Annotated in this window: 50 protein-coding genes, 1 tRNA gene and 2 pseudogenes (1 of these 53 running past the window's edge); 13 read left to right on the top strand and 40 right to left on the bottom strand. The window is 64.1% G+C overall.

All coding sequences use genetic code 11. The features are described 5' to 3' along the window. Nucleotides 1-1,156 carry the 3' portion of an extracellular solute-binding protein gene (locus tag AOT83_RS18710; RefSeq protein ID WP_057964082.1) on the top strand. The gene continues 107 nt to the left of window position 1, outside the view, so 1,156 of the gene's 1,263 nt are visible here — the last part of the coding sequence; its start codon lies off the left edge, out of view; the stop codon is at nucleotides 1,154-1,156. Between the two features lie 100 nt (nucleotides 1,157-1,256). On the opposite strand, the gene AOT83_RS18705 is transcribed toward AOT83_RS18710, so the two are convergent. From AOT83_RS18705 to AOT83_RS18685, 5 genes are all read right to left on the bottom strand, one after another. Continuing rightward, entirely contained in the window at nucleotides 1,257-2,402 is a 1,146-nt protein-coding gene (locus AOT83_RS18705) for a hypothetical protein (protein WP_057964083.1), read from the bottom strand. Nucleotides 2,403-2,420: 18 nt separating this feature from the next. Continuing rightward, nucleotides 2,421-5,690 carry a hypothetical protein gene (locus tag AOT83_RS18700; RefSeq protein ID WP_057964084.1) on the bottom strand — a complete coding sequence of 1,090 codons (3,270 nt, stop codon included), beginning with the start codon at nucleotides 5,688-5,690 and terminating at the stop codon, nucleotides 2,421-2,423. Between the two features lie 357 nt (nucleotides 5,691-6,047). Continuing rightward, nucleotides 6,048-6,854, bottom strand: coding sequence for an energy-coupling factor transporter transmembrane protein EcfT (locus AOT83_RS18695; RefSeq protein ID WP_030095245.1), 807 nt, complete (start codon nucleotides 6,852-6,854; stop codon nucleotides 6,048-6,050). Continuing rightward, a complete protein-coding gene (locus AOT83_RS18690) occupies nucleotides 6,851-8,851 on the bottom strand; it encodes an ATP-binding cassette domain-containing protein (protein ID WP_081343713.1) in 2,001 nt (666 codons plus the stop codon). The genes AOT83_RS18695 and AOT83_RS18690 overlap by 4 nt, the downstream gene beginning before the upstream one ends. A gap of 84 nt (nucleotides 8,852-8,935) precedes the next feature. After that, nucleotides 8,936-9,667, bottom strand: a complete 732-nt coding sequence (locus AOT83_RS18685; protein ID WP_057964086.1) for a VIT1/CCC1 transporter family protein — start codon at nucleotides 9,665-9,667, stop codon at nucleotides 8,936-8,938. A 59-nt stretch (nucleotides 9,668-9,726) separates the two neighbouring features. Here AOT83_RS18685 and AOT83_RS18680 point away from each other — a divergent pair, with 59 nt between their 5' ends. Further along, nucleotides 9,727-10,443: a DUF5642 family protein gene (locus AOT83_RS18680; protein WP_030095242.1), complete on the top strand. Its 717-nt coding sequence runs from the start codon at nucleotides 9,727-9,729 to the stop codon at nucleotides 10,441-10,443. Here the strand turns inward: AOT83_RS18680 and AOT83_RS27655 are convergent. Both AOT83_RS27655 and AOT83_RS18675 read right to left on the bottom strand, forming a co-directional pair. Next, nucleotides 10,433-10,702: a hypothetical protein gene (locus AOT83_RS27655; protein WP_123771724.1), complete on the bottom strand. Its 270-nt coding sequence runs from the start codon at nucleotides 10,700-10,702 to the stop codon at nucleotides 10,433-10,435. The genes AOT83_RS18680 and AOT83_RS27655 overlap by 11 nt on opposite strands. Nucleotides 10,703-10,787: 85 nt before the next feature. Further along, entirely contained in the window at nucleotides 10,788-11,741 is a 954-nt protein-coding gene (locus AOT83_RS18675; protein WP_057964087.1) for a LysR family transcriptional regulator, read from the bottom strand. A 340-nt stretch (nucleotides 11,742-12,081) separates the two neighbouring features. Here AOT83_RS18675 and AOT83_RS18670 point away from each other — a divergent pair, with 340 nt between their 5' ends. Beyond that, nucleotides 12,082-12,585: a hypothetical protein gene (locus AOT83_RS18670; protein WP_057979777.1), complete on the top strand. Its 504-nt coding sequence runs from the start codon at nucleotides 12,082-12,084 to the stop codon at nucleotides 12,583-12,585. A 586-nt stretch (nucleotides 12,586-13,171) separates the two neighbouring features. On the opposite strand, the gene AOT83_RS18665 is transcribed toward AOT83_RS18670, so the two are convergent. Then, entirely contained in the window at nucleotides 13,172-13,528 is a 357-nt protein-coding gene (locus tag AOT83_RS18665) for a hypothetical protein (protein WP_131727374.1), read from the bottom strand. A gap of 70 nt (nucleotides 13,529-13,598) precedes the next feature. Between AOT83_RS18665 and AOT83_RS18660 the strand changes: the two genes are divergently transcribed. Further along, nucleotides 13,599-14,129 (top strand): hemophore-related protein, encoded by a 531-nt coding sequence (locus AOT83_RS18660; RefSeq protein ID WP_057979779.1) that lies wholly within the window; start codon nucleotides 13,599-13,601, stop codon nucleotides 14,127-14,129. Here the strand turns inward: AOT83_RS18660 and AOT83_RS18655 are convergent. Both AOT83_RS18655 and AOT83_RS28225 read right to left on the bottom strand, forming a co-directional pair. Beyond that, complete coding sequence (locus AOT83_RS18655; RefSeq protein WP_057964092.1) at nucleotides 14,126-14,617, bottom strand: hypothetical protein; 492 nt, start codon at nucleotides 14,615-14,617, stop codon at nucleotides 14,126-14,128. The two genes, AOT83_RS18660 and AOT83_RS18655, sit on opposite strands and share 4 nt — an antisense overlap. 248 nt (nucleotides 14,618-14,865) lie before the next feature. Continuing rightward, nucleotides 14,866-15,158 (bottom strand): annotated as a pseudogene (locus AOT83_RS28225) (VOC family protein); the annotation flags it as partial. 403 nt (nucleotides 15,159-15,561) lie between these two features. On the opposite strand from AOT83_RS28225, the pseudogene AOT83_RS26950 reads away from it, so the two are divergent. Both AOT83_RS26950 and AOT83_RS27650 read left to right on the top strand, forming a co-directional pair. Then, nucleotides 15,562-16,113: pseudogene (locus AOT83_RS26950) on the top strand (hypothetical protein); the annotation flags it as partial. 2,251 nt (nucleotides 16,114-18,364) lie between these two features. Further along, complete coding sequence (locus AOT83_RS27650) at nucleotides 18,365-19,030, top strand: hypothetical protein (RefSeq protein WP_131726945.1); 666 nt, start codon at nucleotides 18,365-18,367, stop codon at nucleotides 19,028-19,030. An 820-nt stretch (nucleotides 19,031-19,850) separates the two neighbouring features. Here the strand turns inward: AOT83_RS27650 and AOT83_RS18625 are convergent. Further along, nucleotides 19,851-19,923, bottom strand: a tRNA-Asn gene (locus AOT83_RS18625). A gap of 225 nt (nucleotides 19,924-20,148) precedes the next feature. Here AOT83_RS18625 and AOT83_RS18620 point away from each other — a divergent pair. After that, complete coding sequence (locus tag AOT83_RS18620; RefSeq protein WP_030095233.1) at nucleotides 20,149-20,397, top strand: hypothetical protein; 249 nt, start codon at nucleotides 20,149-20,151, stop codon at nucleotides 20,395-20,397. Between the two features lie 11 nt (nucleotides 20,398-20,408). On the opposite strand, the gene dnaG is transcribed toward AOT83_RS18620, so the two are convergent. Both dnaG and AOT83_RS18610 read right to left on the bottom strand, forming a co-directional pair. After that, nucleotides 20,409-22,313: a DNA primase gene (gene dnaG, locus AOT83_RS18615; protein ID WP_057964099.1), complete on the bottom strand. Its 1,905-nt coding sequence runs from the start codon at nucleotides 22,311-22,313 to the stop codon at nucleotides 20,409-20,411. Nucleotides 22,314-22,338: 25 nt separating this feature from the next. Continuing rightward, nucleotides 22,339-23,628, bottom strand: coding sequence for a deoxyguanosinetriphosphate triphosphohydrolase (locus tag AOT83_RS18610; RefSeq protein ID WP_057964100.1), 1,290 nt, complete (start codon nucleotides 23,626-23,628; stop codon nucleotides 22,339-22,341). Nucleotides 23,629-23,688: 60 nt separating this feature from the next. Between AOT83_RS18610 and AOT83_RS18605 the strand changes: the two genes are divergently transcribed. The 3 genes from AOT83_RS18605 to AOT83_RS18595 all read left to right on the top strand — a co-directional run bounded on the left by AOT83_RS18605 (nucleotide 23,689) and on the right by AOT83_RS18595 (nucleotide 27,545). Next, nucleotides 23,689-25,722, top strand: coding sequence for a TPM domain-containing protein (locus AOT83_RS18605; RefSeq protein WP_057964101.1), 2,034 nt, complete (start codon nucleotides 23,689-23,691; stop codon nucleotides 25,720-25,722). Nucleotides 25,723-25,791: 69 nt separating this feature from the next. Then, a complete protein-coding gene (locus AOT83_RS18600) occupies nucleotides 25,792-26,472 on the top strand; it encodes a GntR family transcriptional regulator (protein WP_057964102.1) in 681 nt (226 codons plus the stop codon). Nucleotides 26,473-26,522: 50 nt separating this feature from the next. Beyond that, nucleotides 26,523-27,545, top strand: coding sequence for a 1-aminocyclopropane-1-carboxylate deaminase (locus AOT83_RS18595; protein WP_057964103.1), 1,023 nt, complete (start codon nucleotides 26,523-26,525; stop codon nucleotides 27,543-27,545). On the opposite strand, the gene AOT83_RS18590 is transcribed toward AOT83_RS18595, so the two are convergent. From AOT83_RS18590 to AOT83_RS18475, 24 genes are all read right to left on the bottom strand, one after another. After that, nucleotides 27,542-28,936, bottom strand: coding sequence for an aspartate aminotransferase family protein (locus AOT83_RS18590; protein WP_057964104.1), 1,395 nt, complete (start codon nucleotides 28,934-28,936; stop codon nucleotides 27,542-27,544). The genes AOT83_RS18595 and AOT83_RS18590 overlap by 4 nt on opposite strands. Nucleotides 28,937-28,949: 13 nt before the next feature. Then, a complete protein-coding gene (locus AOT83_RS18585) occupies nucleotides 28,950-30,356 on the bottom strand; it encodes a glycine--tRNA ligase (protein ID WP_030095226.1) in 1,407 nt (468 codons plus the stop codon). Between the two features lie 100 nt (nucleotides 30,357-30,456). Then, the gene (locus tag AOT83_RS18580; RefSeq protein WP_078313506.1) at nucleotides 30,457-31,353 is read right to left on the bottom strand and encodes a metal-dependent hydrolase; all 897 of its coding nucleotides are present in this window, start codon (nucleotides 31,351-31,353) and stop codon (nucleotides 30,457-30,459) included. Nucleotides 31,354-31,356: 3 nt separating this feature from the next. Continuing rightward, nucleotides 31,357-32,556: an MlaD family protein gene (locus AOT83_RS18575; RefSeq protein ID WP_030095224.1), complete on the bottom strand. Its 1,200-nt coding sequence runs from the start codon at nucleotides 32,554-32,556 to the stop codon at nucleotides 31,357-31,359. Further along, nucleotides 32,553-33,698, bottom strand: coding sequence for an MlaD family protein (locus AOT83_RS18570; protein WP_057964106.1), 1,146 nt, complete (start codon nucleotides 33,696-33,698; stop codon nucleotides 32,553-32,555). The genes AOT83_RS18575 and AOT83_RS18570 overlap by 4 nt, the downstream gene beginning before the upstream one ends. Next, nucleotides 33,698-34,789 carry an MCE family protein gene (locus AOT83_RS18565; protein ID WP_075907913.1) on the bottom strand — a complete coding sequence of 364 codons (1,092 nt, stop codon included), beginning with the start codon at nucleotides 34,787-34,789 and terminating at the stop codon, nucleotides 33,698-33,700. Before AOT83_RS18565 ends, AOT83_RS18570 begins: the two co-directional genes overlap by 1 nt. Nucleotides 34,790-34,803: 14 nt before the next feature. After that, nucleotides 34,804-35,817 (bottom strand): MCE family protein, encoded by a 1,014-nt coding sequence (locus tag AOT83_RS18560; protein ID WP_030095221.1) that lies wholly within the window; start codon nucleotides 35,815-35,817, stop codon nucleotides 34,804-34,806. 3 nt (nucleotides 35,818-35,820) lie between these two features. Next, nucleotides 35,821-36,888, bottom strand: a complete 1,068-nt coding sequence (locus AOT83_RS18555; RefSeq protein WP_057964107.1) for an MlaD family protein — start codon at nucleotides 36,886-36,888, stop codon at nucleotides 35,821-35,823. Next, nucleotides 36,885-38,327, bottom strand: coding sequence for an MCE family protein (locus AOT83_RS18550; protein WP_109394639.1), 1,443 nt, complete (start codon nucleotides 38,325-38,327; stop codon nucleotides 36,885-36,887). Before AOT83_RS18550 ends, AOT83_RS18555 begins: the two co-directional genes overlap by 4 nt. 67 nt (nucleotides 38,328-38,394) lie before the next feature. Then, a complete protein-coding gene (locus AOT83_RS18545; protein WP_109394637.1) occupies nucleotides 38,395-39,189 on the bottom strand; it encodes an ABC transporter permease in 795 nt (264 codons plus the stop codon). Between the two features lie 62 nt (nucleotides 39,190-39,251). Continuing rightward, nucleotides 39,252-40,121: an ABC transporter permease gene (locus AOT83_RS18540; protein ID WP_030095217.1), complete on the bottom strand. Its 870-nt coding sequence runs from the start codon at nucleotides 40,119-40,121 to the stop codon at nucleotides 39,252-39,254. Further along, on the bottom strand, nucleotides 40,118-41,779 hold the full coding sequence (locus tag AOT83_RS18535; protein WP_109394937.1) for a fatty acyl-AMP ligase: 1,662 nt from the start codon (nucleotides 41,777-41,779) through the stop codon (nucleotides 40,118-40,120). The genes AOT83_RS18540 and AOT83_RS18535 overlap by 4 nt, the downstream gene beginning before the upstream one ends. Beyond that, nucleotides 41,776-42,018 carry a phosphopantetheine-binding protein gene (locus tag AOT83_RS18530; RefSeq protein ID WP_030095215.1) on the bottom strand — a complete coding sequence of 81 codons (243 nt, stop codon included), beginning with the start codon at nucleotides 42,016-42,018 and terminating at the stop codon, nucleotides 41,776-41,778. Before AOT83_RS18530 ends, AOT83_RS18535 begins: the two co-directional genes overlap by 4 nt. A gap of 12 nt (nucleotides 42,019-42,030) precedes the next feature. After that, nucleotides 42,031-42,801, bottom strand: a complete 771-nt coding sequence (locus tag AOT83_RS18525; protein WP_057964109.1) for an ABC transporter permease — start codon at nucleotides 42,799-42,801, stop codon at nucleotides 42,031-42,033. Further along, entirely contained in the window at nucleotides 42,798-43,736 is a 939-nt protein-coding gene (locus AOT83_RS18520; protein WP_057964110.1) for an ABC transporter ATP-binding protein, read from the bottom strand. Before AOT83_RS18520 ends, AOT83_RS18525 begins: the two co-directional genes overlap by 4 nt. Nucleotides 43,737-43,738: 2 nt before the next feature. Then, nucleotides 43,739-44,491, bottom strand: a complete 753-nt coding sequence (locus AOT83_RS18515; RefSeq protein WP_057964111.1) for a hypothetical protein — start codon at nucleotides 44,489-44,491, stop codon at nucleotides 43,739-43,741. After that, entirely contained in the window at nucleotides 44,488-45,006 is a 519-nt protein-coding gene (locus AOT83_RS18510) for a hypothetical protein (RefSeq protein WP_030095211.1), read from the bottom strand. The genes AOT83_RS18515 and AOT83_RS18510 overlap by 4 nt, the downstream gene beginning before the upstream one ends. Continuing rightward, nucleotides 45,003-45,713, bottom strand: a complete 711-nt coding sequence (locus AOT83_RS18505) for a hypothetical protein (protein ID WP_057964112.1) — start codon at nucleotides 45,711-45,713, stop codon at nucleotides 45,003-45,005. The genes AOT83_RS18510 and AOT83_RS18505 overlap by 4 nt, the downstream gene beginning before the upstream one ends. Beyond that, complete coding sequence (locus tag AOT83_RS18500) at nucleotides 45,710-47,218, bottom strand: pyridoxal-dependent decarboxylase (RefSeq protein WP_057964113.1); 1,509 nt, start codon at nucleotides 47,216-47,218, stop codon at nucleotides 45,710-45,712. Before AOT83_RS18500 ends, AOT83_RS18505 begins: the two co-directional genes overlap by 4 nt. Then, on the bottom strand, nucleotides 47,215-48,570 hold the full coding sequence (locus tag AOT83_RS18495) for an aminotransferase class III-fold pyridoxal phosphate-dependent enzyme (RefSeq protein WP_057964114.1): 1,356 nt from the start codon (nucleotides 48,568-48,570) through the stop codon (nucleotides 47,215-47,217). Before AOT83_RS18495 ends, AOT83_RS18500 begins: the two co-directional genes overlap by 4 nt. Next, entirely contained in the window at nucleotides 48,567-49,625 is a 1,059-nt protein-coding gene (locus AOT83_RS18490; RefSeq protein ID WP_057964115.1) for a fatty acid desaturase, read from the bottom strand. Before AOT83_RS18490 ends, AOT83_RS18495 begins: the two co-directional genes overlap by 4 nt. Next, the gene (locus tag AOT83_RS18485) at nucleotides 49,622-50,602 is read right to left on the bottom strand and encodes an SDR family NAD(P)-dependent oxidoreductase (protein ID WP_057964116.1); all 981 of its coding nucleotides are present in this window, start codon (nucleotides 50,600-50,602) and stop codon (nucleotides 49,622-49,624) included. The genes AOT83_RS18490 and AOT83_RS18485 overlap by 4 nt, the downstream gene beginning before the upstream one ends. Further along, nucleotides 50,602-51,798, bottom strand: coding sequence for an N-acetyltransferase (locus AOT83_RS18480; RefSeq protein ID WP_079378645.1), 1,197 nt, complete (start codon nucleotides 51,796-51,798; stop codon nucleotides 50,602-50,604). The genes AOT83_RS18485 and AOT83_RS18480 overlap by 1 nt, the downstream gene beginning before the upstream one ends. Continuing rightward, nucleotides 51,770-52,852, bottom strand: a complete 1,083-nt coding sequence (locus AOT83_RS18475; RefSeq protein WP_030095204.1) for a hypothetical protein — start codon at nucleotides 52,850-52,852, stop codon at nucleotides 51,770-51,772. The genes AOT83_RS18480 and AOT83_RS18475 overlap by 29 nt, the downstream gene beginning before the upstream one ends. A gap of 489 nt (nucleotides 52,853-53,341) precedes the next feature. Here AOT83_RS18475 and AOT83_RS18470 point away from each other — a divergent pair, with 489 nt between their 5' ends. Together AOT83_RS18470 and AOT83_RS18465 are read left to right on the top strand one after the other, a co-directional pair. Beyond that, nucleotides 53,342-53,701 carry a metalloregulator ArsR/SmtB family transcription factor gene (locus tag AOT83_RS18470; RefSeq protein ID WP_057964117.1) on the top strand — a complete coding sequence of 120 codons (360 nt, stop codon included), beginning with the start codon at nucleotides 53,342-53,344 and terminating at the stop codon, nucleotides 53,699-53,701. Between the two features lie 35 nt (nucleotides 53,702-53,736). After that, nucleotides 53,737-54,129, top strand: a complete 393-nt coding sequence (locus tag AOT83_RS18465) for a Fur family transcriptional regulator (protein ID WP_030095202.1) — start codon at nucleotides 53,737-53,739, stop codon at nucleotides 54,127-54,129. Here AOT83_RS18465 and AOT83_RS18460 read toward each other — a convergent pair. The 3 genes from AOT83_RS18460 to recO are packed head-to-tail and all read right to left on the bottom strand — an operon-like array spanning nucleotide 54,126 to nucleotide 56,189. Next, nucleotides 54,126-54,533, bottom strand: coding sequence for a hypothetical protein (locus AOT83_RS18460; RefSeq protein WP_057964118.1), 408 nt, complete (start codon nucleotides 54,531-54,533; stop codon nucleotides 54,126-54,128). The two genes, AOT83_RS18465 and AOT83_RS18460, sit on opposite strands and share 4 nt — an antisense overlap. After that, on the bottom strand, nucleotides 54,533-55,441 hold the full coding sequence (locus AOT83_RS18455) for an isoprenyl transferase (protein ID WP_030095200.1): 909 nt from the start codon (nucleotides 55,439-55,441) through the stop codon (nucleotides 54,533-54,535). The genes AOT83_RS18460 and AOT83_RS18455 overlap by 1 nt, the downstream gene beginning before the upstream one ends. After that, complete coding sequence (gene recO / locus AOT83_RS18450) at nucleotides 55,404-56,189, bottom strand: DNA repair protein RecO (protein ID WP_030095199.1); 786 nt, start codon at nucleotides 56,187-56,189, stop codon at nucleotides 55,404-55,406. Before recO ends, AOT83_RS18455 begins: the two co-directional genes overlap by 38 nt. 73 nt (nucleotides 56,190-56,262) lie before the next feature. On the opposite strand from recO, the gene AOT83_RS18445 reads away from it, so the two are divergent. Beyond that, nucleotides 56,263-57,663, top strand: coding sequence for an amidase (locus AOT83_RS18445; RefSeq protein WP_057964119.1), 1,401 nt, complete (start codon nucleotides 56,263-56,265; stop codon nucleotides 57,661-57,663). The last annotated feature ends 8 nt before the right edge of the window (nucleotides 57,664-57,671 follow it).

Genomic DNA, 57,671 nt, shown 5'->3' with positions numbered 1-57,671 from the left:
GGTCACCGTCCGGGTGTGGGATGAGCAGGTGGCCAAGGCCTACCGCAGCTCATTCGACGAGTTCAGTCGACGCAATCCCGACATCCAGGTCGCCGTGACCGTGACGTCGTACGCGAGTTACTTCAACAGCCTGCGCACCGATGTGGCCGGGCACGGCGCCGACGACATCTTCTGGCTCAGTAACGCCTATCTTTCCGATTACGCCGACACCGCGAATCTCATCCCCGTTGCACCGCAGGCGGACTGGGACACGTCGGTGGTGGCCCAGTTCACTCGCAACGGCAAGCTGTGGGGCGTACCCCAGCTCAGCGATGCCGGGATTGCGCTGTACTACAACAAGAATCTTCTCGATGAGGCGCAGGTGGACCCGGCCGAGCTCGCCGAGCTGCGCTGGGACGCCGACCCCGCCGTCGACACCCTGCGTCCGATGCTGCACCGGCTCACCGGGCCCGGGCATTGGGGATACAACGCCGCCAACGACTTACAGGGCATCTACCTGAACTATCTCGGATCGGCGGGGGCCGTCTTCCAGGCCGACGACAGGTTCGCGTTCGCCAACCCCCGGGCCAAGATGGCGTTCACGTACCTGGTCGATCTCATCAACGTCGACAAGGTGGCGCCCTCGGCCGCTGACACCAACACCAACAATGACTTCTCGCGCAACCAGTTCCTGCAGGGCCGGATAGCACTGTTTCAGTCGGGCACCTACAACTTGGCGCAGATCCAGGCCAACGCCACCTTCCCCTGGGGCGTAGCGATGATGCCGGCGGGGCCGCAGGGCCGGGTCAGCGTCACCAACGGCATTGTGGCAGCCGCCAATTCGTCCTCACCGCACCCCGAGGCGACCACTCGCGTGCTGGCCTGGATGGGTAGCGCCGACGGGAATTCCTTCCTGGGCCGCAGCGGCTCGGCCATCCCCGCCGTGCTCAGCGCACGCGAGCCGTACTTCCAGCACTGGGCGGGCAAGGGCGTCGATGTGACCCCGTTCTTCCAGGTGCTCGAGGGCCAGCAGATCGCGGCTCCGGGCGGGCAGGGATTCGGGGCCGGATTCGCCGCGCTGAAGCCGTATTTCGCCGAGATGTTCCTGGGCCGTCTGGATGTACACACCGCACTGCAGCAGGCGCAGCAGGCCGCGAACAAAGCGCTGGAGAAGTAGCTGCGCGCCGAGTGTGCGGATTCGGTCGAGATTCCGCCGAAAATCGACACTATCGGCACACCCGATTTTCCTATCCCACGAACCGCGATCCCGGTCCCGATTAGGACGATGGACGGTCGTCCTTCCATTGTGCGTAGCGTTGATCGAGGATTGCATCGATACGTGCTTGATTTTCGAAGGTGTACGGAATGTGGAACTCCGAGGGCAAGTTTTGAGCGAGTGTCTCAGTCAGATCGCTGTAATAGCCGTCGGCGGCGGCGAAATAGTCTTGGGCGAAGGCATTTCCTTCGGGGTTGAGCATGTTGTCGATCAGACAACGGTCTAGCAGCTCATACAGATCGATAGCGGTTTGGCGCTGAGCTTTGAAAGCCTCGATCTCGCGTCGCAGCCATTTGGTGTGTCCGCGGCTGAGTAAGCCACGCGATGCGAGCCATCCGAGGAACAGTGCACCTGGGACCGCCGCCTGCTGTTCGGCGTGTGCAGGGTCGAAACCGTCGTCCACCAGCACGTGCGCGTGATTTTTTGCTTTGTCGTAGACCATCGGTCCAGTTGAAGCAGTACTTGGCGAGCCGGGCGCGACTGCATCAGCCGGGTCATAGCGGCCAGCAACGGCTGCAAGCGCTGTTGCGCCAATGGGAGGGTCCCCGGGCACATTCCGGCCGATTGAGTCGAAGTAATAAATGCACTCAGCTTCGAAGTCCAAAGCAGTTGCAGTCCAACGGGGGTCATCACGCGCTTTAGTCACAACCGCACGCCGGTAAGTACCCATCTCATGGTTTTCGATCGCATCGTCAAGTCGCCAATCGTAATCCTCACGTTTGTTGATTACGACCTGGCCAAGGACGATAGCGATATCCATGAGCATCGCCAGCACGATGTGCTCACCAGCCTTGTGCCGCGTCAACCAGAGCTTTGGGCTCGCCGAGAACGCGGGGGTATACGCGGCAGGCCACTCGGTGTGCGCCCACGCATTCAAGGATGTCAACAGCGGGTCCGGGGTGTGGGCGCCGAGCCCGGCATCAAGGTCGATATCGAATTGGCGCAACAGGTCTGCCGCAATCTTCAGTCGCGTAGCTCGCTGATCGAGCAGATAGCGCAGGTTCTCTTCGCATTGATCAAGACTCAGTTTTCGAGGATCGCCAAGAAATGGTGTCTCATAGGGCGGATAGTCCACCAGCAGTTGCGGCAACCTGCCTGACGACGAATCACCTGTGCGCTTAGATCGGCGTCGAAAAATCCCGATCACCCCTTTCCCGAGCCGCCATCAAGAGAATAGGCCCTTAACAAAACTTACGCCCTTGCTAGCAAGGCCACTGCCAGCTATACCACCAACGACGCCGCCGACAATCCCGCCGACTACCGTGCCGGCGCCGGGGATCACCGAACCGATCGAGGCACCTATTTCGGCACCAGCCCAAGCGCCGGCGGCACCGCCAGCAAGATTGACCCCGGCCTCCACCGTCTTCTCGCCAACAGTGTTGCCGTCTGCATGAAACGCCTCACCGAGCTGTACCGCGTCCATGACGATGCCTACAGGGCGTGCGACCTTGCCCACCGTCTCTAAGGTTCTGCCAGCATTGCGCAGTGCCGCATTGTCATTGAGCCGCTGGCCGTCCTTGGCGGCCTGCTCGCGCAACTTGGCGTCGTTGGACTGGCGCCCTGATTTCGATTCGACGTCGATGCGCGTAGCCTCACGCGGATTCGCCGGGTTCGGCTTGTCGGCCTGGATATCGACGACACGTGAACCCTTCTCTGGCCTCTGACCAGTTTCCAGCGGGGCCCGCTTACCGTCATTAGCTATCTGCACTTCGTTCGTGACGTTGTAGCCATCATTGCGGAGGCGAGTGCTAATCCCATCTCGAGCGAGATCACCATTGATGTTGTTCGCAGTGGCCCTCGGGACACCAGAGTTCTTGCCCAGACCGCCTTGCGGGGCGGCATGCACGCTTGGCAGTACTTGGATGCCGTGAGATTTCAACATGTCATCCAAACCAGAGGAGTAGCCACCCTTACCCGTCCACGGGCTCTCAGTAAATTCCCATCGCACGGTCAGGATCGGGTTGTTAACCAGCGTCTTGTATCCGGAGTGGCGAATGCCTTCGGCGATTCCCGTGCCCGGAACTGTCGTGGAGTTGGATGCTTCCTGCGCAAGGTTGTCGTTGAACTGATCGAGAATACCCGGATCACGTTCTGCAAGAAGTGAACTGATTTCCTGGTACGCGGCACCACCACGGGCCGGATCCTGTTGGTTGGCGTCTAGCACCATGCTTGCCAGAGACTGCGTGTCCACCTGGCCGGTTTCTGAATTGGTTACGGCAGAAACAAGATCTGCACTGTTGGTGGCCCCCGACAATGATTCGGATGGATCAGCGGGAACCCCACCTGCACCGAGACTAGAGACCGAGTTGACCGCGCCAGCTCCTTGCGAGGTGAGCTGGGAGCCTTGCCCCACAAGATCGGTGACCTGTGATGCTTGATCGTTGAGCTGCGTGAACTGTTCAGTCTGAGGTTTGAGTTGCGGATTGACATCGCCGACCGTCTGAGCGACTTGATCGGCTTCCTTCTGAGCGGTTTTCACGATCTGGCTGCCCGCATTGACCGCATCGGCCGTGCCCTGGATTCCCTGAGCAGCACCCTGCACCAGCGTGATCGCATCCTGCGGATTCACCGCACCGGACTGCGCCGAGGAAGCCAACGAGGCACCGGCCTGGGCGGCCGAGCCGAATCCCTGAGCGGCCTGCCCAGATGATTGCCCGATCTGCTGGCCCGACTGCACATATGTCTGAATATCGCCCGGAAGCCCTTGCACCGCTTGCGATGCATCCTGCCCCAGCGCCTCAGTGTCCGGTCCCTCTTGCTCATCTTGCTTGCGGCGGCGCGTCGAAGCCGCACCCAACAACAGCGCGGTCAGATCGTTATCGCCGGACTGCTGGTCGCGGTCCTGCTCGTCGTTCTTGTCGTCCCTCTTTTTGTCTTTCGACGGGAATTTCGGCGGCTGCTGCTGCTTGTTCTGCTTCTGCTGTTGCAGCTGCTTGGTGAGATCGTCCAGACGCTGACGATCCTGGCCAGATCGCTGCTGCTGATCCTGCAGCTGGCGGGTCAAGTCATCGATCTTCTGTTGATCCGACGACTGGTTCGGCTGCTGCCCAGAGTTCTGCTGCCCCGCCTGCCGTGGCTGTTGCGCGGGCTGCTGAATCCCCTGATTCGGTTGCCCACCTTGCGATCCCGTATTAGTGCCAGGGTTGGCTTGCCCGCCGTTGTACTCCGGATTCGGCGTACCGGGCCCTTGGGTGTAGGGGGTGGCGTTCTGATAGTTCGGGATCTGCTCACCATTGGCCGCCTGCTGCCACGAGCCATCAGCGTTCTGTCCAGGCGACAACCCCTGCTGCGCCGAGCCGCTGTTGCTTGGGCTCGAGACGTTCGCGCCCCGAGCGGGCTGCTGGTTGTAGATGCTGATGCCGTTGTTCTGGTCCAGACCCGGCATGCCCGAATTTGAGCCCTGGTAGTCGGGCATCTGATTCGGCATCTGAGGCGGCTGGAACATCTGCCCGCCCCCGGGCGGACCGTCATTACCGCCCGGGCTGCCCCCGCAATCTGGCGGGCACGCAGCATGAGCCTGCGGCACCGTTGCCGGGGTAAACCAACCTAAGCCCAGGCCGCCTGCGGAAAACATCAGCACCACAACAACACCCGCAGTCGCACCTGCCTTCTGCGAACCGCCCGCAGCCCACCTATAGAGGCCTGCAAGACCGTTCCAGAGACCGGCATTCGAACACACTGCCACCGCAAGCATGACAGCGATCGCCCCTGCTGCGGTAAGGAGCTGCGGTCCCGTCACCACCGACGCCAACGCGGGGGCGAGCCAGGCCGCCAGCGCGATCAAGCCCGCCGAGCCTGCCACCAAAACACCCACCAACCCCGGGTGCCAGCTCCGGCTATCTTGCTTGGTGGCCCGTCCCTGCCGGGAACGCGCGCCAGCCAAACCGGCATCGACTAACGCCTCCCGGGCAAGCCCGAACAAATACCGGCCACCGGTGAACAGCGCGGCACCCGACACGACCACCACGAGTAGCTGACCCGCGCCCATCGCGATCGACCACGTGCCCTGCCCTGTCGCTGACGCCCACCACGCGAGATAACCGCCGCGGAAAACCCACCATGTGCCAACAGCACCTGCAAGCAGACTCAGTGCGGCGAGTACCGCCCGCGTCGGCTCCCCGACTCGAGTCTCGACCGCGCTGAACATCGCCGAAATGAGCGGCTGGCGCCCCCAAACAGCCAACTTGATCCCGCCACTCAAAGCGATCAGCAGGATCAACAACTCAACTGCCCAAACAAGCCAAGCGCCTACCCCTTCACCGACCCGATGGAGAGCGTGCAGCCCTGCGACGGCACCCGTTGCGACGATCACACCCGCGATCGCCGCAGCGACCCGGCGACTCGTGACGCCCGCCGACCAGTTCGTCTTAGCGAACTCAATATTGGAGAGAGGATCTTCCATAACAATGGGCTTCTCATCCAACTCTGCACGCATCACTGACCCCTCCAGCCATGTATGGCAACTAGTTAAGGAGCACAATACGCCTGTATATGACCACTGTCGAGCCATGTGGCAAATAGCACGAGCTGAGATCAACGATCTGGATCTCGCCACCTATCAACCAGCACGGCGGATGGAACATCAACCAGATGGCGAAAGCAGCAAATTCAAGATCATGGCAGGACGGAACGGGTGGCGACGGTCATGAATCTGGTACCGGCCGACCTCTGACGCCATCTTGGGGCACCAGACGTCGACGCGGGACCCACCGACGACGGCGCGTCTTGCCATCGAAATACCAAGGGCCACATAAACAAAGACGTCAAACGCCGCCAAACGCTAAACCCCGCGCTACAGCACCTCGAACAACACGACGGCGGTTCCGACCGCGATGAGTACCAGCAGGGCCACGGCATCCCACCGGCCGGGCCGGTGTGGATGCGCCGCGATCTGCCCGCTGCCACCGCGCGCGGTGATGGCATCGCCCATTTCGGAGGCACGCCGCAGCGCGACGGTGATGGCGGCGGTCAGCATGTCGACCACCTCGGCCACCCAGCCCAGCCCGCGCCTGCCCTCACGCACCTGTGGCGGACGCAGCCTGCGGGCCGCGATGAGCACCCGGAACTCGTCGGACAGCATCGGGAACGAGCGCAGCGCCAGCGCCAACGTGGCGGCACGCTCGTCGACGGGAATGCCGAAGACCTTCAGCGGGCGCCCCAATAGCGCCACCGCGGGCGCGATCTCGGAGACATTGGTGGTCCACGACACCATGGCTCCCGTGCCGAGCAGCACAATCGCCACGGCGGTCGTGCGCGCCACCGCGAGCACACCGTGGAATCCAATGGTGAGTCCGCCGATATGCCAGAACGGCGGCCCGCCGCTGAAGAACACGGTGAGGCTGCCACCGATCACCAGCGCCAACATCCAGATCGGGATGGTGGGCACCGCACCGCGCGGGATGTGCGCCAGCCACGCGGTAATGATCACCAGAGCCGCCACCGCCCCGATCGCCGTCCAGGTCGGGAACAACGTCAGTAGCACCGAGATGAGGAATACCGCAATAAGTTTGGTCCCGGCCCACAACCTATGGATCGGGGAGGTACCGGGGACCGGGCGCAGCAGAACCACCGGGCGGCGCGGTGCACGTGTCGTCGTCATGAGCGACTCCCCGACCCGACCGATTCGGGCAGCAGCACCCCGGACTGCAGATGCACCGTGCGCGGACACAGTTCCTGCATGCCATCGAAGTCGTGCGAGATGACCACGATGGTGAGCCGTTCGCGCTCGCGTACCTGAACCAGCAGCCGCAGCAGACCCGCCTGCGACTCGGCATCCAGACCCGCGAGTGGCTCGTCGAGAATCAGGGCGCGCGGGGAACGCGCCAGCAGCCCGGCCAGCACCACCCGGCGCATCTGGCCGCCGCTGAGCTGATCGATGGGACGCTTGATCAGGTCTGCTTCGAGCCCGACGCTGGCCAGCGCAGCCACGATGCGGTCGGTATTGCGGACGGAAAATCCTGCCGCCGAAGCTATTTCGTAGTCGACGCGGCTGCGCAACAGCTGCAACCGGGCGGCCTGAAAGCTGATGGCCACCGACCCGACCTGATCGGAGACCGGCTTACCATCCAGCAGACACTGCCCCGAGGTTGGTTTGGTGAGGCCGGCCGCGATCCAGGCCAGCGTCGACTTGCCCGAACCATTGCCGCCATGGATGAGCACACCGTCGCCCTCGTGCACCGCCAGCGACACGTCGTGCAATGCGGTTTTCGCCCAGGGTGTTCCGCTGGCGTACTGATGTGCGACGGAATCGAACTCGAGAACAACGGGCGACTCGGTATCGGGCCGCGCGGCCGTGGTGGTGGGCACCGGCACCGTCTGAATCGCCGTGGTCGCCGTCTTGCCGTTGACCGCACGCAGCGCGATCTCGCGATCCGCGGCGGCGGCCTCGGACTGGAAATGGGTGATGTGCACCAGTGACATCTGGTGCTGATCGGTGAGGCGGGACAGCACCCCCAGCAGATCCTCGCGCCCCTTCGGGTCGACCATGCTGGTGATCTCGTCGGCCACCAGCAGTGCGGGGTCGCGCGCCAGCGCCGAGGCCACCGCCAGCCGTTGCAGCTCCCCGCCCGACAGCGAGGAGGTGCTGTGCTCGGCCATCCCCTCCAGACCGACTTCGCGCAGCAGGCCCTCGATGTCGACGTCGTGATCGGCGGGCAGACCCCACACCACGTCGTCGGCGACCTTGGTGCCCAGCACCTGACTTTCGGGGTGCTGCATGACGATTGCGGTGCCGCCGATGGCGCCGAGCCCCACCGAGCCCGGCCGCTCGATCTCCCCTGACGTCGGTTCACGCCCGGCCAGGATGCGCATCAAGGTGCTCTTGCCCGAACCGTTGGGTCCGGTGATCGCGACATGCTCGCCGACTTCGATGCTCATCGAAAGTGGCGCCAAGGCATCGGATTCACCACGCGGATAACGGAATCGCACATCGCGTAAGCGCGCGGGCACCGGACCCACAGCACCGGCCAGCGTCGGTGGATCGAGCTGGTGCACATCAGGAATCACGGCCAGGCGCTTGATCACGCGAGAGAGCACCCACCAGCCGAACAACGCGTTAAACAGGACGAACACGAAAACGATGCCACCGATGAACCACACCCAGTTGCGCATCGCGAAGTCGATGGCATTCGTCGCATTCACACCCACGGGCTCCAGGTGCGGGATGTGGCCGATCATCTTGAACAGGCCCTCCAGCGAGGCGCGCAGGGCATCGAAGAGCAGAGTGCGCATCCGGTTCAGCAGGGCCAGCGCACCGACTGCCAGACCAGCGATGATCGCGCTGCAGATAACCCCGAGCACCGTCAACAGGGGCATGCCGTGTCCGCGTCGGCGCACTACGCCGGTGAGTCCACCGATGTAGACGCAGTTGCCCATGGCAATCAAACCGCCGAGCCCGGCGAGCAGGAAGGCGATGACGCCGCCGGCCACGGCGGCGGCCAGCAGCACCCGCACGCGGTAGCGATATCCGAGCAGCCCCATGGGTACGGCGCCAAGTAGCTGGACGGCGCCCAGGATCGGCAGGGCAACCCCGACGATGACCATGGCGGCGGTGAGCGCGGCCATGACGGCCGCCTGCGCCAACTCATCGGGTTTCAGCGGCACCCTGGTGAAATTCACTTCACAATTCTGCCAGCCGGTTTGCCCACTCTCAGCACATTCTCAGCTTCGCGCGTCGCGAAGCTAGTTCACTGCGACGCCGATCAGATGCCCTATCACGTACGTGGCACCGATAGCGATGGCACCAAAGGCCAACTGCCGCAAGGCGCTCAACCAGGGGGCCCGCGCCGTGAAGCGTCCGGCAACCCATCCGGCGACGAGCAGGCCCGCTCCCCCGCAGGCCAGGCCCGCCAGTAGTGACGCGAATCCCAACAGGAATGGGATCAGCGGCACCACCGCACCCACCGAGAACGTCAGGAACGAGGAGATGGCGGCCACCCACGGCGACGGAGTGTCGTTGGGATTGATGCCGAGTTCCCGGGTGAGGTGAATCGTCACCGCGGTGTTCTCGTCCTGGTGGATCTCGTCGGCGGCCGTGGCCGCGGTCTGCGGCGAGAGCCCGATATCGCCGAGCATGGCGATGAGCTCCTTCTTCTCGGCGTCGGGGTGCAGCTGGATGGCGCGGCGTTCCACGCTCGCCTCGTGCTCGATCTGCGAGTTGGACGTCGACACCGACGTGAACTCACCCAGCGCCATCGAGAACGCACCCGCCACCAGGCTCGCCGCCCCGGTCAACACGATCGCGTGCGTGTCCAGCCCACTAGCACCCACACCGGCCACCAGCGCGGTATTGGTGACCAGGCCATCCATCGCTCCGAAGGTGGCCGCACGCAACCATCCCCCGGACACGTCTGGGTGCGTGTGGTCAAATTCATGCGGTAGTTCGGCAGATTCCGCAGAGCCGTCGAGTGCCACGATGTACGAATCTACTTCCAGGTTCCTGAAAACGCACTGCTCAGAGGGGAATTACCGACATGAATCGTTCACTGACCGTTTTCGGCACCGTGGTCTTGGCCGGCGGGCTGATGCTGGGCTGTTCGAGCAATGACAAGAAGGACGAGTCCGCGGGCTCTTCGGCCAGCAGCAGCGCCACCACCTCCACGGCAGCCGCGAGCAGCTTCGATATCGCCAAGATCGACGCCATCAAGGACCAGTTCCCTGCCGGATACACCGTCGAGGTCCAGCCCAAGACCACGGTGACCCAGGCGATGCTCGATCAGATGAAGGGGATCTTCGACAAGGCCACCTTCACCCCGCAGGAGTGCGCCGACAAGATGCTGGGCGCCTTCCCACAGGTGACCGGGACGTCCATGCAGGGTGTCACCGGCGCCAAGGGCAACGGCGACCCGATGTCCAAGACGATGATCATCGCCGCGGCGATGGAGACGGTCAGCCCGATCCCCGCCGACACCACCAACGGGGCATGCGACAAGTTCTCGCTGTCGATCGCCGGCATGGCAGAGGGCACCGGCGAGAAGATCGACGCACCCGCCATCGACGGCGTGAAGACGACCGGAACGTCCACCAACATCAAGATCAGCGCGCCCGGCATGGAGAAGGAGATGGTGCAGATCGCCTACTCCGCTCAGCTCGACGACCACCACGCTGTGTCGGTGTCGGGCATGGGCGATGTCGACCGCAACGAGCTATCGGATGTCTTCGTGAAGGCCGTCAACGCCGTTAAGGGATAGGCCGAACCGGGATGCCCGCCCCTGCGGCAAGGGGCGGGTACCCGGGCATTCCCCAGTACGCACCCGGCGGGTAGTACCCGTAGCCGTACCAGGCCGAGCTGGGCGCACCCTCGCATTTGGAAGTGTTTCCGGCGGAGGCACACACGGTCGCGTGTGCGGTGCCCGCTGCGGGGCTGGGCAAGATCATTGGCGCTAAAGCCAGAGCTCCGACAGCGAGTGTCGAGCAGAGAACTCGCGCCACATTATGTGGTCGCTTCATGGCTCCAGAATACGCCGCGCCTGGGCACTAGCTGATGGATTCTCATGCCGCATGGGATTGGCATCCAAGTCCAAGCGCCGGACTCTCAAGACATTTCGGGTAGTCGGTGCACTGCCGGATCCTGCAGGAGCTTCAGAATCGTATCGATGGCGGGGTCGTGTGATCCCGCACGGGTGAGTGCCAGTATCTGCGTCTGGATGGAGCGCGGGGGTTCCAGCGCTTCTGAAGGTATTCTGTTGGCCACCAACGGCTTCAGCACGACCTCTGGCGGGGCAATGATGAAGCGCATTCGGGACGGCACGAATGCTATGCATGATCCGGAAGCGACGTGCGCGATCAGCCCAATCGTGGTGTTCGCGCTCGCGGCCTGCCGGGGGGTGAAACCGGCAGATTCGCACATGGATACGAGCTCGCTAACGAGGGATGTATGTGCCGTCCACGGCAACGCGAAGCCCTCGCCCGCAAGATCTCCGATGGCCACGTGCGGTTCTCGCGCCAGCCGGTGGTCGGCGGATAACGCGACCATGATGGGCTCGGTTGTCACCATCGACGCCGACAACCCCGTCAAATCACCTAGCGGGCCATACATTATCGCCACGTCAACATGCCCGGACTTCGTGCGTTCGATCAGTTCGTCGTATCTGTGGTCTTGCAGCACTATCTGCAAGTGCGGCAGATCCTGCTGACATCGACGCAGCAGCGCGGGAACGAACGTGTAAGCAAGGGAATCCGTCGCCCCCAGTCTGAGCCGACTCTCCTCGCCCTGTGCGATACGACGCGCACGCATCACGGCCGCCTGCTGCGCCTGGAGAATTCCCTCAACTTCGGCGGCGAATGCCTGACCCGCGGGCGTGAGCTCGACGGCCCGCGAGGTTCTGACCAATAACGTCACACCCAGAGACTGCTCCAGCCTGCTGATCGCCTGGCTCAGCGAAGGCTGGCTGATGTAAAGACGATCGGCCGCTCGCCCAAAATGCTTCTCCTGGGCAAGAACACAGAACTGCTGCAGCACCCGCGGACTCAGGTCAACCGACTTCACCTCACCAGTATTGCGTCAAAAACCGGCACACCCCGCAACAGAACCGAGCGTATTTGCGAACCGAATGTGATGTAGATCAATCCCCCTCCGCCGACCAACGGATTTACCTCGCACGATTGTCTACAGACTATGAATCCAGCGGGTGGTTGGTATTGGACGACAATGCCTTGCGAACCTGAAATGGGTGTCACACGGCATGCCTATCGGCTGCCTGCGCCGTCTTAACTGGATAAACACAGAACCAGAAAAGACACATAGACCAATAATCAACGTTCAAACCGGAACCGCCAAGCCCCAAGCGGCTGGTTAACGGTGAGGCGAACAACTCGATGGGATGCCCATGAAACATGGTGTAGCGGGATTTCAATCTGGTTGTCGGTGCGTTAAGTGCTTCACCGACGAGACACAACGCGCGCAGGAAATAGCTGAAGCTCAGCTTCGTTACTGGGAGCCAATCAACGACGCCGCCGACGAAAGCTGGACCAGCCGCTGGCGTCTACGTACATCGCAACGTTCAAACGTCCGGTCATGGGCCTCCGAGGACATCGCACTGGCCCGCGATCGGTCGATACCGGCACGTAAAGTTGCCGCCCGCTTGGGGCGCACCCTCAGTGCCGTCAACGCCATGCGATATCGCCCGGCGCAGCTCCAGGATGACGATCCGATCAGTCCTGTTCCGGACTCCTCCGAAGAAGGACACGAGTCCCGTGATAAACACCGCCTGATCATGGAGATCCCGGGACCCGCATCAACTACTTGCGCCATGTCGATGACTCTTCCCACACACGAGGGTTCCATCCTGCAGATGACCACTGCCCCCCACGACGATCAGCAGCTTCCGTAGCCTGCTGGGGCTCGTGAAGCGGCTGGCGAAACCCCGGTACGCCAACTACGTATCTGCACTCGTCGCCACCGGTGCCGACAACCATGGTGTCCGTAACAGAGCTTGGCGTTGCGGCTTATGACGAGGACGTTCTAATGAGCGAACGCGCATTTCCCCTGACGGCCGAACGCTGGATCGAGGCAGAGATCTACTGTTGGGGAAAACATCTGAGGGTGTCGTTTGTCCGATTGTCATTTCGCCGTCGACCACGAGCTGGGCCCCATTGACAAAAGGACTCACGGTGTCAAGACGCTGTCAGGTTTCCAATAAGACAGGCTGTACATAATCATAATTGCCACGCTGCACATATTCAGGAGATGTTCAGAATGATCTTGGGTTTGTCACAGCTAGGCCCAATGCCACATTTGATACTGTTCGAAACAGTTAGGCAGACATGCACAAAATTGCATGTGAAGCACACTGTAGCGGCACTCTTATAGCGCCCAGTACCTCCATCAGTATCGAATTCAACATAAACCGGTCCGGCCTTTTCTGCCGAAACGATAAGGGTGTCCATGTCGATGTACTGTTCTCGGGCTAGTTGGCGCTACCAGTTGATGTCGACACTGGTGGCGGTTTCGGTCTCGATGGTCGGGTTCCCCGGAATCGGTTGGGCAGCACCGCCTGACCCACCCGCTCCCGCGCCCGCGCCGGTGATATCCGCGCCCGAGCCAGCTGCCGCACCGGCCCCAGCGGTATCGATGCCCGAACCCGCCGCCGCGCCAGCGCCCGCCGCTGCACCCGCCCCAGCGGTATCGATGCCTGAACCTGCCTCTGCCCCAAGGCCTGTCGTGTCGACGCCGGGAGGATCGGCGCCTACGGCTCCGGCTCCGGCAAGTCTTGAACCCTCTGCGACCGCGCCCGTGCCCACAAGCGCTGTGACGCCAAATCTTGGATCCGCCACTCCGACACCATCAGTCTCGACGGGAGGCACCGACGCACCACCGACTGCCACCGCGGTACCGAGTCAATCAATGTCGCCGTCCGCACCTTCATCAGCAACACACGCACCGGGAGCGACGACTCCGTCGACCACAGCCGCCACCGACCGACCGGAAACTGCGACATCGGCCGCACCGACTACCTCGGGCACGTCGCCCAAACCCGCGCCGTCTGCCGGCAATGAGCCCGGACGCAAGGAGGCCACCAAACCCGGGCACGACGATTCAGATCTCTATGCTCGCCATCAGTGGCGCTACCCCTGGCGCTGGTGGCGAGACTTGGCCTGGGACAGTACATATCCCTATGACTGGTCCAACAGTGGCTATTGGAATTACTGGTATCCCACGTGGACCAACACCTGCCCGTACCGGTGCCCGACCAATGACAACGGCCCGTACCCGCCCGATGTTCAGAACTACCTCGACGCTCATCCCGACCTAGCCGCCGAGTTCGCGCGCGTTCACGAGTTCCCATGGGAGCTCCGCCGCGGCGAGATTCAGCCCTTCCTCAATGAGCATCCCGACTACCTCGCCTGGTTCAACGATCGCCAACCCTGGATTTAGTCGGTCTCCGCAGCACCCGGGTCAACCGGCTGGCCTATGCCGACGGTGATCGACTTTGCACCGCAATGCAGAGTCAGGGACTGCATGATCGCTCCCGGAAGCACCTCGAAGGCAACGGTGTACGTCTCTTGGTCCCCGGCGAGAACGTCCTCAGGATTGCCCAAGAACTGGTCGATCTTCGGCAGGGGCACCACTGTCCCCTGCGAGGTGTCCAGCGACTGGGCGGCGACGGTGAATGCCGTCGACTTCTCAATTCCGTTGTTCGTGACCAGAATTGAGAACGCCGCCCAATATCCGGTCGGTCGCGGCAGGGACCCACGCGAGGTAAGCATCGGCACCATGTTGCCGAAGCGCACCACCTGCTGAACCTTGCAAGCCAGCGGGCCATCGCTGATTTCGGTATCCATCGGCGGGAGCGCTGGGGCGCTCGAGCACGAGACGAGCGTGCCGACCGTCCAGAGGGCGAACACACCGGCGGTGTTCCTCATAGCCCACCTCACGTTCGATCGATTTACGACGCAGCCTGGTCACCGGATTCTCCAAGAAATTAGCCGATGACAGAAGCGCGCACAGGTACGACCCCGCCGCATCCAACATCGTCGTCACTCCAGCCGTCATAGGTGATTCCTTGTTGTTGGGCGAGTACCCGATGGTGGGCGGCTTCGTCATGTAGCGCATCGAGCGGCATGCTCCTGTGCACCATTAACGAGGCTTCACCGGCGTTAGCTTCGGGTCCGCTGCTCACACCGTCGGTGGAATGCGACAGGTGCATGCCGATCTCGTTGGGACAAGCGGGATTCGATTCAATTGCTTCGGGATGGACGTACTCGAAAGTTCGAGGCGGCCATGACCGTCCTGCGTCTGGAGCATCTAGATGTTCGCGTGGTTGCTATCAAGGCCCACCGCAGTCTCGGCCCGCTCACCGCTGACCGTGCCGCGGCCGATGACCGTGAGAACGAGATCAGTGAAAATTTCAAGGTCGCGCCCGGGGATACCGACGTTCTCGAGCTTGATGGGCCTGCGGCGAATGCTACCGAGACGATCGCTTACCGGATCCCGACGCGCTCAAGTCATCTGATCGCGCGGCAAACGGCCAGTCGCCGCGCTACGTCACCGGCAAAACGACCGCGGTGAGCACGTCGCTCGCGATCAGCCGAGTCCCGACAACCAGCGCACCAGACATGCCGATAACCATAGCTGCGAGACAGAACGCGACCCAGCTCGCATCCGCCAGGACACCGCGACCACCCGTATTGCCAGATAGCCAACGGTTACCAGTAAGTTCACCATTCCCATCCAGTGAACGAACCGGAACAGCAAACATACAACCATCTTCACATCTCTAGACATAATCCGGTTCGATCTGTAATGATCTCGGAAGTAGTTCGCGTACGGCGCGCGTAGAGCAAGATGCATGGGGGGTCTTCAGCATATGGCCATGAGCGATCACTGGCGCATGCCTGCTGGTTTGCGTAAAGCATCGGCCCTGGCCGCTATTGTGGCACTCACCATTGCCGGCGGAAAGGTCGCTGGCGATAGCACCGTACCCGGCACCGGATTTTCGACCGTGCAGACTGCCGCTGCCGACCCGACCGGCCCTACAGGCCCAGGTGGCGACGGGGGCATGAACGGTAGTCAGTTCCAGCCGCCGTCACCCCCCAGCTCAATGCCGGACTATCAGGGCGGCATCAATCAACCGGCGCTTGATCAAAACAATGGGATTTCGATCTACAACAGCGGTGTCCAGGGTGCACCTCAACAATCCGAACAACAGGCTGGACAACAACTTCAACAGGGCCAGCAGCCGCAGCATGGCACCCAGATCCCTGACTACTCGACTTCACCTGGATATACCCAAGGACCCGGTCGACCTAATCCCGACAATCTAGGGCCTCAACAAAACTCGCCACAACAATCACAACAAGGCCAACAACAGTCGCCTCAGCAGAACGATCAAGGGCAGCAGCCAAGCCAGCAGCAACCGACGCAGCAGACACAAACTCCCACAAACAGTCAGCAACCATCGCAATCGCCGACGCAAACATCAAGCCCAAATCAGGAAGACAAGCAAGAACAACAACGGGACTGTCAATACATCTCGGGCCTGTCATCTGCGGTTGACGGGAAAATCACCTACACCGCGCCTGCCGAGATCGCCCAGCAAGTCGCCAACGCAGCCAAGAAGTGGAATGACCTCGGCGGTATACAGATTACCCCGGCAAGCTCCTCGGACAAGTCGCGCGACGACAACGGCTCGGATCAAGAGTCATCTGACGACTCCGACTCGCAAACCACACTCAACATTGAGGTAATCAATGACCCTAAGGAGGCTTGGGGCGGCCGCCACACAAGCGCTGACGGAGACTCCCCTGCCAAAATCCTGATCAACCTGGCCCGCATAAACAACGCTGGCCCTGGTGGTTTGGAATCTGTACTCGGCCACGAACTCGGGCATGATCTCGGCCTGTCCGACAGCGTACCTGGACAACTAATGGCTCCATCCGGTCCGCTGCCAGACGGACCTCAGGCCCTCGATGCCCAACTCCTACAACAAGTCAGCTCTCAAGGAGCGAACCAGCAATGTGCCCAACAGAAGCTGCAGCAAGCTCTCCAGGAATTCTGGTGCCCATTCGGAAGTTGGCCTGATGGTAGTTGTGTAGGCGCAGATACAGCCCGCTCTGTCAGGGATTTCTATTCCGGCGAAGCGAAGATGCTTTGGGAGGACATCAAAGGTATTTGGGATGCTGTTCAAACCCTAGCCAAAGCTACCGGCAACACCGACGACGGTGTTTCTCGTTCTGCATTACGGCAAGCGCTAGGGCCGTTGGTTGGCCTTGGGCCGGACGGCAGTCCTGGCGTTGCAGATGCCTGGCTGAATCTGGGACGTGATCAACGTCAGCAGTACCTGGGCTGGGATTACTGGGCCTCAGGGCAGTACGAGAAGGCCGTCCAAAGAATAGGCGTATCGGCCTTCGAGCTTATCGTGACCCTAGGTGGCGTTGGTGTGGTCGCCAAACTTCTCAAACGCATTGGAACGGCAGTCCGTGAGGCAAAAAATGCGATTGAACTTGTTAAATCGATCATAGCTCCAGGAAAGCTGGATTATATATTCGGAAAAGTTACCTCATCTCCAGAAAACATGGCGAGATCGATATCGATGTACAAGCAACTTAACGCGATCGGCGTATTTGACAATACCGCCGGTAGAGAACTTGTACGTCAGAGCTTAGAGGCGGCAGCCAAATCGACAGACAACATCGTCAAGGAAGAAGTTAGGAACGGCGTCACCACACTTACCAAAGAGTCCTTATTGGCGGGCCCCAATGGTATATTGAAACTACAGTCATTCTGGGAAGTCACAAGTGACGGCTTGCGCTTAACCAGTGTGATTCCGTTTGGAAAATGAGCGAAGGGATAATCAAGATGCTTGAGTATCCATCAGACAGTGAGATGGCCGATAATTTAGGCACCTCCCCCGTCATTTCTCTCGAAAATGACTTGTGGAAAAGGTCGATAAGTCATTCAGTAGGTAAAGAAGATCTAGTTTTGACGTATGACGAAACTGGTTTCGTGTGCTGGAAGGCATATTTTGAGAACCGGTTGATTCTGTCGTCATCAAGAGACCAGGCACGCTTAATCACGGTTTGGTCCAAAGACGGAGAAGCCTACATAGCGATAGACTTTGAGGGTGAGTTCGGCAAGGGGAGGGTAACTGTTCGTCTATATCCGGATATTTATATTGAAGACTTTCAGAGGCTTTAAATATGGTTCAACCCGTCGAACTTTTGGATCTAGATGACTAAAGTCATGTCGAAGCCAGCGAAGAGAACACGTCTCAACCTAATTAGGAACCGCCATGCCGCGTTCCATGTTGTCGCAGTACTGTCTACGGCTTTGATATTGAGCAGTTGCGAGCAAGCCGAAGGCGAGAATATTGAAGGAGTGGTTCGTGCTTTCAATTCCGCTGTGGACCGGGAAGATTACCCAGCCGCCCGAGCTTTGAGCTGCGGAAAGATGGCTTCCGATCTGTCGCGCTCCGATGATGAATTGCGAACTGGCCGAGATGTCGCGGGGCTGATAGGCGGGGTGAAAGCCCAGTTAACCGCGGTAGCGGCTCCTTACATCCAGGGTGACATTGCTCATGTTCAAATAACTGTGAAATATACCAGTCAGCTATCGGGTGTGAATGATGTAACTCGAAACTACGAACTCAATATGCAGAAAGAGAGCCCTGGGTGGAGAATCTGCTCATACGTGCCAGCCGCTCAATAGATCATCCGCTATTTTCATGGCATCGACAGGCTATCCGAAGCATGCTTCTCGGCAGCATATGCGCGGTTGTTCTTGCGTCGTGCGGTAACGACTCAACAACAGGGGGCACTCCAGCGAAAACGACCCAGGTGGAGCCGATAACGACCTCGTCGGTCGCCTCTGCCCCGGCCGCTGATTTTCCCTCAATCCGCGAAGTAGTGCCCCACTACGCCACCGACGTCCGGGACTTACGGCGCCTTGCCGGGCTGGCCGAAGCCGTGTTCGCTGGCACCGTATCCGAACAGTCCGGTGTCATCATCCGGTACGGACAGGCCAATACTCAGTTCAAGGTCAACGTGCTGCAGGCGTTGAAAGGTACACCCGCAAACACTGTGACTGTCGAACAGGAAGGCGGCCGTGACGAGAAAAAGAACACTACTTACATCATCAAGGACGACACACCGCTGAAGGTGGGCGGAACCTATTTGTTTGCTGCAACCTATCGTGAGAACGAACGCGTCTACAGCATCATTCCTGTCTATGGAAACACCCCGTTGACCGACGAACAGACCAGCGAACTGCAGGCAGGTAAGACACCACAACCGGTCACCGAGATGCGCGGAGCCGTCGCACACCAAATACCGTCATAGACGTAACCAACGACCCCTCAAGGCCAAGCTCGTCATACGAGCGGATATTCCGAGAAGCTGCCATTCTTCGTTTGCTGGCGGTAGCAAATCACATGGCCGTGTAGCGGGCGTCACCGCAAGTGAGAGTCGCCCGATCCGTATCAGATGAAGCCACCTAGCAACGTGGCATATCGTTGTGAACATGCACTATGGGGGTTCAGCAAGATCATTCTGGCAGTGGTGGGCAAAGGGGTTCATCGGCTCCCGTCGGCGGCAAGCAGTCGGTCATGCCCTGCAACAGTTCCTCTCGATGACCGTCCTGTTCGCGGCCATCGACGTGGCGACCTGGGAGAACGACAGATATACCTATGCGCTCCAGATCGCACTAATCGCTCTCATCGCGTACCCGGCCGGCCTACTTCTGAGCCGCGTCCAAAGTGAACGTCTCATCGAACATCAATGGGCACTGTGGGGAGTATCGCCCAGCTCGTACGGCGAGGCGCTGCGCGCGTCCTACTTCGGCGCGGCGCCCACTGATCCGTATGTGCGTTCGTCTGCAATACGGTTCATACAGATACACCAACGGAGAGCGCTGAGCCCGCTTACAGTGTGGCTGTCTGTCGCCGGATTGGCCGCGATCACGGGTTTCGTGCGATATGCGCTCCCTAGCGAACGTCCCTCCGCAGATTGGTTCGGGTATGTCTCGCTACTCGCCGCAGTCGCGCTGTACACATCGGCCCAGCCCTGGATACTCCGTCGGCGGCTCACGCTGCTACTAGCCGGTGAACGCAAAACTCCGTCTCCAGGAGGAGACGGAGTTCAAGACGTGGTTCCTGTTGCGCTCCCCCGCTTGGACTCGAACCAAGAACCGTCCGATTAACAGTCGGAAGCTCTGCCAATTGAGCTACAGGGGACTACCGGATCGCGTCGGTTTGTACCGCGAACCGAGGCATGACTTTAGCCTACGGGTAGGGGTGAAAGCCAAACCGTATGCCCGCCGCATCGCTCGCCTACAAGCGACAAAGACGGTGAACATCACGGTTGTCGCATAGAAGCGGGCAGATGTGACCTGCCTGACGCAGCCGTTCACAGCTGCGTCAGGCAGGATAGGGAGAACTTCGTTAGTTGGTGGAGGGTTCGTGATTCGGGTTTTGTTGGTGCTGGCCGCTGGCTACGTGCTGGGTGCGAAGGCTGGCCGTCGCCGATACGAGCAGATCGTCAATGGGTATCAGGCCGTCACCGGCAGCCCCGCGACCAAGAAGCTGATCGAGATCAGCCGTCGGCGCCTGGCCAACTCGCTGTCCCCTGACCCCCACATGGTCGAACTCACGCCGATCGATGAGACGACCATGATCTTGGAGCCCGAGCCTCAGCTCGACAACAAGTAGGAGCGCTGCCCCTACACCGAGAGGTCGTCGCCGCTGACCTGCTCGAGCAGGCTGCGTCGATACGCTTCCAGCGCCACCAGGTCACCGAACAACGCGTGATACTCGTCGGCGTGCTCCACCGGTGACATCCGCTGCAGCTTCGACTTCACCTCGGCCACCTGCCGCCCCACCCACACCTCTTGCAGCTTGGCCAGTACCGATCCGATGTATCGCGGCAGCCGCTCGTCGCTATCCACCTGGATGGCCTCGGCGGTCAACGCATTGATCAGCATCACCTGGTTCTGCGACGACGCGCTCTGGCGCACCTTGTCGATCCACTCCGCGCCGACGATCCCCGCAGCCGCACCACCGGCCGCCTCGATCGCGGTGCGCACCGCCACATATCCGGGGTGAGTGAAGCTGTCGGTGGTCAGCGAGTCGAACACCGGTCCGGCGAAGGCCGGGAACTGCAGCGCCGCCTTGAGCGCCTCGCGCTGCGGCCACAGCGTGGGGTCCTTGGGATCGGGCATGGCGACCTTGGGCGCCGCAGCGGGCTCGGCGCCGCGGGCACGACGGTCGGGTGACACCGATCCGCCCTTCGCCGCCTTACCGGCCTCCTCACGCACCCGCGCGAGGACCTGGGCCACGTCGTCCCATCCCACCCAGCCGGCCAGCTGCCGGGCGTACTCGTCACGCAGCGTCGGGTCCTTGATCCTGGCCACCATCGGCACACAGCGGCGTAGCGCGTCCACGCGCCCCTCGGCGATCTCCAGATCCGACTCCGCCAGCGCCGACCGGATCGCGAACGCGAACAGCGGGGTGCGGCGCGCCACCAGGTCCCGCAACGCCCCCTCGCCCGACTTGAGTCGCAGATCGCAGGGGTCCATGCCGTCCGGAGCCACCGCCACGAACGACTGGCCAGCCAGGTTCTGCTCTCCCTCAAAGGCTTTCAGCGCAGCCGCCTGTCCGGCGGCGTCCCCGTCGAAAACGTAGATGAGCTCGCCTCGGAAGTACGAGTCGTCCATCATCAGACGCCGCAGCATCGAGAGGTGCTCATCACCGAAGGCGGTGCCGCAGGACGCCACCGCCGTGGTCACCCCGGCCAGGTGCATCGCCATCACGTCGGTGTAGCCCTCGACCACAACAGCCTGGTGGCCCTTGGCGATATCCCGTCTGGCCATGTCCAGCCCGAACAGCACCGAAGACTTCTTGTACAGCATGGTTTCCGGGGTGTTGACGTACTTACCCGGCATGGTGTCGTCGTCGAAGATCTTGCGCGCCCCGAAGCCGATCACCTCACCGCTGCTGGCGCGGATCGGCCACAGCAGCCGCCGGTGGAACCGGTCGATCGGACCGCGGCGCCCTTCCTTGGACAGCCCCGCAGCTTCGAGCTCTTTGAATTCGAATCCCTTGCGCATCAAATGCTTTGTCAGGGTGTCCCACCCGGACGGTGCGTATCCGCAGCCGTATTGTTTGGCCGCCGCACCATCGAAATTGCGCTCGGTCAGGTACTGGCGCGCCGGCGCCGCCTCGGGTGAATCCAGCGCGGTGGCGTAGAACTCCTGCGCGGCCGCGTTGGCGGCGACGAGCCGCGCCCTGGTCCCCCGGTCGCGCTGCGCGGCAGTGCCGCCACCCTCGTAGTTGATGGTGTAGCTGATGCGGTCGGCCAGCCGCTCGACGGCCTCCACGAAGCTGATGTGCTCGATCTTCTGGATGAAGGTGTAGGCGTCACCGCCCTCACCACACCCAAAGCAGTGGAACTGGCCATGATTGGGCCGCACATGAAAGGACGGCGACTTCTCGTCATGGAACGGGCACAGCCCCTTGAGCGAGTCGGCGCCCGCGCGCTTGAGCTGAACGTAGTCGCCGACGATGTCCTCGATCCGGGTGCGCTCACGGATCGCCGCGATATCGCGATCAGGGATGCGTCCGGCCACCGAGCCAGCTTAGCCAACCGCGCCGTCACGCCCAGCTGGCTTGCACGCCCTGACTATCGCGGTCCACCCGCTCGAGCCGGCTTTCGGTGTACGAGGCGATCTGATCTACCACCACCCGGGTACGCGCCGCATCGTCGGCGGCGGCCTCGAACGCGGGCAGGAACACCGGATCCAGCGTGGCCGGAGCCCCCAATGCCAGCCACTGCGCCACCCGGTGAATGCGTTCACGCTGACGGGCCTGTACCGCAATATGCCGCGGATCGGACATGATGAATTGCAGCGCAAGCATTTTCAGCACGGCCACCTCGGCGGCGACCACGTCCGGCACGGTCAGCTGGGCCTCGAACCGCACCAGCGGCCCGTCCCCCGCCACCTTGCGGGTGGCCCCGATCGCGGCCGAGGCGAACCGGCCCACCAATTCGCTGGTCAACCGCTTGAGGGCCGCCGAAGCAGTCAGGGTGCCGTCGTACGGGCCGATCGCGGCGACCACCGGCAGCGTGGCCAGCCGCGCGGCGGCCTCCTCCAGTGCGCCCTGCTCCAGCCCACCGAATGACTTCACACCCAGCTCCGCGAGCACCTGGGCCTCCCCCCGCGAGGCCAGCACCCGCAGATCGATACGCCCGGAGATCACGCCGTCCTCGACGTCGTGCACCGAATAGGCGACGTCATCGGACCAGTCCATGATCTGCGCTTCCAGGCAGCGCTGCCGCGACGGCGCCCCGCCACGCACCCAGTCCAGCGCCGCGCCATCCTCGACGTAGGCACCGAACTTTCCGCCGCCCGGCGGACGCAGCCACGGATACTTCGTCGCCGCATCCAGCGAGGCACGCGTGAGGTTCAACCCGGCGCTGTTGCCGTCGGCATCAACAACTTTGGGCTCCAGCCGGGTGAGAATGCGCAGATTCTGGGCGTTGCCCTCGAACCCACCACGGTCGACCGCGACCTCATCGAGTGCACGCTCACCGTTATGCCCGTAGGGCGGATGGCCGATGTCATGCGCCAGCCCGGCCAGGTCCACCAGATCCGGGTCGGCGCCCAGACCGGTGGCGATACCGCGGCCGATCTGCGCCACCTCCACCGAGTGAGTCAGCCGCGTGCGTGGAGTGTCACCCTCGCGAGGGCCCACCACCTGCGTCTTGTCGGCCAGGCGACGGAACGCGGCGCTGTGCAGAACCCGCGCCCGGTCCCGCGCGAAGTCGGTCCGGTACTCCGAAGACGGGATGTCGACGATGGCCGCCGTCTTGGGTGTTTCGGTGACGACGCGTTCACGGTCGAAATCGGTATAGGCGTCCTTGTAGGCATCCTGTGTACGCATCGTGGGCACCAGTCTGCCAGGACGGGTCCAAGCGACGCGCGAGGCATTAGATTGGCGACCATGCGTCTGCTGCGTGCCCTCGGGAGCCTGCTGGGAGTCATGATCGCGATGCTCACGGTGTTTGCCCCCACCCTGTTGCTGGCGCCGGCGGCCAGCGCCGACCCGCCCTTCCGGATACCCGCCTACGTCACCGACCGGGCCGGGGCGCTCAAGAACCCGACGAAGGTGCGCAACGCGATCGATCAGCTCTACGACGCACAGCACGTGCGCCTCTGGGTGGTGTACGTCAAGGATTTCGACGGCGCCGACCCGGTGACGTGGGCCAACAAAACCCTCAAGGCAAGCGGATTGGGAGATCGCGACGCGTTGCTCGCTGTGGCCACCGAAGAGCGCAGTTACGCGTTCCAGGTCGCATCCGAGATCAAGAACGTCAGCGATTCGGAGATCGAGGAGCTGCGCACCAACACGATCGAACCGGCGCTACGGGCATCGGATTGGGATGGCGCCGCCATCAACACCGCCAAGGGCCTGGAATCGGCCGCCGCATCGTCATCCTCCATACCCTGGAAGCCGATCCTGGCAGCGCTGGTCTTCGGAGCCGTCGTGGTCGGCGCCTTCATGCTGTACTCCTGGTTCCGCACCCGATCCCGTCGGCGCGCAGAGGTCGAGGCCGCTAAGGGCATCGACCCGACCAACGCCGAAGCTCTTGCCGCGCAATCGGTCGACGCACTCGATGGTCTGTCGAAATCGATTGTGGTGAACGTCGACAACGCCGTGCGCACCAGCGAGGCCGAACTCACGCTGGCCGTCGAGGAATTCGGCACCGAGCAGACTGCACCCTTTCAGCAAGCCGTCGATTCCGCGAAAAAGGCTCTTGCTCAGGCATTCTCCGTGCGTAAGCAGCTCGACGATTCCGTCCCGGAGACGCCGACGGAGCAGCGCCGCCTGCTGATCGATGTCATCACCACCGCCGCACGTGCCGACCGCACCCTCGATGATCAGTCCAATGCCTTTGACGCGCTGCGGAACCTGGTGATCAACGCACCCACGAAGTTGGACACGCTGACCCAGCAAGTGGTCGCCACCACCGCTCGGATACCCGAATCACAGCGCATTCTCGAGCAACTGCGCACCCAGTTCGATGCCGCGGCCCTGGCGTCGATCGTCGACAACATCACCGAGGCCACCGAGCGCACCACGTTCGCCGACTCCCGGATCACCCACGGCCGGGAACTCGCTGCCCGCCCCCTGGAGGGCCAGCAGATGAATCTCGTCGACGCAGTGCGCGGGGCCGAATCGGCGCTGAACCAGGCCGCCGCACTCTTGGACGCGGTGGACAACGCCGCCAACAACATCCGGCGCGCCATCGACGCACTGCCCGCGGCGATCGCGGACACGAAGTCGGGCATCGCCCAGGCCGAGGAACTCCAGCGGCAGGGTTCAGTGCCCCGTGCCGACGAGCTGACGAAGGCCCACGACAGGGCTGCCGCGGCCGTGGCCGACGCCGAGAGAGTTGGGCCCACCGATCCGCTGACCGCCTTCACCCACCTGGCCACGGCCGATGCCGAGCTCGACAAGCTGCTGGCCGCCGTGCGGGAAGAAAAGGACGCCGCCGAACGCCGCGCCCGCGCCCTCGATCAAGCCATCGCCACCGCCCGCCAGAAAGTGAATGGGGTCAACCAGTACATCGGGCTGCATCGGGGAGCCGTCGGCTCCGCCGCGCGCGGATACATCGCGGAAGCCGAACGCAGCATCGCGACGGCCGAGGCCGCCCGCCAGTCAGATCCCTCGAACGCCATTCTGTGGGCCAATCGGGCCACCGAGCTGGCGACACGTGCCGAAGGCAGCGCGATCCAAGAGGTGCAGGCGGCCCAGTCCTATTACAGCAACGGGTACGGCAACTACCGCGGATACAGCGTGGCGGGCGATGTGGCCGGCAACGTCGCGGGTGCCGTGATCGGCGGCATCCTGCGCGGCATGCTCAGCGGCGGATCAAGCCACCACAGCTCCTGGTCCGGGTCGGGCTCGTCGTCTTATGGCGGCTCGTCGCGATCCTCCGGCTCGAGCTTCCGGGGCGGCGGCGGCCGCTTCTAGCAGGCCGTCCCCGCTCGAAATTTCACCCAACACTTGACGACACGCCGCTGTCGATGTGCAATATATTGCATGCCGGTACCACCCTCGGAAGGCGTGATGGCGCGCTCGCTACTGCGCGACGATGCCTACAAGGCCCTGCGCACGGCCATCGTGGACGGGACGCTGGCCCCCGGTGAGCGGCTGCGCGATGACGAGCTGAGCCGCTGGCTGGGCGTGAGCCGGACCCCGATCCGTGAGGCGCTCTCCCGGCTGGAACACGCCGGTCTGGTCCAAACCCAACCGGGACGGCACACCATCGTCAGCCCCATCGACATCCGGGAGGCGCGTGCCGCGCAGTCCGTTGCCGCGGCGATGCACGAGCTCGCCGTGCGCGAGGCCATCACCAACATCTCTGCCGGCGATCTGGCCGCGATGCGGCTCGCCAATACGCGATTTGCCGCCGCCCTGGATGCGCACGATCCCGACGCCGCCCTCGCCGCCGACGACGAGTTCCATGCCGTCGCAGTCGAAGCCAGTGCGAATCCGTACATCGCCGCGGTACTGGAGCAGGTGACCCCCGTGCTGCGCCGCCTGGAACGCGTCAGGTTCGCCAGCCGCGACGGGCGTCATTCCGTGGCGCTGCACGAGCAGATCATCGCGCGCTGCGAAGCAGGCGACAGCGAGGGCGCCGGGCGTGCCGCCCGCGACAACTGGCACACCCTCATCGCGGCACCGGAGGCCACCGAATCCGGAGAACGCGGCGCGGGCTGAACACCGCTCCCCCACAACGCCATTCCCAATAGCCGAGCCAGGAGAACGCCTTGTCGATCCATGATTTCCCCCGCTACCCACTGACCTTCGGCCCCAGCCCGGTGCACCCCCTGGAGCGCCTCAGCCGTCACCTCGGCGGCGCCAACATCTGGGCAAAACGCGAAGACTGCAACTCCGGGCTGGCCTTCGGCGGCAACAAGATACGCAAACTCGAGTACATCGTTCCCGACGTGCTGGCCAGCGGCGCCGACACCCTGGTGTCGATCGGTGGCTACCAGTCCAACCACACCCGTCAGGTGGCGGCCGTCGCGGCCGTGCTGGGGATGCGCTGTCACCTGGTTCAGGAGCGCTGGGTGGACTGGGAGGATCCCGTCAACGACAAGGCGGGCAACATCCTGTTGTCGCGGATCATGGGAGCCCAAACTCAGCTCGACCCTTCGGGATTCGATATCGGCATCCGCCAGTCCTGGGAAGACGCGCTCACCGCGATCGAGAACTCCGGCGCCAAGCCCTACCCCATCCCCGCCGGTGCGTCCGAACACAAGTACGGCGGTCTCGGCTTCGCCAACTGGGCGTATGAGGTAGCCGCACAAGAGGATCAGCTAGGCGTGTTCTTCGACACCATCGTCGTATGCACGGTCACCGGGTCTACCCACGCGGGCATGATCGCGGGATTCGCCGCACTCGCCGATGCCGGCGGACGGCCACGGCGAGTGCTGGGTATCGACGCATCGGCCACGCTCCCGAAGACCACCGACCAGGTCACTCGCATCGCCCGGCACACCGCCCAGCAGATCGGCCTCGAACGCGACCTGCGCCCCGACGAGATCACCGTCCTGGAGGGATGGGCGGGCGAGGAGTATGGCGTGCCCGTCGATTCCACCGTTGAGGCGATCAAACTCTGCGGACGCCTCGAAGCGATGATCACCGACCCGGTGTACGAGGGCAAGTCGATGGCAGGCCTGATCGACCTCGTCAGCGACGGGACGATCGAGCGGGGCTCGAATGTCCTATACGCACACCTCGGCGGCCAGCCCGCGCTGAACGCCTACAGCAGCGTGTTTCCCGGCTAGCTCGCGTACCCGTCGGTGACGTTCAGCGCCTCGTCGATGATCGAGAGCCCACGCCGCAGATCCTCTTCGCTGATGATCAGCGGAGGCGCCACATGCGTGCGGTTGAAGTGCGTGAACGGCCATAGGCCACTCTTCTTGCACGCCGCCGCGAAGGCGTTCATCGGCGCCGCGGCCTCACCACTGGCATTGAACGGAACCAGCGGCTCACGAGTCTGCTTGTCGCGCACCAGTTCCACAGCCCAGAACAAGCCGCGGCCGCGGATCTCGCCGACGCTCGGATGGGTCTGCACCCAGCGCTCCAGTTCCGGACGCACCACGCGCTCACCGAGATCGCGCACCCGCTCCAGGATCTTGTCGTCTTCGAACACCTTGATGGTCTCGACGCCGACCGCGCAGGCCAGCGGGTGACCGGAGTAGGTCAGTCCACCCGGGTATGGACGGTGATCGAAGCTGGTGGCGATGGCATCGGAGATCACCACACCGCCCAGCGGAACATAACCGGAGTTGATGCCCTTGGCGAAGGTGATGAGGTCTGGTGTGACGTCAAAGGCGTTGATGGCGAACCATTCCCCGAATCGCCCGAAGCCGACCATCACCTCGTCGGCGATGAAAACCAGGCCGTACCGGTCGCAGATCTCCCGAACTCCGGCCAGGTAACCCGGCGGCGGCACCAGCACACCGTTGGTGCCGACCACCGACTCCAGGATGATCGCGGCGATGGTGGGCGGGCCCTCCAGGTTGATCACCTGCTCCAGATGCTCCAGCGCCCTTTGGGTTTCCTCCTCCGGCGAGGTGGCATGGAACACCGAACGGTAGGCGTACGGCCCGAAGAAACGAACCACCGAGTTGTCACCCGGGTCGTTGGCCCAGCGGCGCGGCTCACCCGTTAGCGACATCGAGGTGGTGGTGCCACCGTGGTAGCTGCGGTATGCGGACAGCACCTTGCGGCGACCGGTGTGGTGGCGCGCCATACGGACCGCGTGCTCCACGGCCTCGGTGCCACCGTTGGTGAAGAACACCTTGTTCAGGGTTCCGGGTGCACGCTCGGCCACCAGGCGGGCGAGCTCACCGCGCACATCGTTGGCGAAGGCGGGCGCAATGGTGGCCAGCCGGCCGGCCTGACGCTGGATGGCGTCCACCAGACGCGGATGCTGGTGTCCCAGATTGAGGTTCACCAGCTGCGAGGCGAAGTCCAGGTACTCCTTGCCGGTGTAATCCCAGAAGGTCGCACCCGCACCACCGGCGATCGGCAGCGGGTCGATGGCCGCCTGCGCGGACCACGAGTGGAAAACGTGCCCACGGTCGTCGGCGCGAACCTGCGCCTCGGCCGCCGGTGCCTCGATCGGCGCGCTGGCGGGATCGATTCCGATGTGATTCTGGACGTCAGTCATTTCTGCTCCTCGGCTAGCAGCCCTTGAGAGATTTGGCGAGATGATCGGCCACGCCGCCGATCGGAATACGCTGCTGGGTCATCTCATCGCGGTCGCGAACGGTGACGGAGTCGTCTTCGAGCGAGTCGAAATCGACTGTGACGCAGAACGGGGTGCCGATCTCGTCCTGTCGACGATACCTGCGCCCGATGGCACCGGCGTCATCGAAGTCGACATTCCAGCTCTGCCGCAGCTCGGCGGCCAGCGCCTTGGCGCGCGGGCTCAGGTCGGCATTGCGCGACAGCGGCAGCACCGCGACCTTGACCGGAGCCAGGCGCGGATCCAGGCGCAGCACGGTGCGGGTATCCACGCCACCCTTGGCGTTGGGGGCCTCGTCCTCGTGATACGCATCGACCAGGAAGGCCATGAACGAACGGGTAAGGCCGGCCGCGGGCTCGATCACGTACGGGGTGTAGCGGCGGTCCTCGGCCTGGTCGTAGTACGACAGGTCTTCACCGGAATGCTTTGCGTGCGTCGACAAGTCGAAGTCGGTGCGGTTGGCGATACCTTCCAGCTCACCCCACGGGTTGCCGCTGAAACCGAACTTGTACTCGATATCGACGGTGCCGTCGGAGTAGTGCGACAGCTTCTCCTTGGGGTGGTCGTACAGCCGCAGGTTCTCCGGGTCGATACCCAGGTCCACGTACCACTGCAGCCGGGTGTCGATCCAGTACTTGTGCCACTCGGGCGCGGTGGACGGCTCGACGAAGAACTCCATCTCCATCTGCTCGAACTCGCGAGTGCGGAAGATGAAGTTGCCCGGGGTGATCTCGTTGCGGAAGCTCTTGCCGATCTGGCCAATGCCGAACGGCGGCTTCTGTCGCGACGTCGTCACGACATTCTTGAAGTTGATGAAGATGCCCTGCGCGGTCTCCGGACGCAGGTAGTGCAGACCCTCTTCGGTCTCGATGGGGCCCAGGTACGTCTTGAGCATCATGTTGAAGTCGCGGGGCTCGGTCCACTGCCCCTTGGTGCCGCAGTCGGGGCAGACGATGTCGGTCATCGGGACCGACTCCGGGTCGTCGATACCCTTCTTCTCCGCGTAGGCCTCCTGCAAGTGATCCTGACGGTGCCGCTTGTGACAGTTCAGGCACTCGACCAGCGGGTCGTTGAAGACCTCGACGTGACCGGAGGCGACCCAGACCTGACGGGGCAGGATCACCGAGGAGTCCAGGCCGACGACGTCGTCGCGGCTGGTGACGACGGAGCGCCACCACTGCTTCTTGATGTTTTCCTTGAGCTCGACACCGAGCGGGCCGTAATCCCACGCCGACTTGGTACCGCCGTAAATCTCGCCGCAGGGGTACACGAGTCCCCGGCGCTTGGCGAGGTTGACGACGGCTTCGATCTTCTTACCGGCGGCGTTCGGCTTGGCGGCCACGATCTGCTCAGGCTCCTCTTGAGGTCCACAGGACTGCAGTAATTGTCCTGAACAGCCTAAGGGCCGGACCAAGCGCGTTTTACCTCGGTGGCCGCAGCAGCTACTTCAGATGGTCCAGCAGGATGCCCTGCGGACCGAAGTACTCCTCGCGCCACTTCTCGAGCAGTGGGCCGTGGTCGATGTCGTCGGGATGGAATCGCAGCCGCAGATAGCACCGGATCTTGGGGCCGAGACCGGCGAACAGCGGCGTGCGGGGCAGCCTGAGAACGCTCCGCAGGGTGCGCACCGGGTGTCGCCAGGCCCACCGATCGGTGACGATCGAGGCCAGCAAGATCACCGTCCTGCTCAGGAAAAGCCCCAGCGTGACGGCCATGGCCGCGATCCTCATCCGCTCGGAGCCCCCGACGTGGCGGTACACGTCGAAGGCAACGGACTTGTGTTCCATCTCCTCGATGGCATGCCAATTGAGCATCGCTCGCACCTCGGGATCGGTCAGCTGCTGCTGTATCCACGCCACGCTGAGCACCTGCTCTCCGAGGATGGCCGTGAGGTGTTCGACCGCGGCCGTCACCGCAAGCGCGGCTCGCGCCACCGGATCCGGCAGCCGGTCCCTGTTCTGCTTCATGCGCTGGACCAGCCGCGTACCCATCCGGTCCATGAACCCCGTCGCCCAGTACCCGCGGCGCACCAGCTGCGTGTTGAGCTCACGATGCTGAATCCCGTGCGTCATCTCCTGCCCGATGAATCCGGCGACCTGCCTCCTGAGCACGGGATCACCGATCTGACCGTCGTAGCGGCGCACCGACTGGATGAAGAACTCCTCACCCGAGGGAAAGAAGCCGGACAGCAGGGCGACCAGATGGCTCATCGCGATATCGCCCGCGACGAAATGCCGCCGCGACGGGGACGCCCCGTCGAACGTGAACGCGATCCGGCGGGTGTGCACAGCGCGTCCGGCGGCCGTTGACGGACGCGGTTGCGGATTGTTCGCCGGCATCATTTACCTCGGTGGCTCGATGGGCAGCGCAGGTCCGCCGTATGGCGTCGGGATGGTGTAGCGGCCAGGCGGCGTCGGGTCGGATCGGGCACCCAGGTCGGCACCGGGTGGCGGCCCGGCCGTGTCATCCCCTGCGGGGCGCGGGGCGTTCTTGGCGCCCCGGACCAAGACAGCGGGATCGTCGTCGCGGCAGTACGTGTACAAGAAGGGCTCCGGATAGTCCGCCGAGGACGGTGGATGGCGAGGAGTGCCGTAGTCGCAGGCGTATCGCGGATACAGGTCGGCCGTCACCCATAGGCCGTGCTCGTGCATGGTGCTGATGAACGCCTCCAGCGCCGAGCCGCGATAGGTAGGAAACAGGGCGTTCAACGCCGGTACCCGCACATACGACAGGTGCGCGTTGGTGGCCAGATTGGCCAGCAGCTGGACCATGGTGTCGGAGTTGTCGGTGAACAGGTTGTCGGTCGCCGCAAGCACTCGCGGGGATTGATCGATGAGTTTCCGATAGCCACCGTCCATCGCGTTCATCCCCGCCAAGGTGCTGCGCAGATTGCGTGCGGTGACTGCGATTCCGTTGTTGACGTCCACCGCCGACGACAGCACCGTCCGGCTGTTCCCGATGGCGCTGACCGTCTCGGGGAGCACCGAATCCAGGGTGGACAGCAAGAACACCCCGCCGTCGACGATGTCGGTGAGCTTGCGGGGTCCCTGCGCGCTCAGGCTCAGTTCCGTCTTGATGCGCTCGATCTTGGCCGGATCCACTTGGGCGAGAACACCGTCGGCATGGGTCAGCAGCTGTGCCGGAGTGACCGGTATCGCGGTGCGGTCCCGGGCAATCACGTCCCCGCCGGACAAGAACGGGCCCTCATCGGATGCGGCGGAGAAATCGAGGTACTGCTCACCGGCCGGGGACAGTCCGGACACCCGCACCGCCGCCGACGCGGGAACACGAACCCCGCTGTCGACGCTCACTGTCGCGTTGACGCCGTCGCCGGTAAAGGTCAGTGACTCGACCGAGCCGATGCGCACTCCGTGCAGCGTCACGTCCTGGTTCGGCAGCAGGCCGCCGGACTCGGCGAGCTGGATGGTCAGCGGGTAACTCGATGTCAGCGGCCGGACGTGCAGCACCCCCACCAACAGATAGGTGACCGAAATAGCCAGGGTGGCAACGAGTGACAGCCCGCTCACCCACGCGCGGCTCATCGTCCGGGTTCCTGCGCGTCGGGTCCCGCTGGCGGGAGGCCTTGCGCTTCGGGGCCCTGCCCGACAACGCGCTCCTGCAACCGCCACAGCGTGTACTTGAAGGTCCCCACGAGCTTGGCCCAGTCGTATCGCTTAGGGCCGTGCAATCCAGGATCTCCCCCGAAACCGGCATCCGGTATGGCGCCCAGCACCAGCCGGTCGATACCGGCACTACCGGAGATAGCCGATCCCGCAGTGATTTTGATGAACGGCGCGTACAGCCGGTTCAGCGAGAGCAGGCTGGTCTGCGGATCGAGCACCACGTCATTCCACGACCGGGATATCGCGTTGGCGTCGGCCACCACGCTGCGCCCACTGGTGTCAGTGCCCGCGATGGACGGGAACTTACCCAGCTCGCGTGCGGTATCACCCAGCAGCAGCACCAGATCGGAGATCTGGCCGGCATTGTCTTGCAAGGTCGCGGTGGCCGGGCCCGCCGCGTGCAGCACCTCGGCAAGCTTCTCGCTCTTGCCGTCGAGGACCTCGGCGAGGTGGGTCGTCTCGGTCAGCGCGGCATCCAGCTGCCCCGAGCGTGCGTTCAGCTTGCCCAGCAGCTCGTTGGACTTGCCGATCATCCGCCCGAATGCCTGGCCGTCCTGGCCTGCCGCCCTGCCCATACCGTTGACGACGTTGGTGAGGTTGTGCACCGCACCACCGTTCACCAGAATCGCCGCCGAACTGAGCACCGATTCCACCGTTGCCGCCGCGCCGGTGTGGTCGATGGTGATGGTGTCGCCGTCGCCGAGGGTGGCCGCGACGGGTTGTGCGCGCGGCGTAACGGCTACGAAGACATCACCCAGCGGCGTGGCCGTGCGCAACTGCGCCGTGCTGCCTACCGGAAGGGTGACATCGTGCCGGATGCGCAACGTGGTCACCGCACGAAAATCCTTGGCCGCCATCGACTCCACCTCGCCGATATCCGCACCGGCGAGCTTCACCTTGGCACGCTCGGGCAGATTGAGCGCGTTCGCAAAGACTGCGGTCAGCCGGTATCCCCCGGCGCCCAGGCCCGGTGCAGGCAGCGGCAGGTCGGCCAGACCCGCAGAGGAACACCCGGCACACAGGAACACCACCGCGGCGAAGATCGACAGCCTGCGCCCCATCACTTCTGCCCCATCGCCGCGAGTCCGTCGAGCATGTAGGTGAGCCCGAAGTCGGGGCCATAGTCCTGCAACGTCCCTGTGCTGCAGCCCAGTTGGCGCAGCCCCATCAGATTGCAGATCTCCTTGGCCATCTGCCCGTCGAAGACCATGCGGTCGGCCAGGAAGTGGGCGCGTATCGCGCCGTTGCGCTGGTCGATGGCGTTGTAGAGATTGTCGGCCATCAGCGGCAGCACATCGAAGAACTCGGCGACCTCCCGCTGGCGGTCATACACCGACTGAATGCTCTTGTTGCCGTTGGCGATACCGCGCTGGATGGCATCCCGGTTGGCCTGCAGGATGTTTCCGGTCTGCTCGATCACCTCGTTGAACTGCCTGCCGGTACTGCCCGAACCGAAGTTCTCCCGGGCCAGGACGTCACTGAGCTGGCGCACGGTGGAACCGAACTGACGCAAGCTCGCGTCGTTGCGGGCAGCTGCGTCCAGCAGGCTGCTGACATTCTTGACGATGGCGGTCATCTGCTCACGACTGTGCTCGCCACCGTCGGCGCCGAGGCGCAGGGCCCGCGATAGTTCATCGAGCGCCGTCTTGATCCGATCACCGTTACCGGCGGCCACACCGTCACCGGCGTTGAGCACCGCGGCGATGGGCCCACCTCCGGCGCCGTCGCCGTGCAGGGACCCGGAAAGCTTGTCGAGCATGCCGAGTACCCGATCGAATTCGACGGGGGTCTTGGTGCGGTTCAGTCCTATGGTGTCGTGGTCGCGCAGCACCGCCCCGCCGCGGTACGGCGGCGTCAGCTCGATCTGGCGGTCGGTCAGGATGGACGTCGACAGGGTGACGGCCTGGGCGTCGGCGGGGATCTTGACCTGCCGGTCGACGGTGAACTGCACCTCGGCATATCCGCCCCGGGCGGTGATCTTGGAGACCTGGCCCACCGGCATACCCAGCACGGCCACCACGTTGCCGGGGTACAGACCCGCAGCACTGTCGAATTGGGCTGTGAGCGTGATGGTTCCGCCCTCCTGGGTAACGGACCAGGCCGCCCCGGCCGTCGTCGCGACGAGGACGATTCCCACACAGGTCAGTAGCATCTTGCGCATCGTGGTCACTGGCAGTCCTTGAAGTACTGGATCATCCCGAATTGCTTGGCGCGCCCGCTGATCGCACACATCCAGGAGTCGATGAGTGCGCCACCCGGCGGATTGCCCTCGATGGAGTTGCCGAGCCCGGTGGCGTTGGCGATCTCACGAATGGGTACCGGGGCGATCTGGAGCAGGTTGCGCAACAAGGCATCCTGTTCGGCAAGCTTGCCGCTGAGTTCCTCCAGGGTCTGGATGACACCGTCGAGTGCACGGTGATCGCCGACCACGATGGTGCGCAGTGACGCCACGATGCTCTGCAGCGAGCGCATCATCGCGTGAAAGGCCGCCGAGCGCGCCACGAACTCGCCCACCAGCTCCTGCCCCTGCCGGATGAAGGTGCCGATATCGGACTGCTGGCGACGCAGCATGCCGGTGACCTTTTCGGTGCTGGCCAGCAGCGTGCCCAGCTGTTCGCGCCGCTGCGCGATGACCGAGGACAGGGCGCGCACGTTCTCCATGGCCTGTGGCACCACGTTGGGCAGCCCGTCCAGCTGGGTGCCCAGAACACCCAGCGAGGAGGCAATGCGATCGGCGTCCACCTGCTCGAAGGTTCGGGTGGAGTCGGCCAGCGCCGCCTGCAGGTCATAGGGAACGTCGGTGTGCGGCAGGCCGATCCGCCGGCCCGCGAGTGCCCCCGCACCCGCGGGGCGCAGATCGACATAACGAGAACCGAACAAGGTCGTGATCTTGATGGCGGCCCGTGAATCGGCGCCGACCGGCACGTTGTCACGCACCCGGAAGGTCACTTCCACGCGATCACCCGACAATCGCACCCCGGTCACCGAACCCACCTGTACTCCCGCGACGGCGACGATGTTCCCCGGCCGCAGCGCGGCGGCCTGCAGGAACTCTCCGGTGAACTGCCGATATCCGATTCCCAATTCCTTCACCAGCAGTAGCGCACCGATGAGCACGGCGACGACAGCCACGGCGATCACACCGAGCCAGGTTTTGTTGTAGGAGTCCAGTGGTCTCATCGTCTAGCCACCGTCGCCTGCGTTCCTGCACCGCGCCGTGTGCTTGGCCTTACCGCCCGGGGTGGCTGCGTCGACGATGATCGGGACCACGTCGTTGAGCCCCGGGAAGAATCCGTACGCGTTCACATCACAGGCGTAGGCGTTCATGTAGGACCCCTCCCCGAACATGCGGGCCAGTCCCTTGAGGAACAGCGGGGTGTTGAGTCCCGTGTAGGCGAGCTGCGGTTCGATGTTCAGCATGTGCCGGGTGTAACCCGGTTCTCGCGTGAGCAATTCGTGTACGGACGGATTTACGTCCTTGGCGATCCGGGACAGGTTCCGGACCACCTCGGTCATCTTCCCGACCGAGGACACCAATTCGGGACGGCGGCTGTCGAACTGGCCGACAACCTGGCGGGTGGCGGCGATGGCAGCTTCGAAGTCCTTGTTCTGGGCCGCGAGGCTGCCCACCACACTGTCCAGACTGCCGATCACATGGTCCAACGCGTCGTCGCGGCCGGTGAATGTCTTCGTCAACGTAGATGTCTGGTCCACCAGGGTCGCGAATGCCGCGGTGTCGCCCTGCAGCGACCCGATGACCGCCTGGGTGAGGTTGTTCACCTGCGCGGGGTCCAGCACCGCGAAAAGTGGCTCGTATCCGTTGAGCAGGGTACCGATGTCGAAGGAGGGTTCGGTCCGCTCGACCGGGATGACACCACCGGGCGCCAGCAAAGCTCCGCTTCCTGAGTGTCCCTGTGCCAGTGCGAGATATCGCTGACCCACGATGTTCTGATACGTCACCGATGCGGTCGTGCTGTCGGGAAGCCACTGATCGTCCTGGACGGCGAAGCTCACCTTCGCGAGCGTCCCGTTGAGCTCGACACCCTCGACTCTGCCCACGCGAACCCCCGCGATCCGGACGTCGTCACCCTCACGCAATCCGAAGACGTCCGTAAACATGGCCGCATAAGGCACCGTGGAGCCTCTGACATCCCGGCGCAGCGTGACGTACACAAGCCAGGTGAGCACCGTGGCCATCACCAGGAAGACGACCAGTCCGACGAGGGAGGCGCGTGTTGCCGTATGTCTCATTGGGCACCTACCTCGTTGTGCGCGTGCTGGTTACGGGTCACGGTCGTGCCGCGGGCGACGGGCCCGAGGATCAGCTGATCTGCCGCTGTCGCCGGCTGTCCCAGAATTCGGCCCAGTTGGCTGCGCTCCTGCGCGCTGCCGACGGGTCCCACGTTCCCCCCGAAGGACGCCGGTGCCACGGCGATGTCCCCCGGGTCGGCGCTGCCGGGTACCGGTGGCGCCGGGGTGAGCCACGACGGCACCGGCGGATTGGGATCCCGCAGGTTGGGATTGGGGTTGACCAGGGGCGGCCCGACGGCGACGAGATTGCCATTGTCACCGACCACAGTTCCCGGCGGAGGCGCCAAGCTGGCCGGCGGATGATAGTTCTGCGGCAGCAACACCTCGGGCAAGTCCGGGCGCACCGCGATCTCGGGAGCGGTGAAACAGCTGGGCCCCTTCAGTTCCCCGTAGCGCGGGCAGTCAGCGCGGGTATAGCTGTAGGAGGGAGTGAATGACAGGTTCACCCGGCCTCGGGCGGTGGCCAGTTCCGGGTCCCAGACTTCCTGGAAGAAGGTGTCCGAGAACTTGGTGATGCGCTGGGTGATCGGCACGAAGTGCTCGGCGTTGTCGGCCAGCACCCCCAGCACAGGCGTCAAATCGGTGGTGATCTGGATGATTTGGTCGGTGTGGTTATGCAGCGAATCCACCGTGGTACCGGTGGTGCGCACCCCGGCGCCGATGAATGTACGCAACTGATCTCGCTTCTCGGCGAGAGTCTGCATGGGCTTCACCGCCTGATGCAGGGCATCCACCAGATCCGGAGCGGTCGCAGACAACCCGTGCGCGGCCTGCACCAATGCCGATACCGTGGAGGGCCCCTGGTCGGTCGCGACAATGGCGTTGAGCTGATCCAGTATGCGGTCGAGTTGCGCTGCACTGGTGAGTAGTTCGGCCCGGCGGTGATCGGTAGCCGCACCAACAGCGGCCAGAACGCCCAGGGATTGATCCTCGCGGCCGCGGCCTCCGGCGGTCAAGATCTCACGCAGCTTGTTGACGGTGGTCTGAAACAGCACGGTCGGCAGCCGGGTGTCCTCGGCGATATGCCCGCCCTCACGGATGGGAGCGCCGGGTCCGTGGTCGACGAGTTGCAGGGCCGAGACCGCGAAGACATTGCTGGGGACCACACGGGCGGTGACAGTCCCGGGGATCGACGTGGCGTACCCATGTTTGAGCCGCACGTGTATCCGGTTGGGTTGAGCGCCGGCTGCTGGGGTGACGCTCTCCACGGCGCCGACGAGCACGCCGCGATACTTCACATCGGAGCGCGGCGGTAGCCCGTCGCCGACGTTGTGGAGCTCGGCGACGATGTCGATGTACCGGTCCAGCACGCCCGTCGACTTGATCAACAACGCCGATGTGATGGCGGCAACCGCGACCAAAGCGGCACCTCCGCGCATCAGCAGCTGCCGGCGGGTGAAGCGCACACCGTCCAGGTCGTAATGGATACCAAGCTGATTCGTCACCTCATCCCCCGAACCTTGCGCCGGAGTCGACGCTCCACAGCGCCATGGTGAGCAGCATGTTGACGACGATCACCGCGGTGATGCTGGCGCGCATCGCGTGTCCCGCGGCGATGCCCACCCCTTCCGGCCCGCCGTCTGCGCAGAATCCGTAGTAGCACTGCACCGCCGAGGCTATCCAGACGAAGACGATGGCTTTGAAGACCGAGTAGGCGATATCCGTACCGCTGGAAAGCAGCGTGAAGTAGTGCAGGTACGGGCCCAGCGAGCCGCCGCTGACGATGCTCACCACCACCTGGCAGGACAGATAACTGATCGTCAGGCATGCCACATACAGCGGAATGATGGCGACCACGGAGGCCAGCAGTCGGGTGGTCACCAAGTACGGAATCGGCCGGATGGCAAGGGAATCCATCGCATCGACTTCTTCGGCGATGCGCATGGACCCTAGCTGGGTCGTGAAGCGGCAACCCGCCTGCACGGCGAAGGCCAAGGCGGCCATGATCGGAGCGAGCTCACGGGTGGTCACCAACGAGGAGATGACACCCGTCGCAGGACCCAGGCCCATCAGTTCCAGGAAGTTGTAACCCTCGATCGCCACCAGGGCACCGGTGGTGACACCCAGTACCAGCACCACACCGGCGGTCCCGCCGCCGACAACGATCGACCCGTTGCCCCAGGTGATATCGGAAAGCAGGCGCAGGAACTCACGCCGGTACCGGCGCAGCGCGATCGGGATCGCCAGGAAGGCGTGCAGGAAGAAGGTCACCATGTGGCCGAATCGCGCCAGCGGCCTCATCGCGACATCGCCGCGGAAGGCCCTTGGAGACAACGTCACCCGGGGATCCGTCAGGGTCGCCGTCACAGCACCCCCCGCGGGAACAACATGGTGTAGACCTGGCTGACCACAACGTTCACGATCATCAGGAGCAGCACGGATTCCACCACTGCCGCGTTGACCGAGTTGGCCACCCCGGTCGGCCCGCCGTGTGCGGCCAGCCCCTTCTGGCAGGCGATCACCGCCACGATCGCGCCGTACACCGCGGCCTTCAACAGCGCCAATAACAGATCACCCGTGGATGCGAACGACGCGAAGGTCGCGACGAAACTGCCTGGGGCACCGCCCTGTACGTAGACATTGAACAAGTAGCTGGCCAAGAACCCGACAAAGCAGACCACACCGGTCAGGGCAATACCGACGACGATCGCCGCCGCGAAGCGCGGCACCACCAGACGCCGCACCACCGATACCCCCATGACCTCCATGGCCGCGGTCTCCTCGCGCATGGTCCGGCACCCGAGATCGGCCGTCATCGCCGAGCCCACCGCCGAGGCCAGCAGCATCGCCGCCACCAACGAGGCGGCCTGCCGCACCACCGCCAGCCCACTGGCCGCGCCCGCCAGTGAGGTCGCGCCGACCTGTCCGGCCAGCAGCGCGAACTGGATCGAGAGTGTTACCCCGATGGGCAGTGCCACCAGCACCGTGGGCATCACCGCCGTGCCCGCCATGAAGGACGCCTGCCGCACGAACTCCGCCCACTGAAAACGGCCCGTCACCAAATCGACCGCGAAGTACCGCAGCGTGTGCATGCCGAGAACGAACTGCTCACCTACGGTGGTGAGTGCGGCAATCGGATGGCGCCGCATGTAGCCCGCACTTTGATCACCCAGTGGGCGAACCACTTTGGACATAAGAGAGCGGACACGGACCTGTTGTTCCCGTGTCGTCATCGGGTCGGTTCACACCTCGTCAGCCGTTCAGTGGTCGCTTTCCTGCGCAGCTTCCCCGAGGATGTCTTGGGAATCCATCCGGCGGGGACCACATGGACATCGCGCGGGCTCACCCCCAGACTGCGGTAGACGCGGTCGGCCACCTCGGCCCGAATGCGTGCGCTCTCATCGCTGTCGGCATGCGACGCAGACTCGGCCACCATCGCGAACCCCTCGCCCGCCGCAGCGGTGGACAGACGTACCGCGGCGACGCCGCCCGAGCGTACGCCCGGAACTCCCACGACCGACCGTTCGATGTCCTCGGGGTGCACGTTGCGACCCGAAATGATCAGGATGTCCTTCTTGCGGCCGCAGATCACCGGCTGCCCGTCCGCGGTGAGATACCCGATATCACCCGTGGACAGCCAGCCCTGTGCATCGAGCATCGATTCGAATCCGGCCGCCGTGCGGTACCCGGCGGTGACATTCTCCCCACGGATCTCGAGCTCACCGATCGCCCCCGTGGGCAGCACCGAGCGGTTCTCGGCTACCACCCGCACCTCACACCCCGGCAGCGGAAGTCCCAGCGCAACACGGGCGCTGGCCTCGTCTCCCGGGCCGGCGACCAGATCCGGATGCGGGGGCAATACCTGGTAACCCTCACCACGGCGCACAAAGGAAACCGCCAGCGTGGCCTCCGCCATCCCGTAGGCGGGAACGATCGCATCGGCCCGCATTCCGAACCGGGCGCCCTCGGCCGCAAAGCGTTCCAGGGTGGCGACGTCAATGGCCTCGGCACCACTGAGCGCGAATCGCAGCGAGGACAGGTCGTAGGCACCGTCGGGCGCCTTACGCAGCCTGCGCGCCAGCAGTGAGTACGCGAAGTTCGGTCCGGCGGTCATGCTGCCCCGGTAGGTGCTGATCAGCTCGGCCCACAGCAGCGGATTGCCCAGAAAATCCATGGGCGTCACGCTGACGGTGTTCATCCCCCGGCACATCGGGACGATGAGATACCCCATCATGCCCATGTCGTGAAAGAGCGGCAGCCAGCTCACCACCACATCGGATTCCGGATCGGCACCCGAGGCGATGACCATCGCCCGCAGATTGGCCTCGATGTTGCGGTAGGTGATGCTGACCGCCTTCGGCGTACCGGTAGATCCGGAAGTCAACTGCAAGAACGCAATAGCGTCCTCGTCGGTGTCGACGATCTCCCCCGGTGCACCGGTCAGCAGGCCCGGCAGCTCCAGAGCGCGAGCGCCCACGGCGGCGAACTGCCCCGCGGCCGCCAGGAACGGATCACCGACAACCACGATCGAGGAGCCCACCGCGGCCAGCGCCTTGCCAGTGTCCTCGATCCACAGTTGCATATCGGAACGGTGGGTGGGCTGATGCAGCATGGTCACCGAGGCACCGGACATCCAGATGCCCTGCACCAACGGCGCGATTTCCCCCGGGGCACCGGCCAATACGGCCACCGCATCGCCGGGTCGCACACCCGCCGCCTGCAGGGAGCCCGCGATGCGCAGCCCCCGCCGGTGCACGTCGGCCCACGAAACGGTGCTCAGCTCCTCCAACCGCGAGGTGCCGTCGGGGTTGATCGGCGCGCAGGTAAGGCCACGCTCGGCGACCGCAGCACTGTCGCGCAGTCTGTCGATCACCGGGTTCGTCGTCTTCACAGCCGGCTCTCCACCAGCTCGATCAACGCCCCGAGTGTCTTGCACTCGAAGACATCGTCCTTGGTCAGCTGAATACCGAAGCGGCCCTTGATCTCCGAAACTCCTACCGCGAACGATAGCGAGTCGAATCCGAGATCACCCACCAACTCGGAGAAGTCGTTGACATCCCCGGTGGGCATCTCGAGTTCCTCGGCGATGAACTCGATGAGGAACTCCCGGACTTCTGACGTGGTTTCCATTTTTCCAAGCCTCTACTTGCCGATTTTCCGGCGGATCACCAGATGGATAGGGATTTGCAGCAGTGCGAACATGCCGATGGCCACCAGCGAACCCTTGACGACGAGCATCGCGTCGAATTCGCCGTACATGATCGTGGAAGCGGCGGACACGATGTGCGAGAAGGGGTTCGCGTTGATGCTGATCCTGAGCCAGTCGGAAAGGAACACCGAGGGCATGAGTGCCTGGCTGACGAACAGCACCGGCAACGCCAGCGGCAGCATCGCCACCGGCGCCTGCGGATTGAGCGTGCGCAACGCCACCAAGTAGAACAGCGAGCTGTACGCCGCCGACCACAGGAACATCACCAGGACCAGGAAGACTCCGGTGAGCAGACCGGCCCGCAGTGGCGCGTCGAGGAAGGCCAGCAGTCCGATGACGATGACCGCCGCCGGCAGGATGCGGAACATCTCGAAGCCGATCTTGGCCGCCATGATCTGGCCGGTGGACACGCCGTACAGCCGTAGCCGGTCGGTGAATCCCGATCTGATCTCGTCGATGAGAGTGCCGGCGCCATACCCCGCACCGAGCATCGGGATGAGCATGATGAGCCCCGGCGCGATGTACGCGGTGTATGAGGACAGTGGGAATCCCGGAAGATCCGCGACGCGCTGGAACATCGAGCGTACGAAGATCACGAGAACGACCGGGAACACGATCGGGAAGATGAACCCGAAAACCGGCTGCCGCAAGCCCACTACGACATAGCGGCGGAAAAGTCGTGCCGTGTTGGACAAGGCGGTCACTGGGTTACCTCCAGGAATGCGTCGCGCAGCGAGGTGGATCGCACTTCGATGTTGGCCGCGCCCAGGCCGATCCGGCCCAGTTCTGCGCTCAACGCACCCAGTTCCGATGCCGATGCGGAATCCAATGTGCCGGAGAGGGTCCCGGTGTCCGTGCGCTGCACGACATAGCCCGCGGCCGACAGTTCCTTGGCGGTGTCTTCGGAGATGTCATCACCGGCGGAGATCTCGACCGCGTAGCCGTGACTGCGGGTGAACTCCTGAGTGGAACCCGAGGCGACAAGCTGACCACTCTTGACAATGCCGACCTCGTCGGCGAGCGACACCGCCTCGTCCATATCGTGTGTCGTCAACACGACGGTGCGCCCTTCGGCGCGTAGCAGCCGGATGGCATTCCACACCTCCTGTTTTCCTTCGATGTCCAGCCCGCTGGACGGCTCGTCGAGGAACAACATCTGCGGGTTGTGGGCCACCGCTAGTGCGACATCGACACGGCGGCGCATGCCGCCCGAGAGGGCACCCACCTTCCGGTTCAGGTAGCTGCCCAGGCCGAACTGCTCGACGAGTTCTTCCTCGCGGGACTTTCGCTGCCCCTTGGGCCAACCGGCGATTGCCAGGCTCATCCGGATCTGCTCGACCGGCGACATCCACAGATCCAGTGCCACCTCTTGCAGCGCCACGCCGATCAGCGGTCGCAGCTCCTTGGTCTTGTCGACCGGAATCCCCAGCACCTCAAGCTCCCCGCTGGTGGGCGCAAGCAGTGTGGTCGCCATGCGGATGGTGGTGGTCTTGCCGGCACCGTTCCTGCCGAGCAGGCAGTAGACGATGCCTTGCGGGATCGTCAGATTCAGCCCGTCAACGGCTCGAGCCTCGGCGCCGGGATACTCCTTCACCAGGTCCGTCGCCCGCAGTGCGGGAGTGTTCGTATCTGTGGCCATGCTCAGCCCTTCACTTTCGGGAGGACGTGGCGTTCCAGCTTCTCGGCGAGGCTGATGCCCTGGGCCGTCATGTTCACGTCGATCGACGTGTACAGCGGGAAGCTGCCAACCGTGCTGTCCTTGGGTACCTCGTTGATCTGGTGGATCTGGCCACTGCTTGCGCCGGTGACGGTGAGATCCAGGACGGTCCGTACGAGTTCAACCGGCTTGTCGCGCCAATTCGCCTTGCGGGTGCCCTCGGGTTTGATGTGACCGTGGGCCTTGGCTCCCCCGCCACAGGTGCCGCTGAGATCACGCTCACTATCTATGTCGGACAGGGTGATTCCACCGTCGATGGTGCATTGCAGTGTCACCCGCGAATCCAGCGGGTTGACGATAGTGATGGCATCCAGGGTGCTGGGCTTACCCTCCCCGCCGGAGACGATTCCGGTTTCGTAGGGGAATCGGTCGCCCTGGTAATACTGTTCGATCTTCAGTTCTCCGCGCCGCGGGCCCGGGCCAATGGTCATGACACCGGCACCGGGTAGCGCAGTGGTCTCCCCGAGATAGGTGACCGAGCCGGCGACCTCCAGCGCGTAGTCACCGAAAGGTGACTTACCCTGCGGCTCAGACGCCGGATCTCCCTGTGCAGACGGATATTTCAACAGTGCGAAGGCATGTCCAACCGGCCTCCCGGCCTCCTCGTTCACGGGTGCGCAGGCGGCGGCCAGCGCGGCCGACAGCGCAACGGCGGCGGCCGTGCCCAGACGTCTCATCGCAGAGCCCCGGTGGCGGACAGGGTCCGGCTCAGCCGCCGGTGCCGGTGCGCGAAGAACGCCGCCAGGACCTTGCTCATCAATCTCCCCCACCCGGGGATCAGCCCCAACGGCGCTTGCGGGGCAAGGGTGATCTCGTCGGTCACCCGTGTCTTTTCGCCCGTCTCGGATGCCACCGGTTCCAGGGTGCGGTGATGCACCCACACCCGCATACCGGTCATGAGCGACTCCTCACGGAACATCCGGCCGGGCTCGAGCCGGGCCACTGTGATGTCGTCGAACCCGAAGGGCAGAACACCGAACAACAGCAGGAAGCTCTTACCGATCCGGGTGCCCGGAGTGACGTCCGCGATGGAACGGCCCCGGAACTGCTTGGGCATCGTCATCTTCATGTACGGGCCCATCTCGTCGTTGATGCCCTCTTGCGTGGTCACCCGCTCCCACACTTTGTCTACGGGACAGTCGATCTCGCTGACCTTGCGGAAGACATGTTCTTCGGTGTGAATCGATCTCATCTGGTTCTTTCCTTATCGGGGGACGGAAGTGCGGTGGTAGCAGTCAGCAGTGAGCCGTCTCGTACGGCGTCGGTGGCGTCGTGGACGAACGAGCCGCTGATGTCCAGGACGGCCGGCACGCTGTCGGCACCGATGTAGTCGGGCAGAATGTCACCGATCTGGTGCAACCGGTGCGGCAGCAGGTGCTGGTACCAGTCGAACAGCGGCACCACCAGCGCCACCGTCACAAATTGGACACCGTCGGCCGCCAGGGCTCCGAAGAATGCCTGCCAGATCTGCTCGATCATTCCGGCGCGCCGGAACTTCTTGCGCACGCCCTGTGTGGCCAGCTCGGCGATACGCTCCGGCGCCAGCTCCTCGAAGAACGAATCCCATTGCGGATACAGATAATTACGCGCCGGGCCACCGTGTCCCCGGAAGCTCCGGGCGTCGCGCAAGGTGCTGAAGCTACCGAATCCGAGCTCGGGGTCATATCGCAACGAACGCAGTACCCCAACGGGATGCTCGCGCGATTCCTCGGTGAAGCCGACGTAAATCTCCGAGGACCGCTCCCACGGGCGGTAATGCACCATCTCCCCCGCCGCGATATCGACATCCCCGGCGAAATCGTTCTCCAGACCGAAAATCGTGAACTCGACATTCTTGGCCCAGGCAAAGCGTGCGTCGTCGGCGGGCACACGCTCGACGCGTACCAACGGATTGCTCATACGGCGCTGGCCTCCGGAACGCGGGCAGACCAGATCCGGTTACCGTGAGCGGCTATCTCGCAGACCATCGCGGCCGCCATCGACGCCGTGACCAAGGGGTTGACGAAGGTGAGCTTGATCGCCTGTCCCCCAGCCGCACTGGAGCGGCCCACAATCGCTCTGCCGGTACGCGCCAGCTCGGCGCGGACCGCGTCATTGACACCATCGCACGCCTCGGACCGGACGCCCGGCTGCCGCCAGCGCAACACCACGGTGTTGGTACTCACCGGCGCCGCCAGCTCCAGGTCCGCATGTTCGGCTGCTGCCTGTGCCGCGGCGCGCGCCGCCGCACAAGTGGCATCGATCATCGCCGCGACATGCCGCTGTCCCACCGCACGCAGAGTGACCAGCACCTTCAGCGCGTCGAAACGCCGAGTAGTCTGCAACGATTTACCCACAAGATTGAGGACATCGTGCTCGGAGTCACTTTCGGGGTTGAGGTAATCGGCATGTGCGGCAAGCACACCGAGGCTCTCCCGGTTACGCACCAGCAGGGCGCTGCAACTGATCGCCTGGAAGAGCAGCTTGTGGAAATCCAGGGCAACCGAGTCCGCCGACTCGATACCGCGCAACAGATTTCGGTGCTGTTCGCTGAAGATCAGGCACCCACCCGCACACGCATCCACGTGGCTCCAGATCCCGCGCGCCCGCGCCATGGCGATGGGCTCTTCCAGCGGATCGATCGCCCCGAAGTCCGTTGTCCCGGCGGTGAGTACGAGCGCGAATACGGGCGTGGCCGCGCGATCCGCATCCTCCAGGATTTCCACGAGTGCCTCGGCGCGCAGCCGTCCGGCTTCGTCGGTCGGTACTTCGAGAACCGCGGCGGTCCCGAGACCCAACAGCCGCAGCGCCTGTTGCACCGAGAAATGCGTCTGACGCGTGCACAGCACACGCCACGAACTGGCCTGGGGTGGCAATCCCCGGGCGGCTATGTCCCACCCATAGGTTTTGTAGGCGAACAGATCCCGCGCGAGCAACAATGCCTGCAGGTTTGATTGCGTACCCCCGCTGGTGAAGGTCCCGTCCGATCCGGGGCCGTACCCCATTCTGCTGCAGAGATACTCGATAACCTGCTGCTCGATCGCAGTAGCGGCCGGTGCTTGGTCGAAGGAGTCCATCGACTGATTGAACGCACTGATCAGTACCTCGGCGGCCAGGGACGGCAGCGCGGGCGGGCAGTGTAAATGCGCCAGGTACGCCGGATGCGTGACCACCACCGACTTCTCGGCCAGCAGCCCCGCTGCTTCATCCAGGGCGCGGCTCAGCCCGACACCCTCGGGGTCATCGAGGTCGAGTCGCCCGGCATCGTCTTTCAGCGCCGCATAACCCTCTACCAGGCCCGGTTTGGTGGCACCGCCCAGCACGGCGCCGGCCCGGTCGGCCGCCAGCATGACGGCCTCGCGGTACACGTCTGCACTCTCCCCGGTGAGGAAATCACTCACGAAGGGACTTGGGGTTAGGGTCATCGAGATTCCACCAATGCCGGCTCGGCGGTCGCTCGAGTGCGCTCCACCACTGCCAGTGCCGACTCAAATGCATTCAGCGCCGCGGCGATATCGGATTCCTCGATGGTCAGCGGCGGCAAGAAGCGCACCACGTTGCCGTACTGGCCACCGGTCTCCACGATGAGGCCGTGGTGCAGGCACGCGCGCTGAATCTCGGCGGCAAGCTCGGGCGCCGGTGCACCGGCGGCATCCCGCCACGACAGATCGGGATCCACGATCTCCACACCCAGCATGAGTCCGACCCCGCGTACATCGCCCACCAGCTTCGATTGGGATGCAATGGCATTCAAGCCATCCAGGAAGGTCTTGCCCCGCGCCGTCACCTGTGCACGCAGACCGTTCTCCCGCGCGAAGCGAATCACGGCACTGGCGGCCGCGAAGGCCATGGCGTTCCCACGGAACGTCCCGGTGAACGCGCCGGGTTCCCACACGTCGAACTCCTTGCGCACCACCAGGACCGCGATGGGGATACCGGATCCAAGCCCCTTCGAGATCACCACCATGTCGGGTTCGATACCGCAGTGCTGGAATGCCCACGCCGGGCCCGTGCGGAACATGCCCGCCTGCACCTCATCGGCGATCAGCGGAACCCCGAGGGTCGATGCGGTGCGGCGCAGCGCCTGTCCCCAGCGCGGCGGGGCAGGAATCACCCCGCCCTCACCGAGCACGAACTCGGCGATCAGCGATGCCGGTGCCGTCACGCCACTGTGCGGACGCGCCAGCGCATCGGCCGCGGCGATGGCGAGTTCGACGCCTTGCTCCCCGCCCACGCCGAACGGGCTGCGATACTCCTGCGGGTAAGGCAGAAAGCTCGCCTGTGGCGACAGCACCACCGGCTGCTGCCGCAGCCCCCCACCGGAGCTCGCCGCGCGCGCGGCCCGCGTGCAGCCGTGGAACCCGCCTTGTACCCCAACGTGTTCACGGCCGCCGGTGGCAACCTCGGCGAGCATGAGAGCGGCCTCTACCGCGCTGGCCCCGCTGGGTGAACACAAGTGGATGCTGGCATCGGCGGCAAGCCTCACCGGCAGAATCGAAAGCAGCTCCTCGACGAACCGGTCGCGGGACGGTGTGTGAAAGTCCAGTGAGAGCAACGGCTCCCCGGAGGACACCGTCTTCATGACGGCCTCACTGATGACCGGGTGGTTCCAGCCCAGGGACATGGCACCGGCAGCGGCGAGGCAATCGACGTACCAGCGGCCGTCGTCGGCACGCACCCGGGCGCCCCGCGCCTCGATCGGCCGTATCGGCAGCCGGCGGGAGTAGGTGGCCGCCCGAGATTCCCTTGCCGTAGAAGTCAATTGGTCGGCAGTCATGACGCCTCCTTGCGTGGGTGAGCCAGTAGCCGCCGCAACGATGAGGCAAGTGAGCGGTCTTCAGTGGTCCAGTACCCGGCATCCGGTGGAATCGCCGCCTCCAGCCGGCGGCGCGCCTCCCCCAGCTGGTGGTACGGCAGCTGGGGAAAGAAGTGATGCACCGCATGGAAACGCAGGCCGACCGGGGCCCACAGTGCACCCAGCACGGGCACCGACGGGTGATCGATGGAGTCCAGGATCTGCTCAGGGAAAGTCATGCGTTCGGTCGTGCCCTCGTACCGGTGTGCCGCCAGTACCCGCAACCAGTTCACGAACAACGCCAGCGCCACCACCAGATACGCCTCCAACAGCCGCATCGGCGAGTACGCACCCAGGATCAGCAGCACCAGCATGGCCGATGTGTATGCGAAACAGGCGATTTCCTGTATCAGCCAGGAGCGGGGTGTACCTGCGGGCGGTAACGGGCGCTCGAAATCGGCGTCGATCATGAGAGACGAAGCCCGCGTCAGCACGGCGGGCCGAATCGCGGGAATCAGCCAGCTCAGCGGCCCCAGCACCAGGAACCGGAAGACGAACGCCAGCGGGCCGACCGCCGCGGTGAACGGCAACAGGATGACCCGCCATCGCGGCTCACTGCCGTAGGCCACATACTCACCGTCTTCGGCGGTGCCGTAGGTGCGTGACGCGTGGTGTTCGTGATGAAACTCGAAGGTGAATTTCGGTACCAGCAGCGGGATTCCACACACCACGTGCCATACCACCGAGAACCAGCGCAGGTCACGCTCGGCATGCACGAGCTCGTGGACAAACAACACGGCGCGGTAGAACGCGAAGGCCGCCACCACGATGCAGGCCGCGGCCGGAAGTGAGAGCAGATCGCCCGCCGGGCACAACAGGAACGCGGTGTATCCGACTATCACACAGGCGGCCAGGTCCAGCCAATAGATCCACTGGCGGCGGGCGGCCAGGTCTGCCACCAGTGAGCGCGCATCCGCCATCGAAATGCCGAGCACTTCCTTGGAGCCGCCCTGCACCTGCCGTGCCTCGACCGTCATCGCACAAACTCCGCTATCAACTCGTGGGTGGATACCTGGGGAATGCCCAGCTCTCGCACCGCCCTGTCGGGCGCGTAGTACAGCTCGCGGGCCATCAGTTCGACGTTCTCGGGAATCAGCGCATCGTCGGGGTCGAAGCGCAAGGAGATGTCGCGGACCAGCCTGTTGCCCTTGCCCACCGCCCGGAACAGTCCCATGGGCGCGGACCGCACCGGATGCTCGCGCCCCACCGCGGTCACGAGCAGCTCCCCGATCTGCCGATAGGACAGATTGGCGGTGCTCAAGATGTACCGGCGCCCGTTGTCGCCCTTCGCCATTGCCGCGGTGATGCCCACCACGAAATCCTGTGCCGAACACACCGCGGTCCCGCCGGGTGGCACCACGCGCAGCAGGCCCTTGCGGGCGGCGACCAACAGGCCCTGCCAGGATCGGGCCGGCCCTGTGCCGGGCGCGAACACGGCGGCGGGGTTCACGACCACCACATCGAGACCGCGCTCGGCGAAGTCCAGCATCAGACGCTCACCCGCACGTTTGGTCGCCGAATACACGTTGTCCAGCACCGAATCGCGCAGGTCGAAGTCTTCATCGGCCACCACGCCGTTGCGTGGGTACCCGATGGCAGCGGTGGAGGAAACGTGCACCACGCGCTGCACGCCGTGTTCGAGCGCAGCGCGGGCCACGTGGTAGGTGCCCAGCACATTGGTCTGCCAAATCCTGTGTCCGAGTCGCGAGTTCGGTGATGCGATACCGGCGAGGTGATACACATGGGACACACCGCGCATCGCCTCATCGATGCTCTGCGCATCGGTGATGTCGGCGGCGGCCACATCGACGTGCGGGCGCAGCGCGTCACCAAGGACGGCGGGATCGTGCGGGTTCGTCAGAACCGTGACCTGCTCGCCGGCCTGCACCAAGGACTCGACGAGGGTGGAGCCCAGGTACCCGGTAGCCCCGGTGACCAATGTCCGGCCGCCCATCACAGGGCCTTCTGGTAGACCCGATGGATTTTCTCCGGGTCTGTCTTCATTTGGGAGGTAAGCGAATTGGACCACACGTTGTCCTCATGCACCCACGTGGTAGCCACCGACGAGTAGCCGCTGCCGGTGATTGTCCGCACGATCTCCCCCGCCAGGATTCGCCCGATCCCGGCCCCGAACTGGGTCTGCACCGCGCCGATGAGCACCACCACGGCGGTGTCTATTCCCCGGATACGGCCGTGACACCGGACCGCGAGCCGTGCCAGCAGCGCGGGAGTGAGCCGACCCGAGCGCCCGGTGACCTCGTTGACGTCCGGCAGCATCAGCAGGAATCCGACTGGGGTGCCTGCGGATTCGACGATCCGCACGATGTTCGGGTCGATCAGCGGCCGCATCTCGGCGGCCATACCCGAGAACACCTCGCGGCTGAGCGGGACATTCTCGGGATGATGCGCGAAGGAGTCGTTGTAGAGCCCACGCAACATCTCCAGCTCGTCGGCGTAGTCGCGCATCCGCACCGAACGCACCGACACCCCCTGATCACGCATCACCGCATCGGCGCGCTTGAGCAGGCGCTGCTGGACTTGCGGGTTGCCGTCGACATGCCATCGGAAGGAGGCGGTATCGAACTTCTTGCGATATCCGGCCGCCTCCACCAGCTCCGGGTAGTAGCGGGGGTTATAGGGCTGCATGACCGCCGGCGCCTTGTCGTACCCGGAGATCAGCAGGCCCACCTCCTCGCGTGAGGTGTAGCTGAACGGGCCGACCATTTTGGTGATACCCCGGCGCACGGCCCATTGTTCGGCCGTTCTCAGCAGGGCGCCCGCAACCGCTTCGTCGTCCTCGCTCTCGAAGAATCCGAAGAATGCGCAGTCGCCGTAGCGCTGCACGTATGCCGAGTCGATGCTGGCGGAGATGCGGCCGACGGGGTTGTCGCCGCGATAGGCGACGAAGTTCTCAATCTGCACCTCCTGGTGCAGGGGGTTGTGCTTGGCGTTCATCTTCGCGTGCATGACGCGGCGCAGCGTCGGGCGCCAGTGCGGGTCGTCACCGTAGAGGCGCCAGGGCATCGAGACGAACTGCCTGGCGTCACGACGCGACGCGACGCGGCGCACCGAGACCGGCGTGCGCCCCTGCCGCTGCCCAGCGGGCTGCTGGATCAGTTCGTTATCCAGCACGGACAATTCCGAGGTCATGAGCCAGTTCGGGATTGCCCTTGCTCTTCCACAGCGCGCCGTCCATGTAGAAGTGGTGCAGCACGAAGGTGAGCGGGACCGCGAAGATGACCGTGTCGAGCTGCCCGGCGAGGATGCCCAGCCCCCCGAAGAACGCGATGTAGAGCGGCAGCGCCTTGCGCGTCGAGAGCCGTGCCAGCAGCAGCTTCTTCTCACCCGGATCCTCGGTGCGCGCGAAACGGGTGTTGTTCCGCGTCCAGTTGATCAGGTGGTACTGCAGGCTGTGCGTTGTCGTCGCGATGAGGATGAGCGCGAAGAGATCCGAGACCAGTAGGTAGGACAGGTTGTAGGACAGCGCCGCGATGACGAAGGTGGCCACCGCCATGGCCGGCAGCGTGCGCTGCCCGGCCCTCTTCAGCTGCACCTGCTCCCAGACAGCGATGCCCAACATGACTGCGGCACAGACGAATCCACCGATGACCAGGAATCCGGGGATGGGCGGCACCGGCACGCTCAAGTTCGAGAAGGGCAGTCGGTGACCGAAGACCACATACTCGGAGAAGTTCAGGCCCTGGCTCGCCCGGTACAGCACCGGAGCCAGGCAGACGGCGTACAGCGCGTACTTGATCCGGTTACGCGGGCCCTTGTAACCATTCTTCGCCGCATAGATGTTGATGATGCCGAAGTGCTGTTTGAGCACGTGGAACACCTGCCAATAGGCCCAGATGGCCAGCAGCGGCACCATCCAGCCGCCGAACCACAACGTGCCGACGATCACGGCGACCACCGCGAAGCTGATCACGTAGTGCGCCCAGAACCGGGATCGCTCGCGGGGATCCATCCACACGCGCGCCGTCGTCGTCAGCACATGCGGGAGGTCGGAGAGCAGTGAAAAGGTCACCGCACCGACGAGGAATACGCCCTTGTGCCCGTCGGCCGCGAAGAGCACCGCCGACAACAACGCGCCCAAACCGAAGACGAAGAGGATGTCGACGCGTCTGCTGACAAACCACCCTGGCCGGTTCACACCGTCGGTGTTCTTCAGCTCGTCGGTGCCGGTAGCAAAGGTGGCCATGGCGATCATCCTCAGGTAGGCGTCATAGACTTAATTGGTAATGATTATCGTTTTCATAACGTAGAGATCGGGCGACGCCGTGTCAACGCCGCGACCTGGGAGCGGGCTGTGACACTCCTCACCCACGACTAGCCGATTGAGGTGCATAAATTACGATGCGACAGACCCGAAACCCCAGCGGACCGACCTGGAGTGAACACCAGGACGCCGTTATCAAACCGCCCGCCATGAGCAGACGTGCAGGTCCTTCTGCTTCACCCGCCGCATCTAATGCTGACGAATTCGTATGTTTCAGCAAACTTGTGGAGATTCGGCGGCACACTACTGTCGTGACCCGAGTCGGCACCGCCCCCCGGCCGCCACGGCCACACCCTTACCACCAGATCGGCAATCGGCCACTACCCTCAATAGATGGGCCCGGTTTGCCGCCGGACCCCATGTTGGGTCTCCGGACAGGCCGGGGCGTGATTCAGGTTGAGGTGAAGCGCCGTGGTGAACACCGTGGTTAGTTCCGCACATGCCGAGCCACCACATGCTCCGCTCACACCGCCCGGGCCGCTGCCCCCACGCGAGATCCTCGAACAGTCCGGTGAGCTACTCCGCGCGCTTGCCGCGCCGGTACGTATCGCCATCGTGCTGCAGCTGCGCGAATCGCAGCGCTGCGTCCACGAGTTAGTGGACGCGGTCGGTGTCGCCCAGCCGCTCATCAGTCAGCATCTGCGGGTACTGAAGGCTGCCGGGGTGGTCTCCGGCGAACGTCAGGGGCGAGAGGTCATGTACCGCCTCGTCGACGATCACCTCTCTCATATCGTCGTCGACGCGGTGGCGCACACCGAGGAACAGAGATGAACGTCCGCGAAGAGCGGGCAGCCCTGCCGGGCACCGTGCGGTCCACCCGCCAGCGCGCCGCCATCACCGCGCTGCTGAACCGGACCGATGAATTCCGGTCGGCGCAGGAGCTGCACGACGAACTCAAACGCACCGGCGAAGGCATCGGCCTGACCACCGTCTACCGGACCCTGCAGTCGATGTCGACGTCGGGCGAGGTCGATGTGCTGCGCAACGACACCGGCGAATCGGTGTACCGGCGCTGTTCAGACGGACACCATCACCATTTGGTCTGCCAGAGTTGCGGTTTCGCCGTCGAAGTGCAGGCCGGCGCGGTCGAGGCGTGGGCCACCAACATCGCCGAAGAACACGGATTCACCGCTGTCCACCACACGGTGGAGGTCTTCGGTCTGTGCAGTCGTTGCAGCGCCCTGCGCCGGAACTCCTAGTTACCCAGCGCCCTCCGCGCATCGGCCCCGGTGGCGAACACCATGAGTAAGAGCGTCACCAACGCCTCGTCCGAGATCTCGGTGGCGGGAAAGTTGTAGCGCAGCAACACATCTGCCTTGCGCCCCTTGGCAATCAACAGGATGTTTCCGAACAGGGACTTCTGCGCCAACCCATCGACCAGATGCCGCGATTTCGCGTTGACCGCCACATCCCAGGCCAATACCTGCGACAGCGACACCACATCCAGGCCCGCGGCGATGGTGACCGCGCGAATCGAGGTGAGCGTGCCCTCGTAGTCGGCCCTCAGCGCACCATCGGGCTCCTTGGTGACCGGCAGCACCGGGTGCAGCACGCGGTACACCCGGTCCAGAATCTCGTCGGCTCCGTTATCGGGTTCGGTCATTACGCCGTACCGAATCGACGGTCGCGCTGCGCGTACTCGAGGCAGGCCGCCCAGAGGTCGCGGCGGTCGAAGTCGGGGTACATCTTTTCCTGGAACACGAACTCGGCGTATGCCGACTGCCACATCATGAAGTTGCTCGACCGGAACTCACCCGAGGGCCGCAAGAACAGATCGACGTCGGGCATGTCCGGCTCGTCGAGGTACTTGGCGATCGTCTCTTCGGTGATGCGGTCGGGCTTGAGCTGCCCGGACTCCACCAGACGGGCGATCCTCCGTGTCGCCTCGGCAATCTCGGCCCGGCCCCCGTAGTTGATGCACGTGGTCAAGGTCAGCGTGCTGTTGTTCTTGGTGAGCTCCTCGGTGATCTCGAGCTCCTTGTAGACGCTGCTCCACAGCCGGGTCTTCTGGCCCGCCCAGCGGAACCGCACGCCCATGTTGTTCAGGTCATGGCGTCGCCGCTTCACCACGTCACGGTTGAAGCCCATCAGGAATCGAACCTCGTCCGCGGGCCTCCTCCAGTTCTCCGTCGAGAACGCGTAGGTGGTCAGCCACGGGATACCCATCTCGATGGCACCACAGACCATGTCCATCATGGTGGCCTCGCCCATCTTGTGCCCCTCGGTGCGCGGCAAGCCACGCGCCCGCGCCCAGCGCCCGTTGCCGTCCATCACCACCGCGACGTGCCGGGGCACCAGTTCCTTGGGAATGGCCGGCGGTACGGCACCCGAGGGATGCTTGGGCGCGGGATGTGGCCGCGTGCCACCGGGGCCCGATCCGGGCAGCAGCTTGGGGAAAACAGCAGGAAACACCGTCTTGTCCGGGAACGTCGGGGCGTAGCCGGGCGGGACGTCGGCCCAATCCGTGAAGTACTTATCCTGCTGCGGATCGGGCTGGCTGCTCTTCACCATGGGTCATATTTAACCTGGTCCCACGTTCGACAAGCGGAAGTGTCCGCAGCTTGCGCTCCAGGTGCCACTGCAAATGCGCCGCGATCAATCCGCTGGCCTGGGTGCGCTGGCTCTGCGGCACGTCATCGGTGGCCGCCCAGTCGCCGTCATGGAGCGCGGCCATCAGCTCCAGCACACCCGGCGGCGGAGTCGCCGCACCCGCGGGACGGCAGTGCACGCAGACGCTGCCGCCCGCCGCCACATGGAAGGCACGATGCGGGCCGGGAGTGGCGCAGCGTGCACACTCGCTGATGGCGGGCGCCCATCCGGCAATGCTCATGGCGCGCAACAGATATGCATCGAGAACCAACTCGCGCGGACGCTGCTGATCGGCGATGGCCCGGAGTGCGCCGACGGTGAGGCGGTGCAGAGCGACGGCCGGAGCACGCTCTTCACCAGCGATCCGCTCGGCGGTCTCCAAGATGGCGCAAGCGGTGGTGTACCGGCCGTAGTCGCTGACGATGTCCGATGCGAAGGCGTCGATGGCCTGCACCTGCGTGACGATGTCGAGATTGCGTCCCGGATGCAGCTGCACGTCGATATGCGCAAACGGTTCCAGCCGTGACCCGAACTTACTGCGGGTGCGGCGCACCCCCTTGGCCACCGCGCGGACCAGGCCATGCTGGCGGGTCAGCAGGGTCACGATGCGATCGGCCTCACCGAGCTTGTGCTGCCGCAGCACAACAGCACGATCCCGATAAAGCCGCATTCGAAGAGTTTCCCATCTGGTACCGACGAATCCCCGCATTGACGCACTATTTCGACGGCTTACCCTTCTGGTCATGTCGGGCTTTCCCACGCTGACGTCCCAGGCCTCCGCGCTGGTAGAGGGTTCGGTCAGCTCCGTTTCGCTGACCCTCGCGGCGCTCAACGCGATCAAAGCCAGCCAGCCGACGCTCAACGCGTTCCGGGTGGTGTGCACCAAGAGCGCCCTCGCGGACGCCGCGGTGGCCGACAAGCGATTAGCTGCCGGTGAGCGTCTGCCGTTGCTCGGCGTGCCCATCGCCATCAAAGACGACACCGATCTGGCGGGCACCCCAACCGCGTTCGGTACCGCCGGGGCCGTCGGTTCGGAGTCCGAGGACGCCGAGCTGGTACGACGGCTGCGGTACGCGGGCGCGGTGATCGTCGGCAAGACCAACACCTGCGAGCTGGGTCAGTGGGGCTTCACCAGTGGGCCCGGCTTCGGCCACACCCGCAACCCGTGGAGCCGCAACCACACCCCGGGCGGATCCTCGGGCGGCAGCGCTGCGGCGGTGGCGGCCGGACTTATCGCCGGGGCCATCGGCTCGGATGGGGCTGGAAGCGTGCGGATTCCCGCCGCCTGGACACATCTGATCGGCATCAAGCCGCAACGTGGCCGGATCTCCACCTGGCCACTGGCCGAGGCGTTCAACGGGATAACGGTGCACGGGCCCCTGGCCCGCACGGTCGCCGACGCCGCGCTGTTATTGGATGCCGCGTCGGGCAACGTGGCCGGCGATTTGCATCAGCCACCGCACGTCCGGGTGCTGGATGCCGTCCACGAAGACCCGGGGCAGCTGCGCATCGCACTGTCGCTCAAGGTTCCGTTCTCGGCGTTTCCCGCCAGCATTCACCCGACAATCGAAGCCGCCACCCGTTATGTGGGCCATCAGCTGCGTTCCCTCGGGCACATGGTGTCCGAGGGCGATCCGGACTACGGCGTCGGACTCGGCCTGAACTTCCTGCCGCGGGCCACCGCGGGGCTGCTGCCGTGGCGCGAACGGCTCGACGCCGGGGCGAATTGGGACCAGCGCACCGTCACGAACATGCGCACAGGCCGACGACTGGCGGGCTGGGCGCTGCGGCGAGCGCGCGCGGCCGAGCCGCGATTGCAGGCACGCGTCGGCAAGATCTTCGGCAGCTTCAACGTTGTGCTAGCGCCGACGACCGCCCAACCACCAACGGGTATTTACGATTTCGACAACGTCGGCAGCATCGCCACGGACCGCGGACAGATCGCCGCCTGCCCCATGACGTGGCCGTGGAATGTGCTCGGGTGGCCGTCGGTCAACGTCCCCGCCGGGTTCACCCAAGACGGGTTGCCCATCGGGGTGCAGCTAATGGGTCCGGCGAACAGCGAGCCGCTGCTCATTTCGCTTGCGGCGCAGCTGGAGTCGATCAACGATTGGGCATCGGAAACCCCCGACCCCTGGTGGTGACCCCGCCC

The organism is Mycobacteroides sp. H001 (genome assembly GCF_001440005.1).
In the GTDB taxonomy this organism is placed as follows: Bacteria; Actinomycetota; Actinomycetes; order Mycobacteriales; family Mycobacteriaceae; genus Mycobacterium; species Mycobacterium gwanakae.
Note: the sequence above shows the minus strand (reverse complement) of the source record. Positions and strands in the feature narration are given on the sequence as shown.

Coding starts and splice junctions, on each gene's coding strand:
- AOT83_RS18495 (WP_057964114.1), bottom strand. CDS start 48,570: ATGACTGCCGACCAATTGACTTCTACGGCAAGGGAATCTCGGGCGGCC.
- AOT83_RS18540 (WP_030095217.1), bottom strand. CDS start 40,121: ATGACGACACGGGAACAACAGGTCCGTGTCCGCTCTCTTATGTCCAAA.
- AOT83_RS18680 (WP_030095242.1), top strand. CDS start 9,727: ATGAATCGTTCACTGACCGTTTTCGGCACCGTGGTCTTGGCCGGCGGG.
- AOT83_RS18570 (WP_057964106.1), bottom strand. CDS start 33,698: ATGGGGCGCAGGCTGTCGATCTTCGCCGCGGTGGTGTTCCTGTGTGCC.
- AOT83_RS18605 (WP_057964101.1), top strand. CDS start 23,689: ATGCGTCTGCTGCGTGCCCTCGGGAGCCTGCTGGGAGTCATGATCGCG.
- AOT83_RS18575 (WP_030095224.1), bottom strand. CDS start 32,556: ATGAGCCGCGCGTGGGTGAGCGGGCTGTCACTCGTTGCCACCCTGGCT.
- AOT83_RS18670 (WP_057979777.1), top strand. CDS start 12,082: ATGAAACATGGTGTAGCGGGATTTCAATCTGGTTGTCGGTGCGTTAAG.
- AOT83_RS18485 (WP_057964116.1), bottom strand. CDS start 50,602: ATGGGCGGCCGGACATTGGTCACCGGGGCTACCGGGTACCTGGGCTCC.
- AOT83_RS18600 (WP_057964102.1), top strand. CDS start 25,792: ATGCCGGTACCACCCTCGGAAGGCGTGATGGCGCGCTCGCTACTGCGC.
- AOT83_RS18455 (WP_030095200.1), bottom strand. CDS start 55,441: ATGGTGAAGAGCAGCCAGCCCGATCCGCAGCAGGATAAGTACTTCACG.
- AOT83_RS18580 (WP_078313506.1), bottom strand. CDS start 31,353: ATGCCGGCGAACAATCCGCAACCGCGTCCGTCAACGGCCGCCGGACGC.
- AOT83_RS18530 (WP_030095215.1), bottom strand. CDS start 42,018: ATGGAAACCACGTCAGAAGTCCGGGAGTTCCTCATCGAGTTCATCGCC.
- AOT83_RS18555 (WP_057964107.1), bottom strand. CDS start 36,888: ATGAGACATACGGCAACACGCGCCTCCCTCGTCGGACTGGTCGTCTTC.
- AOT83_RS18610 (WP_057964100.1), bottom strand. CDS start 23,628: ATGCGTACACAGGATGCCTACAAGGACGCCTATACCGATTTCGACCGT.
- AOT83_RS18560 (WP_030095221.1), bottom strand. CDS start 35,817: ATGAGACCACTGGACTCCTACAACAAAACCTGGCTCGGTGTGATCGCC.
- AOT83_RS18460 (WP_057964118.1), bottom strand. CDS start 54,533: ATGACCGAACCCGATAACGGAGCCGACGAGATTCTGGACCGGGTGTAC.
- AOT83_RS18500 (WP_057964113.1), bottom strand. CDS start 47,218: ATGACCCTAACCCCAAGTCCCTTCGTGAGTGATTTCCTCACCGGGGAG.
- AOT83_RS18550 (WP_109394639.1), bottom strand. CDS start 38,327: ATGCGCGGAGGTGCCGCTTTGGTCGCGGTTGCCGCCATCACATCGGCG.
- AOT83_RS27655 (WP_123771724.1), bottom strand. CDS start 10,702: ATGAAGCGACCACATAATGTGGCGCGAGTTCTCTGCTCGACACTCGCT.
- AOT83_RS18545 (WP_109394637.1), bottom strand. CDS start 39,189: ATGAGGCCGCTGGCGCGATTCGGCCACATGGTGACCTTCTTCCTGCAC.
- AOT83_RS18480 (WP_079378645.1), bottom strand. CDS start 51,798: ATGACCTCGGAATTGTCCGTGCTGGATAACGAACTGATCCAGCAGCCC.
- AOT83_RS18510 (WP_030095211.1), bottom strand. CDS start 45,006: ATGAGATCGATTCACACCGAAGAACATGTCTTCCGCAAGGTCAGCGAG.
- AOT83_RS18515 (WP_057964111.1), bottom strand. CDS start 44,491: ATGAGACGTCTGGGCACGGCCGCCGCCGTTGCGCTGTCGGCCGCGCTG.
- AOT83_RS18475 (WP_030095204.1), bottom strand. CDS start 52,852: ATGGCCACCTTTGCTACCGGCACCGACGAGCTGAAGAACACCGACGGT.
- AOT83_RS18655 (WP_057964092.1), bottom strand. CDS start 14,617: ATGAGGAACACCGCCGGTGTGTTCGCCCTCTGGACGGTCGGCACGCTC.
- recO (WP_030095199.1), bottom strand. CDS start 56,189: ATGCGGCTTTATCGGGATCGTGCTGTTGTGCTGCGGCAGCACAAGCTC.
- AOT83_RS18445 (WP_057964119.1), top strand. CDS start 56,263: ATGTCGGGCTTTCCCACGCTGACGTCCCAGGCCTCCGCGCTGGTAGAG.
- AOT83_RS18505 (WP_057964112.1), bottom strand. CDS start 45,713: ATGAGCAATCCGTTGGTACGCGTCGAGCGTGTGCCCGCCGACGACGCA.
- AOT83_RS18590 (WP_057964104.1), bottom strand. CDS start 28,936: ATGACTGACGTCCAGAATCACATCGGAATCGATCCCGCCAGCGCGCCG.
- AOT83_RS18695 (WP_030095245.1), bottom strand. CDS start 6,854: ATGACGACGACACGTGCACCGCGCCGCCCGGTGGTTCTGCTGCGCCCG.
- AOT83_RS18660 (WP_057979779.1), top strand. CDS start 13,599: ATGTCGCCGTCCGCACCTTCATCAGCAACACACGCACCGGGAGCGACG.
- AOT83_RS18490 (WP_057964115.1), bottom strand. CDS start 49,625: ATGACGGTCGAGGCACGGCAGGTGCAGGGCGGCTCCAAGGAAGTGCTC.
- AOT83_RS18520 (WP_057964110.1), bottom strand. CDS start 43,736: ATGGCCACAGATACGAACACTCCCGCACTGCGGGCGACGGACCTGGTG.
- AOT83_RS18700 (WP_057964084.1), bottom strand. CDS start 5,690: ATGCGTGCAGAGTTGGATGAGAAGCCCATTGTTATGGAAGATCCTCTC.
- AOT83_RS18565 (WP_075907913.1), bottom strand. CDS start 34,789: ATGCTACTGACCTGTGTGGGAATCGTCCTCGTCGCGACGACGGCCGGG.